At 68.3% G+C, this 57,671-nt stretch carries 43 protein-coding genes and 1 tRNA gene (1 of these 44 running past the window's edge); 18 read left to right on the plus strand and 26 right to left on the minus strand.

Features of this window, described 5'->3' with window-relative positions; genetic code table 11:
* Positions 1–2,384: helicase-related protein (locus tag PLE19_11805; GenBank protein ID HPD15631.1), on the plus strand; the 2,384-nt coding region annotated here is incomplete at its 5' end.
* 464 nt (positions 2,385–2,848) lie between these two features.
* On the opposite strand, the gene PLE19_11810 is transcribed toward PLE19_11805, so the two are convergent.
* Complete coding sequence (locus PLE19_11810) at positions 2,849–3,106, minus strand: hypothetical protein (protein HPD15632.1); 258 nt, start codon at positions 3,104–3,106, stop codon at positions 2,849–2,851.
* A 904-nt stretch (positions 3,107–4,010) separates the two neighbouring features.
* Here PLE19_11810 and PLE19_11815 point away from each other — a divergent pair.
* Genes PLE19_11815 through PLE19_11825 form a run of 3 tightly spaced genes read left to right on the plus strand, consistent with a single transcriptional unit; the run spans position 4,011 to position 8,764 of the window.
* Entirely contained in the window at positions 4,011–4,382 is a 372-nt protein-coding gene (locus tag PLE19_11815; GenBank protein HPD15633.1) for a four helix bundle protein, read from the plus strand.
* Entirely contained in the window at positions 4,379–7,072 is a 2,694-nt protein-coding gene (locus PLE19_11820) for a hypothetical protein (GenBank protein HPD15634.1), read from the plus strand. Before PLE19_11815 ends, PLE19_11820 begins: the two co-directional genes overlap by 4 nt.
* Before the next feature lie 15 nt (positions 7,073–7,087).
* Positions 7,088–8,764: a hypothetical protein gene (locus tag PLE19_11825; protein HPD15635.1), complete on the plus strand. Its 1,677-nt coding sequence runs from the start codon at positions 7,088–7,090 to the stop codon at positions 8,762–8,764.
* A 175-nt stretch (positions 8,765–8,939) separates the two neighbouring features.
* On the opposite strand, the gene PLE19_11830 is transcribed toward PLE19_11825, so the two are convergent.
* A tRNA-Ala gene (locus PLE19_11830) sits at positions 8,940–9,015 on the minus strand.
* A 452-nt stretch (positions 9,016–9,467) separates the two neighbouring features.
* On the opposite strand from PLE19_11830, the gene PLE19_11835 reads away from it, so the two are divergent.
* From PLE19_11835 to PLE19_11855, 5 genes are all read left to right on the plus strand, one after another.
* A complete protein-coding gene (locus PLE19_11835; protein ID HPD15636.1) occupies positions 9,468–13,589 on the plus strand; it encodes a hypothetical protein in 4,122 nt (1,373 codons plus the stop codon).
* 522 nt (positions 13,590–14,111) lie between these two features.
* The gene (locus PLE19_11840; GenBank protein HPD15637.1) at positions 14,112–14,813 is read left to right on the plus strand and encodes a hypothetical protein; all 702 of its coding nucleotides are present in this window, start codon (positions 14,112–14,114) and stop codon (positions 14,811–14,813) included.
* Positions 14,810–16,381, plus strand: a complete 1,572-nt coding sequence (locus tag PLE19_11845) for a TIGR03663 family protein (protein HPD15638.1) — start codon at positions 14,810–14,812, stop codon at positions 16,379–16,381. Before PLE19_11840 ends, PLE19_11845 begins: the two co-directional genes overlap by 4 nt.
* A 435-nt stretch (positions 16,382–16,816) precedes the next feature.
* Positions 16,817–17,050, plus strand: a complete 234-nt coding sequence (locus PLE19_11850) for an addiction module protein (GenBank protein ID HPD15639.1) — start codon at positions 16,817–16,819, stop codon at positions 17,048–17,050.
* Positions 17,047–17,352: a type II toxin-antitoxin system RelE/ParE family toxin gene (locus PLE19_11855; protein HPD15640.1), complete on the plus strand. Its 306-nt coding sequence runs from the start codon at positions 17,047–17,049 to the stop codon at positions 17,350–17,352. The genes PLE19_11850 and PLE19_11855 overlap by 4 nt, the downstream gene beginning before the upstream one ends.
* Positions 17,353–17,365: 13 nt before the next feature.
* On the opposite strand, the gene PLE19_11860 is transcribed toward PLE19_11855, so the two are convergent.
* From PLE19_11860 to PLE19_11895, 8 genes are all read right to left on the minus strand, one after another.
* The gene (locus PLE19_11860; GenBank protein HPD15641.1) at positions 17,366–17,773 is read right to left on the minus strand and encodes a hypothetical protein; all 408 of its coding nucleotides are present in this window, start codon (positions 17,771–17,773) and stop codon (positions 17,366–17,368) included.
* Between the two features lie 118 nt (positions 17,774–17,891).
* Complete coding sequence (locus PLE19_11865) at positions 17,892–19,148, minus strand: Gfo/Idh/MocA family oxidoreductase (protein ID HPD15642.1); 1,257 nt, start codon at positions 19,146–19,148, stop codon at positions 17,892–17,894.
* 92 nt (positions 19,149–19,240) lie between these two features.
* Entirely contained in the window at positions 19,241–19,513 is a 273-nt protein-coding gene (locus PLE19_11870; GenBank protein ID HPD15643.1) for a DUF2283 domain-containing protein, read from the minus strand.
* Position 19,514: 1 nt separating this feature from the next.
* Positions 19,515–19,778 (minus strand): hypothetical protein, encoded by a 264-nt coding sequence (locus tag PLE19_11875; GenBank protein ID HPD15644.1) that lies wholly within the window; start codon positions 19,776–19,778, stop codon positions 19,515–19,517.
* A gap of 94 nt (positions 19,779–19,872) precedes the next feature.
* Positions 19,873–20,538, minus strand: coding sequence for a DUF1080 domain-containing protein (locus tag PLE19_11880; GenBank protein ID HPD15645.1), 666 nt, complete (start codon positions 20,536–20,538; stop codon positions 19,873–19,875).
* Between the two features lie 127 nt (positions 20,539–20,665).
* Positions 20,666–23,314, minus strand: a complete 2,649-nt coding sequence (locus PLE19_11885; GenBank protein HPD15646.1) for a HEAT repeat domain-containing protein — start codon at positions 23,312–23,314, stop codon at positions 20,666–20,668.
* Between the two features lie 78 nt (positions 23,315–23,392).
* On the minus strand, positions 23,393–24,649 hold the full coding sequence (locus PLE19_11890) for a Gfo/Idh/MocA family oxidoreductase (protein HPD15647.1): 1,257 nt from the start codon (positions 24,647–24,649) through the stop codon (positions 23,393–23,395).
* 112 nt (positions 24,650–24,761) lie between these two features.
* Positions 24,762–26,057, minus strand: coding sequence for a Gfo/Idh/MocA family oxidoreductase (locus PLE19_11895; GenBank protein ID HPD15648.1), 1,296 nt, complete (start codon positions 26,055–26,057; stop codon positions 24,762–24,764).
* Positions 26,058–26,416: 359 nt separating this feature from the next.
* Between PLE19_11895 and PLE19_11900 the strand changes: the two genes are divergently transcribed.
* Together PLE19_11900 and PLE19_11905 are read left to right on the plus strand one after the other, a co-directional pair.
* Positions 26,417–27,778, plus strand: a complete 1,362-nt coding sequence (locus PLE19_11900) for a hypothetical protein (GenBank protein ID HPD15649.1) — start codon at positions 26,417–26,419, stop codon at positions 27,776–27,778.
* Positions 27,779–27,808: 30 nt separating this feature from the next.
* Entirely contained in the window at positions 27,809–28,816 is a 1,008-nt protein-coding gene (locus tag PLE19_11905) for a hypothetical protein (protein ID HPD15650.1), read from the plus strand.
* 16 nt (positions 28,817–28,832) lie between these two features.
* Here PLE19_11905 and PLE19_11910 read toward each other — a convergent pair whose 3' ends face one another.
* The 6 genes from PLE19_11910 to mgrA form a co-directional block, all read right to left on the minus strand.
* Positions 28,833–30,269, minus strand: a complete 1,437-nt coding sequence (locus PLE19_11910) for a M81 family metallopeptidase (GenBank protein HPD15651.1) — start codon at positions 30,267–30,269, stop codon at positions 28,833–28,835.
* Between the two features lie 35 nt (positions 30,270–30,304).
* Positions 30,305–30,541 (minus strand): type II toxin-antitoxin system HicA family toxin, encoded by a 237-nt coding sequence (locus PLE19_11915; GenBank protein HPD15652.1) that lies wholly within the window; start codon positions 30,539–30,541, stop codon positions 30,305–30,307.
* On the minus strand, positions 30,538–30,774 hold the full coding sequence (locus tag PLE19_11920; protein ID HPD15653.1) for a type II toxin-antitoxin system HicB family antitoxin: 237 nt from the start codon (positions 30,772–30,774) through the stop codon (positions 30,538–30,540). Before PLE19_11920 ends, PLE19_11915 begins: the two co-directional genes overlap by 4 nt.
* Before the next feature lie 62 nt (positions 30,775–30,836).
* Complete coding sequence (locus tag PLE19_11925) at positions 30,837–33,503, minus strand: HEAT repeat domain-containing protein (GenBank protein HPD15654.1); 2,667 nt, start codon at positions 33,501–33,503, stop codon at positions 30,837–30,839.
* A gap of 76 nt (positions 33,504–33,579) precedes the next feature.
* Positions 33,580–34,848, minus strand: a complete 1,269-nt coding sequence (locus PLE19_11930; GenBank protein ID HPD15655.1) for a Gfo/Idh/MocA family oxidoreductase — start codon at positions 34,846–34,848, stop codon at positions 33,580–33,582.
* Positions 34,849–35,071: 223 nt separating this feature from the next.
* Entirely contained in the window at positions 35,072–36,067 is a 996-nt protein-coding gene (gene mgrA, locus PLE19_11935) for an L-glyceraldehyde 3-phosphate reductase (protein ID HPD15656.1), read from the minus strand.
* A gap of 175 nt (positions 36,068–36,242) precedes the next feature.
* On the opposite strand from mgrA, the gene PLE19_11940 reads away from it, so the two are divergent.
* Together PLE19_11940 and PLE19_11945 are read left to right on the plus strand one after the other, a co-directional pair.
* Positions 36,243–38,861 (plus strand): kelch repeat-containing protein, encoded by a 2,619-nt coding sequence (locus PLE19_11940; GenBank protein ID HPD15657.1) that lies wholly within the window; start codon positions 36,243–36,245, stop codon positions 38,859–38,861.
* Positions 38,858–39,559 carry a hypothetical protein gene (locus PLE19_11945; protein ID HPD15658.1) on the plus strand — a complete coding sequence of 234 codons (702 nt, stop codon included), beginning with the start codon at positions 38,858–38,860 and terminating at the stop codon, positions 39,557–39,559. The genes PLE19_11940 and PLE19_11945 overlap by 4 nt, the downstream gene beginning before the upstream one ends.
* Positions 39,560–39,678: 119 nt before the next feature.
* Here the strand turns inward: PLE19_11945 and PLE19_11950 are convergent, their stop codons facing one another.
* Positions 39,679–40,530 carry a hypothetical protein gene (locus PLE19_11950; GenBank protein ID HPD15659.1) on the minus strand — a complete coding sequence of 284 codons (852 nt, stop codon included), beginning with the start codon at positions 40,528–40,530 and terminating at the stop codon, positions 39,679–39,681.
* Positions 40,531–41,147: 617 nt separating this feature from the next.
* On the opposite strand from PLE19_11950, the gene PLE19_11955 reads away from it, so the two are divergent.
* Positions 41,148–42,023, plus strand: a complete 876-nt coding sequence (locus tag PLE19_11955; protein HPD15660.1) for a site-specific DNA-methyltransferase — start codon at positions 41,148–41,150, stop codon at positions 42,021–42,023.
* 10 nt (positions 42,024–42,033) lie between these two features.
* Positions 42,034–42,525: a hypothetical protein gene (locus PLE19_11960; GenBank protein HPD15661.1), complete on the plus strand. Its 492-nt coding sequence runs from the start codon at positions 42,034–42,036 to the stop codon at positions 42,523–42,525.
* A gap of 47 nt (positions 42,526–42,572) precedes the next feature.
* Here PLE19_11960 and PLE19_11965 read toward each other — a convergent pair whose 3' ends face one another.
* The 3 genes from PLE19_11965 to PLE19_11975 form a co-directional block, all read right to left on the minus strand.
* Entirely contained in the window at positions 42,573–42,974 is a 402-nt protein-coding gene (locus tag PLE19_11965) for a type II toxin-antitoxin system VapC family toxin (protein HPD15662.1), read from the minus strand.
* Complete coding sequence (locus tag PLE19_11970) at positions 42,971–43,219, minus strand: AbrB/MazE/SpoVT family DNA-binding domain-containing protein (protein HPD15663.1); 249 nt, start codon at positions 43,217–43,219, stop codon at positions 42,971–42,973. Before PLE19_11970 ends, PLE19_11965 begins: the two co-directional genes overlap by 4 nt.
* 97 nt (positions 43,220–43,316) lie before the next feature.
* Positions 43,317–45,569 (minus strand): hypothetical protein, encoded by a 2,253-nt coding sequence (locus PLE19_11975; GenBank protein HPD15664.1) that lies wholly within the window; start codon positions 45,567–45,569, stop codon positions 43,317–43,319.
* Between the two features lie 611 nt (positions 45,570–46,180).
* On the opposite strand from PLE19_11975, the gene PLE19_11980 reads away from it, so the two are divergent.
* Together PLE19_11980 and PLE19_11985 are read left to right on the plus strand one after the other, a co-directional pair.
* Positions 46,181–47,284, plus strand: coding sequence for an ATP-binding protein (locus tag PLE19_11980; protein HPD15665.1), 1,104 nt, complete (start codon positions 46,181–46,183; stop codon positions 47,282–47,284).
* Entirely contained in the window at positions 47,281–48,825 is a 1,545-nt protein-coding gene (locus PLE19_11985) for an HD domain-containing phosphohydrolase (protein ID HPD15666.1), read from the plus strand. The genes PLE19_11980 and PLE19_11985 overlap by 4 nt, the downstream gene beginning before the upstream one ends.
* Here PLE19_11985 and PLE19_11990 read toward each other — a convergent pair.
* The 3 genes from PLE19_11990 to PLE19_12000 form a co-directional block, all read right to left on the minus strand.
* Positions 48,801–50,786, minus strand: a complete 1,986-nt coding sequence (locus PLE19_11990) for a hypothetical protein (GenBank protein ID HPD15667.1) — start codon at positions 50,784–50,786, stop codon at positions 48,801–48,803. The two genes, PLE19_11985 and PLE19_11990, sit on opposite strands and share 25 nt — an antisense overlap.
* Positions 50,787–50,810: 24 nt before the next feature.
* On the minus strand, positions 50,811–51,215 hold the full coding sequence (locus PLE19_11995; GenBank protein HPD15668.1) for a type II toxin-antitoxin system PemK/MazF family toxin: 405 nt from the start codon (positions 51,213–51,215) through the stop codon (positions 50,811–50,813).
* A gap of 188 nt (positions 51,216–51,403) precedes the next feature.
* Entirely contained in the window at positions 51,404–51,631 is a 228-nt protein-coding gene (locus PLE19_12000; GenBank protein ID HPD15669.1) for a hypothetical protein, read from the minus strand.
* 143 nt (positions 51,632–51,774) lie between these two features.
* On the opposite strand from PLE19_12000, the gene PLE19_12005 reads away from it, so the two are divergent.
* Positions 51,775–52,431: an HD domain-containing protein gene (locus tag PLE19_12005; protein ID HPD15670.1), complete on the plus strand. Its 657-nt coding sequence runs from the start codon at positions 51,775–51,777 to the stop codon at positions 52,429–52,431.
* Here PLE19_12005 and PLE19_12010 read toward each other — a convergent pair.
* The 3 genes from PLE19_12010 to PLE19_12020 all read right to left on the minus strand — a co-directional run.
* Positions 52,368–53,141 carry a sulfotransferase gene (locus PLE19_12010; GenBank protein HPD15671.1) on the minus strand — a complete coding sequence of 258 codons (774 nt, stop codon included), beginning with the start codon at positions 53,139–53,141 and terminating at the stop codon, positions 52,368–52,370. The genes PLE19_12005 and PLE19_12010 overlap by 64 nt on opposite strands.
* A 114-nt stretch (positions 53,142–53,255) precedes the next feature.
* Entirely contained in the window at positions 53,256–54,980 is a 1,725-nt protein-coding gene (locus tag PLE19_12015; protein ID HPD15672.1) for a bifunctional sulfate adenylyltransferase/adenylylsulfate kinase, read from the minus strand.
* 526 nt (positions 54,981–55,506) lie between these two features.
* A protein-coding gene (locus tag PLE19_12020; protein HPD15673.1) for a hypothetical protein crosses the window boundary here: on the minus strand, positions 55,507–57,671 show its 3' portion. It continues 169 nt past the right edge of the window; the window shows 2,165 of its 2,334 coding nt (coding positions 170–2,334); its start codon lies off the right edge, out of view — the gene reads right to left on this strand; the stop codon is at positions 55,507–55,509.

Consider the following 57,671-nt stretch of genomic DNA (forward strand, 5'->3'; position numbering starts at 1 on the left):
CAGGCCGGACTTCCACCGGCAAGCCAACGACACCTTTCCGCGACGCCCCCGGACGCTTACTCCGCTCCGGCACGGTCGGCCAGTTGGAGCGCAACCTGCCGTCGGGCGACCGCAGTATCTTCGGCCATTACCCCTACACGGTCGTCAGCATTGACTACGCCAAGTCCGACAGCCACAAGGCCAATTTCCTCCAGCACGGTCCCGACTTCGTGATCGTGGACGAGGCCCACGGCGCCGCCCGCCCTGCCGGCCAGTCCAGCGGCCAGCAGCAGCGCCACCAGCTTCTCTGCGAACTCGCCAAGAAGCCGGAGCGGAACATCATCCTGCTCACCGCCACGCCGCACAGCGGCGTCGAAGAATCCTTCCTTTCGCTCCTCGGCCTTCTCAACCCGAGCTTCGGCTCGCTTGACCTCCAGAAGTTGCGGGAAGCAGACCGCGATGCTCTTGCCCGCCACTTCGTTCAGCGCCGGCGGGCCGACATCAAGAACTGGCTCGGCGAGGACAACCCTTTCCCTCAACGCGACCCGAGTGAGGCCACATACGAGCTTTCCGCCAAGTGCAGGGACCTCTTCCGGCGCGTCTACTCGTTCAGCGCAGCGATGGTGAGGTCCGCCGACACCCTCAGCGGCGCGCGCCGCCGCATCCGCTATTGGTCGGCTCTGGCCCTCCTCCGCTGCGTCATGTCCAGCCCGGCCGCCGCACAGGCCGCCATCCTGAACCGAGTGAGGGGCGGAGCCGAGGACATCCCCGACGAGCAGGCAGCCGACGACGCCTGCACGCCCTTCATCTACGAACCCGCTGACCAGGAGACGGAGGACGCCCAACCCGCCCACGTCGTCGAGCAGGGTGAAGCCGGCATGTCCGACTCCGAGCGGAGCCGGCTCCGGGAGTTCGCCCGGCTCGCCGACGAAATCCAGGGCACCGACGATGACCACAAGGTCGTCGAGTGCACGCGCCTTGTCGCCGGCCTCCTCCGTGGGGGCTACCATCCCATCATCTGGTGCCGCTACATCGCCACCAGCGACTATGTGGCTGACCAGCTCGCCCGCCGGCTCCAGCGCGACTTCCCCGATCTGCGCGTTGTGTCCATCACGGGGGCGTTAGCGGACGACGAGCGCCGCCTCAAGGTCGCCGAACTCGGCCAGCACCCCCGCCGCATCCTCGTCGCCACCGACTGCCTCTCGGAGGGCATCAACCTCCAGGAGCACTTCACGGCCGTCATGCACTACGACCTCCCGTGGAACCCCAACCGCCTGGAGCAGCGCGAGGGCCGTGTGGACCGCTTCGGCCAGACCGCCAAGACGGTCAAGGCCATCCTCTTCTACGGCCGCGACAACATCATAGACGGCGCGGTTCTCGAAGTCCTTCTCCGCAAGGCCCAGGAAATCCATCGCACCCTTGGCATCTCCGTCCCCGTCCCGATGGACAGCGAGACGGTCATGGAAGCCGTCCTCAAGCATCTCTTCTTCCGCTCCACGTCCCCCGACCAGAAACTCCTCTTCCAAGACCCCATTGTCCAGGACATGCACCGCCAGTGGGACCGCTCCGCCGACCGCGAGAAGGAGAGCCGCACCCGCTTCGCCCAGCGCGCCATCAAGCCCGATGAGGTCCAGCGCGAGCTAGAGGAAACCGACTCCGTCCTCGGCGACCCCGATGCCGTCGAGCGGTTCGTCCGCAATGCCTGTCAGCGACTCGGAGCCGCGGTCCAACAGGCCAAGAATGGGCAGTGGACCATCAGTGGCCTCGCCCACCTGCCCGATTTGGTGAAGGAAACCGCCTCCGACGCGCCCGAGAACTGGCGCGTGACGTTCAAGTCGCCGCCGCCCGAAGGGGCCACGTACCTGGGCCGCAACCATCCCTTCGTTGCTGCCCTTGCCCAGTTCCTCATGGAGGACGCCCTGACCCAGCACGGCGCCGCCCGCGCCACCCGGTGCGGCGTGATCAAGTCCCGTGCCGTGGACCGTCGCACCGTCCTCCTCTTGCTGCGCCTCCGTTTCCTCATCGAAGAGCCGGACAAGCCCGACAACCCCATGCTCGCCGAGGAGGTCTACGTCTGCGGCTACCGCGGCTCCCCGCCCAACCGCCTGGACTGGCTGGGCGATGCCGAGACGCTCAAACTCCTCGCCGAGGCCCGCCCCGACGTCAACACGCCGCCGCAGGAACGCTCCGAAGTCCTCTCCGAACTGCTCGCAGCCTGGGACGGCCTTCAGGGGCCTCTTGAGCCCGTCGTCGCTGCCCGCGCCAAGCGGCTCGACGAGGCCCATCGCCGCGTCCGTGCCTCTGCGGGTCTGGCTCGTCGCGGACTCCGCATCGCCCCGCAGCTTCCCCCCGACCTCCTGGGCATGCTGGTCATCCTGCCCATCCCGAAGGGGGTGGCGCGATGAGCGTCTTCCCCTGCCTCAAACTCGAAGGTGGTCTCCTCGCTGCCGATCTCATTGACCAGATCGCCGCCGGCGATGCCAAAGGCCAGAAACCCGCCGACTTCGGCCTCAAGCCTGGTATACACCTCACCGATGAGATCTCCGCCGTCTGGGCCAGCGCCCAGGACCACTGGCGCGGCTTTCAACGCGGCCTCGAACGCCTCGATCAGGCCGACCCCGCGACCAGCATCACCCGCGACCAGTGGATGATCCCTCTTCTCGGCCTCCTTGGCTACGACAACCTGGCCTACCAGCCCAGGGCCGCCGAGGTGGATGGTCACTCCTTTGCCATCTCCCACCGCGCCGGCCCCGACGAGAAGGCCCCACCCATCCACATCGTCGGGTGCCGCCAAGGGCTCGGAGAGCGCCCCGCCTCCGGACGTCCCCGCCTGGCTGCCCACTCCCTCCTCCAGGATTACCTGAACCGTTCAGAAGACCTGTGGGGCGTCGTGACCAACGGCAAGGCCCTCCGCATCCTCCGCGACTCCCAGCTCATCAGCCGCCTGGCCTACATCGAGTTCGACCTCGAGCAGATGCTCGAAGGCCAGAAGTTCGCCGATTTCGCGCTTCTCTACCGCCTCCTCCACCGTTCCCGGCTTCCCAAAACCAGCGACGATGCCCCCAAGTACCTTCTCGAAGAGTACCGCCGCATCACCGTCGAGCAGGGAGGCCGCGTCCGCGAGCACCTGCGCGACGGCGTGGAAGTGGCGCTGCGAACCCTCGCCAATGGCTTCCTACGCCATCCGCGCAACCAGGAACTTCGCGCCGCCGTCGCCGCAGGCCAACTGACCCCCACCGACTTCTACACCCAACTCCTCCGCCTCATCTACCGCTTCCTCTTCCTGATGGTCGCCGAGGAACGCGGCCTCATCACCGACAACGCCACATACCACGGGCACTACAGCATCGCCCGTCTTCGCCGCCTCCTCGACGTGCGCACCGCCTGGTCCGGCTACGACGACCTCTGGCTCAGCCTCCAGATCACCCTCCGTCTCTTCGAGGACGAGAAGTTCGGCAGCGCTCTTGGCATCCCGCCCCTCAACGGTGACCTGTTCAACCCCCTTCGGACCCGCGATCTCAACACCGTCTTCCTCACCAATCGCGACTTCCTAACGGCGCTCTGGCATCTCGCCATGTACCGCGAATCGCCCCGCACCCCCTGGCGCCGCATCAACTACGCCGCCCTCGATGTGGAGGAGCTTGGCTCCGTCTACGAAAGCCTCCTCGACTTCCAGCCGCTGTTCGGTGGTGTAGCACAGCCGCCCTCGGCTGTGTCTTCTGTGGGCGGGGCGTCTCTGCCCCGCGTTCCTTCTTCCTCCCCTGACCCCGAACCCCGAACACCGAACACCCAACACGGCTCTTCTCCCGTCCCCGACACCCAACACCGAACACCAAACACCGTTTCCTCCGGGCCGATCACCTTCGACCTCGGACAGGGCACTGAGCGCAAGTCCACTGGCTCCTACTACACCCCGCCCCAGCTCGTCCAGGAGTTGATCAAGAGCGCCCTGGTGCCGGTGATGGAAGACCGCCTTGAGCAAGCAAGGCGATTGGCGAATGGCCAGTGGCGAACGGAAGAGGAGAAGCAGCATGCGCATTCAGTCGTATCGGGATCTCGATGTCTGGCAGCGGGGCATGGGGATCGCCAAGCAGGCGTACCAACTGACGAAGCGCTTTCCCCGGGAGGAGCTGTACGGCGTGACCTCGCAAGTCCGTCGGGCGGCCAGCTCGATCCCGGCCAACACGGCGGAGGGGTGGGGGCGGCACTACCCGGCCGAGTTCATCCAGTTCCTGAGGAAGGCCAATGGCAGCCGGACAGGACTGGAGACCCATCTGCTCCTCTCCGCGGAAGTGGGCCTGTGCACCCAGGAGCAAGTCGAGCCACTGCTGACCGAGACCGAGATCCTCGGCAAGCAGCTCCTCAGCCTCGAGCGAAGCCTGGGACGTCGGACCGCGAAATGACAGCGCTCTGGGCTTCCACCCCACTCGCCACTCGCCACTCTCTACTCGCCCAACACGCCATCCTCTCCATCAAGGTCTGCGACCCCGCCTCTGGCAGCGGCCACTTCCTCCTCGCTGCTGCCCGGCGCCTCGGGGACGAACTAGCCCGGATTCGCTCGGGCGGCGACGAGCCAAGCCCCGAGCAGCGACGCGAAGCCGTCCGCGACATCATCACCCATTGCATCTACGCCGTGGACAAGAATCCCCTCGCCGTGGACCTCTGCAAAGTCGCCCTCTGGATCGAAGGCCACACGCGCGGCAGACCCCTGACCTTCCTTGACCACCGTGTCCGCCACGGCGACTCCCTCGTCGGCGTCCTCGACATGTCCGTTCTCTCGCAGGGAATCCCTGACGACGCCTACAACCCTGTGACAGGCGACGACAAGATCGTTGCCAAATCGCTCAAGCAGCAGAACCGCGACGAGCGGAAAGGCCAGAAGTTCGTCTCCATGCCTCCCGCTCAGGAGCTTCGGTCGCTCACAGAAGACCTCCGCCCCATCTTTGACCTCCCCGATGATTCCCCGGCCAACGTCCGCCGCAAGGCCGAAGTCTACCAACGCGCACACGGCCACGGAACCGCCTACGAACGCGACGCCAACGCCTGCGACCTCTGGACAACTGCTTTCTTCACGCCGCTGACCGATCAGGCGCTCAAAGGCCACGTCATCCCCACTACGAGTGACCTGCGTGGCTTCTTGGAACGTGGCGTCGCCGACCCACGCCTCCTCGGCGCCGCCGGCGCCATCGCCCATCGCCATGCCTTCTTCCACTGGCCCCTCGAATACCCCGATGTCTTCGCCGTGGGCGGCTTCGATGTCGTCCTCTCCAACCCGCCGTGGGATGTCCGTGAAGCCGAAGACCAAGAGTTCTTCGCAACGCGGGAACCAGTTTTGGCCAGGCTACCTGGCGACAAGAGAAAGAGGGCCATCGAGAAGCTAGCGGTAAGCGACCCGCTGCTCTATCGGGAATGGGTGGAGAGTAGGAGGTCGATGGAAAGCGAGGCCAGGTTCCTGCGTGGCTCGGGACGGTTCCCGTTCATCTCCGGCAAAGTGAACTTGTACGGCGTGTTTGCGCAACTGGCTTCATGCATCATCAACGGGCCAGGAAGATGCGGCGCTGTGTGCCCAACTGGGATTGCCACGGACGACTACAACAAGAAGTTCTTCGCCTACCTGATGGACTCCAGTCGCCTAGTGAGCCTGTTCGATTTTGAGAACCGTGAGGCGCTGTTCCCGGGAGTCCACCGATCCTACAAGTTCTCCCTCCTCACCTTGGCCGGAAAGAGGGGATCAACGGCCCAGAAGGCTGAGTTCCTGTTCTACGCCACGCAAGTCGACCACCTCGGCGACAAGCGCCGGCGCTTCTCCCTAACCGCAGCCGATCTCTTGAGGATCAACCCAAACAGCCGAACCTGCCCCGTTTTCCGAACCAGGCCCGATGCCGAGCTTGCGCGGTTGATCTACGAACGTGGCGCCGTCCTCATCAACGACCAGGCTGGTACGAGCCCTTGGGGCGTGAAGTACCAACAGGGTCTGTTCAACATGACGACTGATTCTGGCCTCTTCCGGACCTCGGATGAACTGGGGGTGGCCGAATGCCTGCCAGTAGGCAATCGGTTCGTCAAAGGTGAACGTGTCTGGTTGCCACTTTACGAGGGAAAGATGGTTCAGGGGTACGACCATCGTGCAGCCAGCATCGTGGTTAACCAAGCCAACGTGAGCAGGCAGGCGCAGCCTGAACCCACCTCCTTAGAGGAGCATCTTGACCCTTGTTTCGCGGCAATTCCGCGCTATTGGGTTAGCGCTGAAGAAGTCCACGGACGCACCGGCGACTGGGGGCGCGATTGGCTTCTTGGGGTGAAGGATGTCACCGCCGTGACGAATGAGAGAACCGCGATCTACGCCGTCCTCCCAGCCACGGGCGTGGGGCATACCTTCGCTCTGCTTCTGCCGACCGGTTCGCCAGACGCATGCGTGACTTGCTGTTTCCTGGGCGAACTCAACGGCCTCGTCTCCGACTACGTGACAAGGCAAAAGGTCGGAGGAATCCACCTCACGCTCAGTGTACTGAGCCAACTCGCCGTGCTGCCGCCAGGCGGCTACTCGCCCACTCACAGTATCCCACGCATGCTGCCACGGGTGCTCGAACTCACCTACACCGCCTGGGACATCAAGGGCTTCGCGGACGACGTGTGGCGGGAGGCGGACGAGGGGCTGAGAGCGGCGATTCGGGGACAGTGGGAGGCGAACCGTGCGGCGACGGGCGGCCACGAGTGGGCGCCGCCCGACTGGGCCGAGATCGCCAAGGACGGCATCCCGCTCCCGCCGTTCAAGTGGGACGAGGCCCGCCGTGCCCTCCTGCGAGCCGAACTCGACGCCCTCTACGCCCGCCTCTACGGCCTGAACCGCAAGCAGCTTCGCTACATCCTCGACCCCGCCGACCTCACGCCCCGCGAGCTTGAGGACATCCTCGACCCCTTCGAGGAGGTCACCGACCCGTTGGACGCCGAGGGCTACCGTCGCCGCTGCGAGACCTCCGACTTCCCAGGCGAAACCTTCCGCGTCCTCAAGGAAAAGGAACTGCGCCGCTTCAACGAATACCGCACCCGCCGCCTGGTCCTCGAAGCCTGGGAGCGGATGCAGTCCAAGTGAGGTAAGGAGGCCGACATGCCTGAGATGGGCGCTCAGCCCTCCCACCCGCCTGAGGGTCTGCCAGTGGAGTTGCCAGGCCCGTTGCCGTTCATCTGGCCCGAGCCACGTGTCCACGCCGGAATTGCCCGGTACGAAACGATGCCCCCTTTCGAGCATCTCCTGGCGGAGGCTGACCTGATCTCGGGCGTACTCGTGGGGTTGGCAGAGAAGACAGTCGAGTGGCTTGACGCGCTGATGCACCAGGGCAGACCGCGCAAGGTGAGTCTCGTGCTCGTCGTCTATCCCGCTTGCCCTACCCGAGAGAGGCACTTGCTGAGCGTCAAGAAGATCCAGGATAGCCTCAAAGGGCCGGAGCATGAGCTTAGCGTCCGTGTGCTGCCAGTCCCCAGGTCCTTTGGCGACGATTGCGAGAAGATGGTTCTCCCGCCGACCGTACTACAGGCCCATGCGACTGGCAGTGGCAGGACTGTGCTTTGCATAGGGTCCGTCGGTGACGCAGGAAGAGACGAGAGCTATTGCGCCAGCTTCAACGTCGTGTTCCAGCCTGATGACGCGCTGCGGGATGCGTGGCGGCGGTGGTTCCAGTGGCTCTTGAGCAGCTCAGCGCCGCTGAGACTTGAGACGGCCCGCATCCCACACCTGGTGCCTGCGGCCGGCGACCTCAAAGCGGCGGAGATGTGGCAGGCGTTCGAGAGCGCCTGTCGTGGTCCCGAGGCGGACCAGGATGCCCGTCCCACGGTTGACCCTGTGACGGGTGAAGTCACCAGGGAGGCGGACGGCACCGAGGTGAAGAGATGGGATGGCGGGCAGACGGCCCTTGACCCGCTGGCGCGGAAGCTCCAGGAGGTCTATGCGCAAGGGCACCTTGTGACCGTGGACGAGACGACTCGCATCAAGCCGGTGGCAATCCCGGTGAAGGCGACGCTGCTCGGCCAGCAGTCGGAGCGCACGGTCGGAGCATTGAAGCAGAAACAATCGTTCACGCTCCAGATACTTGATGAGGTTGCGGCTAAGGAGGTGGAGAAATGCCGCAAGGTCACCGACCTGTTGGACCTGTTCAGCTACCCACTGAGTCTGGGCAACAGGTGGATTCCCGAGGCCGCGCAGAGCCTGCTGGAGGCGGAACTGAATGCCCGTAACAAGAAGGGCCAAGCCACTCTGAAGGCAGCGCTTGGCGGGTGCGAGATCCCTGCTTTCATTGGGAGACGCTCCAAAGCCATCCGTGCGGACCTGGACGCGATGTACCAGCAGCTTGGCCAGGGAGCGACTGTGCCGGATGACAGGTTCCAGGCGGTACTGGGGCAGGTAGAGAGCCGACTCACGGCCGCCCTGAGTGCCCGTATCACGCCTCGCGCCGTCTACAGCCGGATCGTTCCGCCAGACCTGACCGCCAGCGCCCGGAGTGAGAACTGGAGCCAGCCCTTCCTGCTTCTGCTGCGGGCCGCCCGGCTGATGCGGGAGGCCCTGACCGACGGGTACTTCCCCCGCAGGTTCTCAGGCCTCAATGTCACCGAGGCGGAGTTGCTGCCGGCTATGGACGTCTTCGCGGACAGCATCGTGCAGACCCGTGACTCACGCCGGGCACGTGAGGAGTTGTCCGCCTTGGAGGAGATCGAGGATGGCCCCGCGACGGCTCAAGCAAAATGCTCTGCCGTATGGCAGATCATCAGAGGGCAGGTGGGAACGCCCTGAAGATGGTTGCTCCAGCATCTTCAGAGCTTGTGCCACGGTTGTGCCACGGACGATGCCGAAGAATGTCACTTCCCGCCCTTCCTGTCACTTGCTGTCACTTCGGACGCCGCCCCGCAGCGTCGCCGTAAACGCAGACAGGGCAAGGACTAAATCCATAAGTCCTTGCCCTGCCTGATGGTGGAGACGAGGGGATTCGAACCCCCGACCTCTAGAGTGCGATTCTAGCGCTCTCCCAATTGAGCTACGTCCCCGGGTAACCCTTGCCATTCTACGCCACGCCGCTGTGCCTGTCAAGGGCCCGATCACTGACTAAGGGCAGGCAAGGACTGCCGGTGACTTGTGCCGTCCCTGCGGGACGTGGGCATCCCAGTCGGAGGTTCCAGTCTCTGCCCCGTCTCTTCGACCTGCTGTCTCTCGAGCCTCCCGCCGGTTCGAGACCCGCGGGAGGTCCGGCTGTACGGCTGAAGTGTGGCTGTGCGCCGTTTCCCCAGGGCGTTCCCCTGGGCTGATATGGCACGCTCCTTCGGAGCTCGGATGCTCAGTGCCGAGCGCGGGGATGGGACCGATGCGCTCTCTGCCGCGCGGGCTTGCATCTGTGCCGTCAGATGGTAGACTGCTTGGGCAGGATGGCCGGGACGCTCCGGCCGCTCGCAAGGGACGGCACAGGCGTGCCGGCGAAGGTCAGGCTTCTGAGGGGCAGAACGTGGGTTCACGGCGATGGCTGAGGTGGGTGTCGGCCTGGGTCGTAGTGCTCGGTTGCGCGGCCGGAGCCGGGGAGCGCGGCCAGGTGGGAGGCCCGCTCGCAGGTGTGGAGTTGCCTCCCTTCCCGACGCAGCACGGCGAGCCGCCGGGCCACCCTGGGCATAGCGAGGGCTTTCCCGAGTCAGAGCTGTACCCAGGCTCGGTCGAGCACTTCCGCACGGTGAGCCTGAAGAATCTCCCCATCCGCCCCCTCTGGGACCGCCAGAGCCAGGTGAAGAACTTCCTGGCTCACCAGTTGCCGGGCGTGGCACGGGCGCAGGTTGAGGAGTATGCGGCCCCCGTCTACCAGGTGAAACGCTACGGACCACCGGTCAACACAGGCAAGGCGCTCCGTCCGGTGCCCGTCGTGCGCTGCAAGGTGGGCCAACCGGTTCTTCGGCTCGACCTCGGCGAGCTGGATGCCGGCCTGTATGCGGTGCGCGTGATCGGGGCGGTGGAGACGCCGCGTCTCCGCATCTTCCGCCAGCCGCTCTACCTCGCACTGAAGGTCAACGACGGGTTGGATGGCAGCGCCCATATCTACCGCCTCCGCATCGGCTACTGCGACGAGTTCTACAGCGTGGCCGAGTTCTACTTCCACGCCACGGCTCGGCGCCGTTTCGAGGCGGAGCTGTGGGTGGATAAGGGGAGCACGGTGGACCTGCTGGTGCACAACATCTCCCTGGACGACATGCTCGCGGGCACGACGCACCGCGCGGTGAAGACCCGCCAGACGCTCGTGACGCCGGAGCAACTGGCCCTGATGCGGGAGGGGCTGCCCGAGAAGGAGCGGCAGGCCATCGAGAAGCTGACGGCATGTACGCCCGAGGAGCGGCTCGCCCGGGATGCGGCGATCTGGGACTGGCTGCCGCCCATCAATTCGCAGGGCTACGGCCTGCTCAACGCCCAGGCGGGGGCCGGCTTCGTGCCCCAGGGGGTGGCCGACAAGACTCTCGAGGAGATCAACGCGGAGCACGGGCAGTGGGAGGTACTGCCCAATATAGACCACAACCTGGGCATGGTGCTCACGCGGGACCCCAAGAGCCAGAACGCCTTCCTCATCAACCGCAAGCTCGGCCTGAGCTACACGACGGATGACCTGGTCACTCGCCGCCCGCTTCCCGGCCCTTACCCCTATTCCGACGACGGCGCCGGGCTGTTCTTCCCCGATCCCGCCGATCCGCAGAGGGGGCGCCTCCTCGCGCCCATCGCGCACGGGGTTCAGGACCGCTTCCGCCGGGGCTACCACGGGATGGGCGGCCTGAGGGGCTACGCGCGGACCATCCACCTGTCGGGCAACCGCGAGTTGCTCCGGGACGCAGCCGTGAGCCTCATCCGCTATGCCTACCAGTTCCCCACCATAGATTCGGCCAACTACCTGGCCGAACTCGCGGTTGCGGCGGGCTTTCAGGGCCTGGACTTCCGCTGCCGACAGCGGCACGACAAGGCATATTGGATGCCCGACTACGCGGCCTATCTGGCTGCCATCCGCGACTACGACCTTCTCTTCCCCTTCATCCAGGGCAACGAGGAGCTCGCCGCTTCCATCCGCCGCTTCGTCCCGTGGGTGCAGAGCTCGGCCGACCTCATCAGGCTGCTCGACGTCTACCTCGTGCAGATGACCGCGAAGCGGACCCTGCGCTATCTGGACCACACGCACCCGACGGCCATCGCCGACCTCGCGGCAGTGCTTGGCGATACCCGCGTGACCGACCCCTGGATGGAATGGCTGTTCTCCAGGACCTTCGTCTATCCCCTCCCGCCCGCGGGGATCCAGGACGTGACGATCAGCGGCCACGACCGCGAAGGGGCGCAGTACATCGCCTCCACCTTCTACGCCCGAGGCGAGGGGGCCTCGCGCATGGCCGCCGCGCTCGACCGCTATCTGGCCGCAGGCGGCAACCCGCGGTTCGACCTCAGCGACCCCGCCCTCTACCCGAAGCCGCGCGCCCACGCCGACTGGCTGCTTCGCATCCTCGTCGCGGGCTGCGACCGCGCGCGCATCGGCGACGTGAGCGGGCCGAGCCTGCGGCAGGGCGATTCGCTGCTCGACCTGGACGAAACGGTTCGCGCCGCCTGGCGCTGGTCGGGCGACCCGCGGTTCGCCTGGCTCCTGCGCCACGTCTACGGCCGCAAGGGCGATTCGGACGCTGACTGGGCGCGGGTAGAGGAGGCGGCGGCGAAGCCCCGCCGGGCGCCCTGGCTCGACAACCGCTCCCGCGCCGTGGAGAACTGGTTCGGCGTCCTGGAGACCGGGCAGGAGCATGACGACTTCCGCTTCCGCCGCGCCGCGCTCGTGCGCACGGGCGCCGGCATCGGGCACCAGCACAGCGATGCCCTTGACCTTCAGGTCTTCGCCCACGGCATGGCGATGGTGATGGACGGCGGGGCACGCGGCGGTTACTCCGAGCCGAACGACCGGATAACGCGCGTCCACAACTTAGTCGAAGTGGACGGCAAGGATCATCTCGCCTATGGCTGGGTGCAGGCCCTTTCGGACGCGCCCGGGGCGCGCTACCTTCGCGCCGCGGCACTCCCTCCCCCAGCCTGCTCGCTCTTCAGCCGCCAGACCGCGCTGGTGGACGTGGACGAAGGCCAGGGCTCCAAGCCGTTGCAGGTCGAGTTTCAGAAGCCGGGAGCGCGCTTGCCGGCCGGCGTTGTCACGCCGAACTCCTACGTCTTCGACGTCTTCCGTGTCGCGGGAGGCAAGCTCCATAGCTACTGCTGCCACGCGACGGTCAACGACGACTTCCAGTGGAATGTCCGCAACCCGACGCCCGTCGAGCACCTGGAGAAAGAGACGGGAGAGACCGACACCGAGGCGCAGTACCTCTCCCCCTTCAGCCTCTCGAAGGGCCGGAAGCTCGCGGGCGACGCTCCGGACATGCTCCAGGCCACGTGGCGGCAGCTTCGATTCGAGAAGGACACAAAGGGCGGGGTCTCGGAGGAGAGCATCCTGGGGGCGAACTTCGACCCCGGCTCGCCGCCGAAGTTCACGCGCTGGCACCTCTTCGGCACGGCGGGGCGGCGCGCCCTCCAGGCCCAGGTCGTCATGCACAAGTCGGGCTACCAATGGACGGCGCTGACGGTGTGGAACCGGTCGCAGGGTCCGCCGCTCGATGCCGCCTATCCTGCCCTCGTGGAGCCGTATGTCGGCGAGCCGTTCATCACGGCACAGAGGGAGTTGCCCAGCGAGCCGAACGAGACGGATGCCCTGCGGGCGGTGGCCGTCGAGGTGCAGACGCGCAACGGCCGTCACGACCTGTGCTTCGCGGACGGCCGCCCCGACAGGACGCGCTCGGTGCAGGCCGCCGGGGGAGCCTGCCGCATCGCGGGCGAGTTCGCCTTCGTCTCCCGCGACGCTCAGGGCCTGCGCTCGGCCGTCCTCACGGGCGGCACGCTCCTCGAGACGCCTGACCTCCGCATCGCGCTCGCCGAGCGGGAGTACAGCGGCCAAGTCACCAGGGTAGACTACCTGAACAAAACGTTCTGGATTGACCGCCCGTGGCCCGCGGCCTGCGCGGGGCAGGTGTTGAAGGTTCAGAGTCCCGGCTGCCCGACGAGCTACACCATCGCCTCCGTCGCCCCGGAGGGCGCGGGCAGCCGCATCGTGGTCACGCACGGCGCCGACTTCTACCGCGCCCCCATCACCCAGGTGCTCAGCGGGCAGCGGCGGGTGGACGGCCGCCTGCCGCTGCCCGCCGGCCGCGGCAGCATCCGGGGCATGACCGCCTCCAACGACACGCTGAGCACGCTCTGGCGAATCGAGAGGAACAGCGGCAACGACTTCACGCTGGAGGGCGGCGAGGTTCGCGAGGCCGACTTCGCCCCGTCCAATGCCCTCCGCATCTGGGAGTACGGCGTGGGCGACCGCGTGCGGCTCGCGGCCTGGGCCGCCGTCCGCCGCACCGAGCCGAACCGCTTCGAGCTCACGGGCAACGCCAGCTTCAGCATCTCCCTCAAGGCTGCCAGGCTGGAGCTGTCCACCGACGCCAGGACCTGGGTGCCGGCCGCGGGGCCAGTGGTCGAGATCGGAGCGGCGGAACTCTCCCGAGGGCCCGTCGCGATTCGTGTCCTGCCGTGAAGCCGCCAAGCGAATAGCACGACAACGCTAGTTCCCTGGGCCTGCATGACGTGCTATTCCGGCCGCGAACCAGTTTGCTGTGGCCGGAGACAAGCGACGATAGCATGTCGTTCTGAGTGAAGCCCGCCTTCCGGCGGGCGGGACGGGGAATCTCTCGACGGGTCGCGCCCGCGGTCCAGGGCTTGCCTCGGTGCCCGGACAGGAGCCAAAGAAGGATTCTTCGGCTTCGGCCGCCCAGAGGCGGCCTACACTCAGAATGACGGCTTTCTGGGGCTCGCGCCGGGGAAAGCAGCGTTGTCGTGATGGCGGCGTCCACCCGCGAGGGCGGCTGGACCAGCAGGAGCCGCCTGCTCATCGCGCTGGTCGCCTCCACGTCGTGGGGAATCTCGACTCGGCGGCGCCTCCCGCCGCGCCGTCCAAATTGGGTGGAATCGCAAGCCCCATTCGGGTAGAATAGAGGGCAGCCAAGATCGTCGTGGGGCCCCAGCCCACGGGTATTCATTCTGGAAGGAGTGTCGGACGATGCCGAGCAGGCTGTTGGTGGGCGCCGGGCTGTTCGTCGCGGGGGTGCTGATGTGGAGTCTGGGCTGCGGCGCGGCCCAGGCGGGCGAGGACGCCAAGGGCGACCTGGAAGAGGTGAAGTTCGAGCTGCCTCTGCCCATGTTCCGCGGCACGCCCAAGGAACTGAAGTTCGACGAGCACATCGAGAAGCCGTCGGGCAAGCCGCGCCCCGCGTTCCTGGCGCCCAAGGGCACAAAGAACGTGGCGCTGAAGAAGCCCGTCACGAGCAGCGACGATGCGCCGATCATCGGCGAGCTAGCCCAGGTGACCGATGGCGACAAGAAGGGCAGCGACGGCTCGTACGTGGAGCTCGGCCCCGGCCGCCAGTGGGTGCAGATTGACCTCCAGGAGAAGTACAACATCCACGCCCTCCTGGTGTGGCACTTCCACGGCGAGGCCCGCATCTACCACGACGTGGTGGTGCAGGTGGCCGACGACCCCGACTTCATCACCAACGTGCGCACGATCTACAACAACGACTACGACAATTCCTCGGGCCTGGGCATCGGCAAGGACCTCGAGTACCTCGAGAGCAACGAGGGCCGCCTCATGCCGTGCAAGGACATCGTGGCCCGCTACGTGCGGCTCTACTCGAAGGGCAGCACGGCCAACGACATGAACCACTACACCGAGGTCGAGGTCTACGCCACGCCGGCCAAATGACCCGCCGAACCGCCGCCGTCGCACTCATCCTGGCCGTGGCAGCCGGAGCCCTCGCGTTCCGGCTGCCACGCCTTGCTTTGAGGCCCCTGCACTGCGACGAGGCGGTCGAGGCGGTGAAGACGGGCATTCTCTTCGACACAGGCGTCTACCGCTACGACCCCCACGAGTACCACGGCCCCACCCTCCACTACGCCACCGTGCCGTTCCTCTGGCTGAGCGGCGCCAGGTCGTTCGCCGACTCGTCCGAGACAACCTACCGCCTCGTCTCCGTGACCTTCGGGGTCGGGCTGATCCTGCTGCTGCTCCTCGTCGGCGACGGCCTCGGCTGGCCCGCGGCGGCCGTGGCGGGGGCGCTCCTGGCCATCTCGCCGGCGATGGTCTTCTACCACCGCTACTACATCCATGAGCCGCTCCTCGTCTTCTTCACCGCGGGGGCGATCGGGGCCGGCTGGCGCTACGCGCGCAGCGGCCGGCTCGGCTGGGCGCTCGCCGCCGGCGCCTGCCTGGCGCTCATGCACGCCACGAAGGAGACCTGCGTGCTCGCCTTCGCCGCCATGGGCCTGGCCCTCGCAGCCAAGCTGGCCTGGCGCAAGCTCTGGGGCGAGACGATTGACCTCCGCGGCCTGCTCAAGGCTCGCCACCTGGCTCTGGCCGCTGCCGCGGCCATCGCCGTGTCGGTCACGCTCTTCAGCTCGTTCTTCACCCACTGGCGCGGGCCGCTGGACTCGATCCTCACCTACAAGAGCTACCTCACGCGGTCCGGCGGCGCGGGCGCTCACGACCACCCCTGGCACTACTACCTGGGCACCCTGGCCTACGCGCGCTACGGCCGCGGCGCCTGGTGGAGCGAGGGGCTGATCCTGGCCCTCGCGCTCGTGGGCTTCGTGGCCGCGCTCTGGCCCCGCCGCTCGGGCGAGCGCCTCACCCCCCTCCCCCGCTTCCTGGCCTTCTACACGCTGTTCCTCACGGCCATCTACGCGGCGATCCCCTACAAGACCCCCTGGTGCGCGCTCAGCTTCCTGCACGGCATGACCCTGCTCGCCGGCCTGGGCGCCGTCACGCTCGTGCGCCGCGTGCCCACCCATCTGCTCAAGGCCGCCGTGGTGCTGCTGCTCGCGGCGGCAGGATACCACCTCGCCAGCCAGGCCCACCGGGCCGCTCTCGACCGACGTTTCGTTTGCGACTACCGCAACCCCTACGTCTACGGCCACACGACCTGGGACCTGCTGGAAGTTTCGCGCCGCGCCGAGCAGATCGCCGCCGTGCACCCCAAGGGGCACGCGATGGTGATCAAGGTGATCGCCTCCGACCTCGATTACTGGCCCCTCCCTTTCTACCTGCGGCGCTTCCCGAACGTGGGCTACTGGGACCGCCTCCCCGCCGACCCTGACGCCGACTTCGTCATCGTCTCGGCCGACCTGGCCGACGCGCTGGAGAGGCGCCTGCGGGGCGAGTACTTCGGCGAGACCCGCGGCCTGCGCCCCCGCGTGCTCCTGCGTGTCTACATCCGCCGCGACCTGTGGAACGCCTTCATCCACCGCCAGGCCCAGGCCGCGCCGGGCGGGTGACGTCCGGCCGGCCCACGCCCGACTCAGTCAAGATGCTCAAGTTGTTCAGCGCGCAACACACGGGGTGAACACCTTGAAAGGCCGCGCCATCGGCTCAACGGCACGACCATAGGCGTATGACGGCCTGTGACCTGTGGCTCTGGCAGCAGCCTTGGGCTTCATCTGTCGGGCGGCTTCAAGATGTTCAATCCCCTCCGTAGGCCGGCCCGGGTGCCCCATCGCAGCCTGTGAGCTTCACCCCTGGAAGGGGGCCAACGGTCTCACTGCAACAGCGTCTAGCACCGCCTTGTCTATCAGAAGCTCGACAACCTCAAGACCGTCAAGGTCATTCGCATGTGGACGCATCATGAGTAGTCGAGCCGGTTGACAGGCGGCTCGGCTGAGGGTAGTATGAAGGGCGGAGAGAGGGGCCGTTGTGAGATGAAGGGGCACGAAATGTCGCCGCGAACACAAGAGGTCCTTACGGAGGCACTGGCCCTGTCGGCTGGGGAGCGCGCGGAGCTGATGGAGCAGCTTCTCGCGAGTTTCGGGATCGCGGAGCGAGAACGCGTGGATACACTGTGGGCAGAGGAAGCGGAGGACCGGATTGACGCATACGATCGCGGGGAACTGCGAGCGAAGCCAGCCAGCGAGGTGTTCCACCGAATCGAGCGGAGCCGAACCAGGTGAACGTGGACTTCCTCGACGAGGCGGAAGAGGAGTTCCTGGCCGCGATAGGCAGGTACAATGGCGACCGTGAGGGCTTGGGTGACGAGTTCGCCGGTGAAGTGCGGCGAGCGCTTGAGCGCATCGTCGAATACCCCCAGGCCTGGGTCGCCCTGTCGAGGCGAACTCGCCGTTGCCTGATGAACCGCTTTCCGTACGGGATTCTCTACCAGGTGCGCGGCGACACCCTCTTGATCGTCGCCGTGATGCACCTTCACCGCGATCCCCAGTCGTGGCGCAGACGCCTCCCACCTGGGCAGCGGTGAGAAGGCCGCTGGACTACGAGCAGAATCCCTCGCTCCGACCGGCAGCTCTTAGGATCCCCTCGAACTCCTCTTCGGTCACGCGCTTGCCGAACTGGAATCTCGAGATGCCCATGTCCGACATGCGGACCGGCTTGCCGTACCGAACCGACTTGCGGATGAGATACACGCGCCGCACGCGGGGGTAGGCCCTGCGGTCCTTCTCAGTAGGCGCCTCCGTCGAGCTAACCTCGAAGTGGCCGTACGCCCAGCCGTCCCGCGAAAGGACAATGACATCCGCCTGCCTTCTCTGGCTGTACCGATACCGACCACCATACTCCTTGCGGAATATGCCGCCCTCAAGGTACTCCACGAGAGCTTCCGCTGTCGCGAAGCCCTTGGACGACTTGTCGCCGTGTCCGAACACGAGAATGTCTCGAGCCATGGGCTCCTCCTGGCCAGGAGATTCCGCGTGCAGGTATGCACGCCCTACAGCCGATCTTCTTCACGCGGGACGGAGCAGGTCGGGGCGGAATCGCGCGTCACGCGCCACGCATCGCGTTTCACGCTTCCGGCAAATGCCACGGTGCCCGCATCGGGATGTCTACAAGGCGATTGGCCTCGTCGTCGCCGATGCACTGCTGCTTCACGGGGTCCCAGCGGATCTTGCGGCCCAACCGGATGGCGATGTTGCCGAGGAGGAAGAGGGTGTTGGCGCGGTGCGAGCTGTCGGCGCCCCCGCCCGAGGGCTTGCGCGTGCGCTCGGCCTCCTCGAAGCTGATGAGCGGCTTGGTGTCGGGCAGCGCGTCAAGGCCGTCCATCAGGCCGGCGGGTTCGCAGCGGCCGTCGCGCCACACCTTGCCGTTCGGGCCCTCGAGGAAGGGGGCGGGCTGCGGCTCCGGCCCCCATTCGCCGCTCTCGATGAGAATCGTGATGTCGTCGGGGTAACGAATGGTGACGCTGTGCCAGGGGCCGCAGGCGTCGTCGTGCGCGGGCCAGGGGGCCACGGCCTCGACCTCGGCCGGCCCCGTGTCGTCCTTGTCGAGCATGTACTGGATGGGGTCGAGGTGGTGCTGGCCCTGGTCGGCCAGGCCGCCGCCGTCATAGTCCCAGTAGCAGCGGAACATGAAGTGCACGCGGTGCGGGTGATAGGGCTTGAAGGGCGCGGGACCAAGCCACAGGTTGTAGTCGAGGTTCGGCGGCACGGGCTGCGGCGGCAGGTGGCGGAGGCCCGTGAACCACTTGACGTTCCAGTTGTAGCCCTGGGCGCGGCCGGCGCGCACGAGGAGCGGCTTGCCCAGGCGTCCGCTCTGGACGAGTTTGCGCAGGCGGCCCATGCCGTAGCGGCCGTAGGTGCCGATCTGGAAGACGCGCCCGTAGCGCCGGATGGCGTCGGCGATGGCCTGCCCCTCGCGGATGAACTTCGTCATCGGCTTCTCGCAGAGCACGTCCTTGCCCGCCTGGGCCGCCTGGATGCTGATGAGCGCGTGCCAGTGGGGCGGGGTGGCGATGCAGACCTCGTCAATGGCCTGCACCTCGAGGAGCTGGCGGAAGTCGGCGTAGGGGGTGCAGCCGGAGCCCACCTTCTTCGCGGCGGCCTCGAGGTGATTCTTGTCCACGTCGCACACGGCGACGACGCGGCGGTCGCGCGGCGTGAGGAACGCCTGGCCGCGTCCCCCGGTGCCGATCACGCCGCGGGCCAGCGTATCGCTGGGCGCCTTCTGGCCCGGGCCGCCGAGAACCCATCGGGGAACGACGCTGAAGAGGGCCAGCGCGCTACCCTGAAGGATCTGCCGGCGGCAAAGGGGCATTGGCGACATGGCGGCCTCCTTCGGGCAGTCTGGGTCGCGTCCCGCGTGCCCCGTCCCGCGTGCCGGCAGAAGAGGGCATAGGGCAAGGGCCGCGCAAGTGCTCAGTGGGCCATGACCGGGCTGAGGTCCTCCGTCGGCACCTGCACGCCGTGGAGCCGTCGGGTGATGGCTCGAAGGTCCTCGGGGGTCACAGAGCCGGGGGACAGGAACTCGATGCCGAGCACCTCCCCGTCGGAGGCGGTGTCTACCAGCACACCGGGGCTGACCTCCTCTGTGCGGCACGGCTCCGCGGGTCGCCTGTCGCTCAGATACAGATAGCCCGCGAAGGGCTTGCCCTTGCGGTATGTGATCTCGAGGTAGGGGTGTTTGACCATGTCACACTCTCCAGACTGTCACGACCGCCAGCTTGCGCTCGTCGTAGTCGGGTTCGACGACGATGCGCCACTGCTCGCGGCCGAGGCGCGCGTGCAGCACGAAGCGGCCCTCGACATGGCTGGGCAGGATCGCCACCACATCAGCCACCATCGTCCTCAAGTCAGTCTCATTGAACCCTCTGGCCAAGGACCGCTTGTTGACATGATAGCCGATCTCGATCTCCCAGTCCAGCCATTCCGCCGACTTCGACCGCTTCTGGGGCATCGGCGGCTTCTTCTGACTTGAGGGCGGGCGATGCCGCTCCGATAGGACCCATAGGTCGTATCGGTCCTATCGCGGCGGCATCGCCCCCGATCGATCACTGGCTTTTCTTCTCGGGCAGCGCCTTGAGGGTGACGTTCTTGTACCACACGGCGTTGCCGTGGTCCTGGAAGCCGATGAAGCCCTTGCGCGGCATGTCCTTGTAGGCCGTCTTGAACTTGTTCTTCGAGCCGTCGGGGTTCTTGCCCGCCTCGGTCCACTGGTCGAGGTCCATGTCGATCACCTTCTCGCCGTTGAGGACGACCTCGATCTTGTTCTCGTTGCAGGTGATGGTGACGTGGTTCCACTCGCCGACCGGCTTCTCGGCGTTCTTCGAGGGGGCGAGGACGTCGTAGATCGAGCAGCAGTCGTTCTTGCCCGGCTTCTGGCGGCCCGTGGAGTCGAGAATCTGGACCTCGATGCCTGTCTGCACGGGGTCGCCGGTCTTGGCCGTGCGGATGAAGATGCCGCTGTTGGCGCCCTTGGAGACCTTGAAGTCGAGGTCAAGCACGAAGTTGCCGAACTGCTCCTTCGTCCAGATGTAGCCGCAGCCCTTCTGCCAGGCCAGCGCGCCCTCGGCGTCAATCGTCCAGCCGCCGGTGGGCTTCTGCGTCCAGGCATCGAGGTTCTTGCCGTCGAAGAGCACGGTCACGCCCTCCTCGCCGGCCGCGGCCATCGAGGCCATCAGGCATACGAGCACGCCCATCTTCAGCCAACCACTCACCGCATTCTCCTTTCCGAGCCAGGGGTCCTGCCGTCTGCGTGATGCGTGATACGTGAGAAGAGAAGGCGGGACAACGGGCTTCCTGGCTTCTCTGCTCTTCTCACGCATTACGCATCACGCTCCACGTTCACTTCCCACTCGGGTCGGCCACCAGGCCGTCGAGGCGCTCGCCCTTCGGGCCGCGCAGGCGCAGGCACACGCTCCACTCGCCGCCGCCCTGGGTGACTTTGACGAGAAGGTCGTTCCAGCCCTCCTCGAGGGTGACATCGGCCTTGTCGCTGCCCGGGCTGCACGGCCGCGTGGCGTTGTTGGCGTGGACCACTTTGCCGTTGAGCCACACCTTGAGGCCGTCGTCGCTGCCCGCTTCGATTCGCGCGTTCTGCTTCTTGGGCGATTGCACACGGGTGCGCAGGTACACGCAGGCGTCGTTGCCTTGGATGCCGGGCGTCTTATCGAATTCGATGAGCCAGGGCCGCCCCTTGTCGGTGCCGATGGGCATGGGCCGCCACTTGGCCGCCTCGCGGGGCGCAGACGCCCCGCCCGCGAGCTCCTTCTCGGGCGCGAAGGCCACGTCGAAGAGGCCGGGGCCGTCCTTGCCCCCCTGGGTGTAGGGGCCGGAGACCTGCCAGGCGGTGATGTAGTCCTCGAAGCGTTCGAGGAGCGCCAGGGCCTCGGCGGCCTCTTTCTTCACCTGGGGGTTGTCGCTGAGCTCGCTGAGGCTCTTGAGCACCTCCTTGGCCTTGGCCTGGTACGAGCCGCTGATCTGGCGGGCGACGCGCACGGCGGCGATCTCGGCCTCGGTGCGGAGCCCGGCGTCGTCTATGCACTTGAGGGCGAGGTCGAGCACGCCCAGGCTGGCCACGCCGCCCATGGCGCCCAGCACCATCTTCTTGTCCTCGGGCCGCGGGGCGGCGGCCAGCGCGCTGGCGAAGAGCTGGCGCAACTCGTCGCCCGACAGGCCGCCGACCTTTCCCGCCACGTCCACCGCGCCGCGGATGGCCAGCACGCGGCGGGGCAGCGAGGGGTCGCTCTTGGCGATCTCGAGCAGTTCCTTCGCCACGGAGGCGTCGGCCCAGTTGGGCAGGGCGCGGAAGGCGGCGTCCTGGACCTCGGGCGCGGCGTCCTTCATCGCCGAGCGGACGAGGGCGAGTGCCTTGGCCCCGCCGAGGGCCGAGGCGATGCGGAGGATGGCCACGCGCGCGGGCACGCCCGCGCCGGGGAAGGCGGCCAGGACGGCCGCGGTGCGCTGGTCGGCGTCCTCCACACGGCGGGCGATGGCGATGAGGGTGCGCTCGGCGGCGGTGCGCTCGGCGTCGTCCTTCGCCGCCACGAGCATCTTCGCCAGGTCGGGCAGGGCCTTCTCGTCGGCCACGTCGGCCAGGGCCCTGAGCGCCTCGGTGCGCACGGCGGCGTCGGGGTCGGCCGCGGCCTTGAGCAGCGTGGGCGCCACGGCGGGCGTGCGGCGGGCGGCGATGCAGCCGATGAGCTGCACCTTCGCGGCGGGCGCCGCATCGGCCATCGCCTTCACCAGGGCGGCCGTGATGCCGTCGCCGGGGATGGCGTTGACGGCGTTCCTCACGGCCTCGAGTTCCTTGTCCCGGGCCTTCGCCAGCGCGGCGACGAGCGCGGGGGCCGCGGCGTCGTTGCGCAGCAGGCCCATGCCCTCGAAGGCCGCGATGCGCACCGCCTCGTCGGCGTCGGCCGCGGCGGCGAGGAAGGTGGGCAGGGCCTCCTTGTCGCGGCCCTGGGCCAGCGCGCCGAGGAGCACGACCTTGAGCTCCGGCGCCGCCGTCTTCATCTTCGCGGTGATGGCGTCGGACACCTCGCGCCCGGGCAGCAGCCCGAGGGCCTCGAGGGCGGCGCCGCGCACCTGGTCGTTCTTGTCGGCAAGGGCGGTGAAGATCGTGTCGAGCTCCTTCACGCCGCCGGCCCGGCCGACGCCCACGATGGCTGCGCAACGCAGGTGATTGCTCGGCGAATCGAGGAATCTGCGGTAGAGGGCGAGGGCAGCGGCCTTGTCGCCGCCGGCGGCCAGGCGGTCGGCCAGGTGCAGGCAGGCGTCGGTGGCGCGCTGCTTCGCGCGGTCGGAGCCTTTGGCCATGCCGGCCACGAGGGCGTCGGCGACCGACTTGTCGCCCGTGCGGGCCAGCCCCCCGAGGGCGGCGGAGCGCACGTCGTCGTTGGCGTCGCCCGCGAGCTTGAGCAGGGCCGGCGCGGCCGCCGCGTCCCCGCGCGTGGCCAGCGCGTTGGCGAAGGCGACCTTCCAGGCGGGGTCGGTGGCGGCCTGGAGCGCGGCCACGAGCTTGGCCGTGGCCGCGGGCGCGGGGTTGTGCTGGAGGGCCGTGCGGGCGCGCTCGCGCACCAGATCGTCCTTGTCGTTCAGTTGAGCGGCCACGGCGTCCACCGCCTCGGCGCGCCCGATGAGCTGAAGCTGCTTGAGGAACCACACGCGTGGCCATTTGCCGAGGTCGGGCCTCGCGAGGCGGGCGGTCATCGCCTTGCACACGGCCAGGCGCTTCGCCTCGGCGCCGGGCGCGCCGGCGCGCCAGCAGAGGTCCTGGAACGCCTGCTCGGGCTTCTGGCGGTCGCCCAGGTTCTCGCTGCTCATCGCGGGCAGCCAGGCGTCGAGCACCTGGCCGTAGGCCGCTTCGAGATTCGCGGGCGGGTTCGGCCCGTCGAGCTGTTGGACCAGCTCCTCCACGCTCGCTTCGCCGGCGAGTGCGGTGCCGGCCAGCGCGGCAAACGACAGAGCCCAGGTGAGCCTCGGCAATCTCATGTCTCTCTCCTCAGAAGCCTCCGCGTGCAGGTGCGCACGCCTTGCCGGAAATCGGCGATCGGGAAGGCCAATCGGAAGTCACGACAGCTTCCACGGCTCCCGGTAGGGGTAGTGGAGCAGGCGGTTGGCCTCGTCGTCGCCGACGAACTCCTCCTTCTCGGGATCCCAGCGCAGCTTGCGGCCGATGCGCCAGGCGATGTTGCCCAGGTTGCACAGGCTCGTGGCGCGGTGGGCGATCGCCACGTCCATCACAGGCCGCCGCCGCGTGCGCACGCAGTCGAGCAGGTTGCCCATGTGGTTGTTGCTGCGGTAGAGCTCGATCTCGCCGGGACGCGCCTCGAACTTGGCCTTGGGCTCGGTGTCGAAGTTGTCCCAGGACGACAGGGTGTCTTTGTCGCCGATGTAGAAGGCGCCGTACTCGCCGCCCTTGGGTTCGCCGGGCTGGTCCCAGTGGAGGGTCCAATCCGGGTTCTTGAATTCGTAGGTGACGCTCATGCGCACGGGGTTGTCGAAGAGGCCGTCGGGGCGGTCGCCGGTGGCCTCGATGGAGACGGGGCCGGTGTGGTCCACGTTCATCGCCCAGGCCACGATGCCGAAGATGTGGGCGCCGCGGTCGCGGATGTTGCCGCCGCCGCTGCACATGAGCCAGCGGAAGTTGCCGTGGCAGGTGGCGGGATGATAGGGGAAGAACGGCAGCGGGCCGAGCCAGCGGTCGTAGTCGAGCTGCGGGGGCACAGGCTGCGGCGGCGCGGGCGGATGGGTGGGGTTGGGGTAGTGCCAGCATCGGACCTCGCGCACGGTGCCGCAGTAGCCGTTGCGGATGTACTGGGCCACGTGGCGGCCGTGCATCGAGCGCCACTGGGTGCCCATCTGCACCACGCGGTGGTAGCGGCGCGCGGCGGCCACCATGGCCTGGCCCTCGCGAATGGTGACGGAGAGCGGCTTCTCGACGTAGACGTCCTTGCCCGCCTGGCAGGCGTGGAGCGTGTGGAGGGGGTGCCAGTGGTCGGGCGAGGCGATCACCACGGCGTCAATGTCGGGCTGGTCGAGCAACTCGCGGAAGTCGTGGAACTTCTTCGCCGTGCCGCCGGTGCGGCTGTAGGCGGCGTCGCAGCGGGCCGCGTCAATGTCGCACACGGCGGCCACGCGCGCGTCGCCGCGGCCGAGGATGTGGCCGAGGTGGCCGCTGCCCATGCCGCCCACCCCGATGTGGCCGGTGAGGATGACGTCGCTGGCGGGGGCCTGGCCCTCGGCGCCGAGCGCGCGGCTCGTGAGGAAATACGGCGCGGCCAGCAGGGCCGCGAGCGCTTGCCGGCGGGTGGTCGGTTCGCCCATCAGTCGTCCCTCTCTTCGGGTGCGCGCGACATGCCAGGAGCACGGGCCGCGGAGCGGCTGGGCATTGAGTCCCCACGCGGGGCGCAGGGACGAGAACGCCCGAGCTCAGCGGTCACAGCAGCGCCCACGGCTCGCGGTACGGCGCGTGGAGCAGGCGGTTCGCGTCCTCGTCGCCGACGAACTCCTCTTTCACAGGGTCGTAGGTGAGCTTGCGGCCGACTCGCCAGGCGATGTTGCCCAGGGCGCACAGGCTGGTGATGCGATGGCCCGCTTCGACCGGCACGATCGGGTCCTTGCGGCTCTTCACGCAGTCGAAGAAGTTGCCCACGTGGTCATTGCTCACATAGAGCGCCGTTTCGTGGGCGCCGGGCTCGAAGAAGACCTTCTTGTCGGCCCGCACGCCGTCGCAGTGGCCCACGACCAGCGAATCCTTGTCGCCGATGAACTCCACACCGTAGGGGAACGGCTTCTCGTCGGGCGTAAAGCCTTTCGGCTCGCCCGGCTGGTCCCAGTGGAGCGTCCAGTCGGGGTTCTTGAACTCGTAGGTCACGCTCATGGTGACGGGGATGTCGTACAGCCCCTCGGGGCGGTCGCCCGTGGCCACGACCGAGACGGGGCCGGTGTGGTCCACATTCATCGTCCAGCACACGATGCCGAAGATGTGCGCGCCGCGGTCGCGAATGTTGCCGCCGCCGCTGCACATGAGCCAGCGGAAGCTGCCGTGGGTGTGCGCCGGGTGGTAGGGGAAGTAGGGCAGCGGGCCCAGCCACAGATCGTAGTCGAGTCCGGGCGGCACGGGCTCGGGCGGCGAGGCCGGGCGGCTGGGGTTCGGGTAGTGCCAGCAACGGACCTCGCGCACCGTGCCGCAGTAGCCGTTGCGGACGTATTGGGCCGAGTAGCGGCCGCCGCTCTGCGAGCGGCCCTGGCTGCCCACCTGCACCACGCGGCGGTGGCGCCGCGTGGCGGCGATCATCGCCTGGCCCTCGCGCACCGTCACGCACATGGGCTTCTGGACGTAGACGTCCTTGCCCGCGACGACGGCGTGGAGGGTGTGGAGCGCGTGCCAGTGGTCGGGCGAGCCGATGATCACGGCATCAATATCGGGCCGCTCGAGGAGCTGGCGGAAGTCGTGGTAGGGCTTGGCCTTGCCCTCGGTGGCCGACTCGGCGCGCGAGAGGCGCTCCCTGTCCACATCGCACACGGCGACGGCCGTGGCCACGCGGCTGCCGATCACCTGGCGCAGGTGTCCCCCGCCCATGCCGCCCACCCCGATGTGGCCGACGGCGATGCGGTCGCTCGCCGGCTCCTTTTCCGGCCCGCCCAGGGCCTGGCTCGTCAGCACGTAGGGGGCGGCGACGCCGACGGCGACAGCTCTAAAGAAACTCCGACGCGAGACATGGTCCTGCATGCGATGCCCTCGCTGTTGGCCGTGGATCCGTGGGACGAGTTCTGGCTTCGAGGGATTATGGCGCGGGCGGGCAGCAGAGTCAAGCTGGCAAAACGGCTTGGGCGCCATAGCGGGCCCGTGCGGGCGCGTCCGCCACGTAGCCACAACCGTCCCGGTTGCGGTCACTCTGGCTTTGCCCTGGTAGAGGCGGGCCTTGTGGCCGCCCGGGGGCAGCCACAAGGACTGCCCCTACGGAGCATCGACGCGAGGTGAGCTTCGCGCAATGGAAGCGACACTGGGCTTGCAATGGCCACCATTTGCGCTACACTTGCGTTACGGCCTGTTGGTGGTGCAGGGACGCACACCGAGGAGAATCTGCCATGCGATGGAGATCGAGCCACCTTTCAGCCCTGCTGGTGACGGCCACGCTCGCGGCCGCGCCGGCCTCCGCATGGGCCGCGGCCAAGGCCCCAGCGGGCAATGAGGGGCCGAGCAAGCTGGAACTGAGCGGCGCCGAGAAGCGGCTGGTGGATTTCGAGAGGAAGGTCGAGCGGGCGAACGGCCAGCCCTTCCCCCTCGGCTACACGGAGAACGAGGCCCTGAAACGAGTTAAGGACCTCAAGGAGCGGTTCCCCGACGACCCGAAGGTGGACGAACTCTTCGAGCGCGGCCGCAAGGCGCTTATCGCCAGCAAGGGCGAGGCGATGACCCTCGGCCCCGAGGCCACGGCCTATCGCCTGAATGAGCAGAAGCTCAAGGGGCTCTTCAGCGAAAAGGCGGACAAGGAGCTGGCCGCCCTGATGGCCGAGGTGGAGAAGGACAAGGCGTCGCTCACCCAGCCCTTCCCCGCGCCCAGCCACCGCGAGGTCGAGGCCGAGGCGCTCAAGGGCAAGTTCGTCGTCCTCAAGGACTTCGAATACCCCGCAAACGAGTTCACCGACTTCCACGGCCAATACGTCTACGTGGGCAGCGGCACCAAGGGCTTCTACTTCGTGCAGCTCTCGGGCCGCCCCTGGCTGGGGGCCTACGAGGCCCTGCGGCGCTACCGCCGCCTGGTGAACCGCGACCTGCCCGAGGACGGCAAGTGGACCCTGATCGGGCGGGTGACGGGGCTGGAGATGCTGGTGCCCGACGCGGGCAAGGAGAAGGTGGAGGTCGCGCAGTGGGGCTGGGGCGTCGAGCCCGTGGCCATCCACGTGCCCGGCTGCACGCTGGCCGTGGCCGACCCCAAGGCCGAGCTCGGCGGCGCCTTCAGCGGCGAGGCCGAGATGGAGCAGATCAAGGGTGCCATGTACACCATCAAGAGCGTGCCCGACGACGCGACGCCCGAACGCCTCACCGAAATCTACATCGCGGCCATCAAGGAGAAGAACTACCCGCTGTTCCTGGACTGCATAGACCCGAACCGCCGCGCGACCAGGACGGCGCTGAGCCGCATCGGCTACCACTGGGACCTGCACCAGGAGCGGTTTGCCAAGCTCTACTGCCACGTGGTCGTCGGCCCGGCCAAGACGCAGGTGCTCAAGGGCTTCGACGAGAAGGGCGACCTCGAGGGCTTCTTCCTCAGCGAGGAGGACAAGGCGAAGATCAAGCAGCACGCCGAGGCCCTCGTCGAGGTGGCCGAGCTGACGACGAAGGCCTACGACGAGCGCGGCCGACAGTACGGCAGCCCCAAGCCGCGCTTCTTCAAACGCACCGAGAAGAAGCGCTGGTACATCACCAACTACGACCAGCCGTTCTGACCCCCGCAACTCACGGAAAGAGGTGACACCATGAAGACGCGAACCCTCGGCACGCTCGGCCTGCTGGCGGCGGCCCTCCTGGGCGGCCTGGGGGCGATGCCATCCGAGACCAAACACCCTGTCTTGGACAAGCTCACAGACGTCAGCCCCACCGCCAAGCGGCAGGCCAACTACCTCCTCACCGAGGTGATCCACTACTTCGAGAAGATCGATAAGATCATTGGGTCCGACAGCGTCGTGCAGGGGAACATGGACGACGTGTTCACGGCTGCGGACAACCACTTTGCGGGGAAGTGGGCGGACGGCATAAACGACGTTCTGGAGGCGTACCTCGCCTGGGCCAAGCAGAAGGGCCAGACCGTGAAGTCCATGCCCCAGGACTGGAAGGACTACTTCGCAGGCATCGCGGCCTTTCTCACCGAGCTGTCGAACACCCACGGGCCCAAGGCGGTGCGCTGGAAGCGCGAGCTCAACGCCATGAACAAGCGGTTCGCCAAGTACACCAAGTTCGAGCCCACGGTGCTCAAGGTCGTGCGGGAAGACGCTGTGGCTGCTGATGCCGAACTCGCCGCCACGAAGGCCCTGCTCGACAAGCCGGTTGTCTCACTCGACGACGCCAAGCAGCGCCGCCGCCACCTCCAGAAGGCCAAGACCACGATGAAGAACATCCAGGAGTGGGCGGTAACACAGGTCAAACGCGTCGACGAAACCATGTCCGATACCAAGCTGAAGCCCGATGCCTTCAAGAAGGGCCTCGACGACCTGGAGGCCTGGTCCAATGCCCTGAACGCGAACGACAAGGTGCCACCGCCCCCGAAGGCCCTGGCCGCCGGCTGGGTGGGGGTCGGCAAGACGAAGCTGGACGAGTTCAAGCGCAACTACGGCGAGGTCGAGCGCGGCCTGTCCGACTTCCGCAAGGGCGACCTCTTCAAGGACACCGCGTTCTTCAAGGGGGTCCGCTACGACGGCCTGGCCGCCGTCGTCGAGGAGTGGCTCGCCAAGGCCGACGCGCGGATTGACAAGATCGAGGGTAAGTGATGCGGCGTAGTGTGCCCTACACAGGGGCGGCCGCCGGGTCGTGGCGTGTGTCGGGCTCGAAGGGGAAGGCTGGCCGCCGGCGGCGGGTGTAGGGCAGGCGCTCGATGTGCATGTCGCCCGCGCCAGGCGTGAGAAGCATGATGTACCGCGGCGCGATGCGGCTGAGGCCGGGGAACAGATAGCCCTCCTTCACCACCACGAGCTTGTACGTCAGCGGGTCCAGGCCGCACGCCTCGAAGTGGCTGGGGTCGGTGAACGCCGTCGGCCCCTCGGCCAGCACGGCCTCGATGCCGCCGATGCGGACGACCGCCCAGCGGGGCTTGGGAATCAAACGCACGACCAGAGCGTCGGCCTCCAGCGGCGGGCCGTGGCGCTTCTCGATCGCCGCGCCGATGGCGAGGCGCAGCGCCTTCCCCTCCCCCGCCTCGAAGCACCTGGCCACTGCGGCGCGGTCGTTGAGGCCCGCCACCAGCGCGTTGCTCACTTTCCGCTCGGCCAGATGCCGCAGCACGATGGGCAGGTCGCCCGGGGCGCTGGCCGTGACGTTGTCGCCGCTGTCCGTGAGGAACACGGTCGGCTCAGGGGCCTCCAGCCCCCGTGTCACACCCTTTTCCAGGTCGGCCGTCTCGCAGCCGAAGGCGAAGTCGCGCCTTGCCTCCCAGACGAGTCGCGCGAGATGAGCCGCCGCGGCGCGGGCTGCGACGCGCGAGCCGTCGGCCGTCACCATCACGGCCATCCCCGTGTCGGGCGAATCGGTCCACGCGCAGCCCACGAACAGCGTGGCCGCGAGGATCAATCTCCCGCGGGTTTCAAACCTGCGGGAGGTTCCGGCTTCGACCCTTCGCGCCTCCTCCACGAGCGAGCCGAACGGCTCAGCCGTCGTCATCGCCTTCTCGCCGGGCAGGATGATGGGAACGGGCAGCACGCAGGACACGGGCCGCACCTTGCCTCGCAGCGTGTCGAGGAGGATGCGTCCCGCTCGCTCCGCCGTTTCGGCGCCGTCGGTGTGCGGCGCGGTCTTCAGGCCGACAAGAATGTCGCCGAATTCCCCCATTCGGGCGGGGATGTTGCCGTGGAGATCGAACGTGCATGCAATGGGCACGCCCGGGCCGACCACCTGGCGCACCTCGCCCACGAGCACCGACTCCGCCGGCCCGATCCCCTCGGCGTACATCGCCCCGTGGAGCCGCAGGAATACGGCGTCCACCGGCATCGCCGCGCGGAGCGAGGCGAGCACCTTGTCCATCGTCTCGCGGCATGCCGCACCGTCCACCGTTCCGCCGCCGGCCGGATGTGCGGCCAGGCCCGGCACGATCTCGATCTCCGATCCTTCCCAGGCCGGCAGAGGCCGCGAGCTCGCCTCGCCGAATCGGAACGCCGTCGTCTTCACGGGGTGAAACGTATTCGTCTCATGCGCGAAGGCCGCCACGAACACGCGCTTGGCCGGCAGCATTCCTGTCTCCTCTGCGGTCGCGGGATGTAAACGTGTCACCGGCCAAGGAGTTCGCGGAACTCGTCGGGTGTCAGCCCGGCGTCTCGCACTATCGCGCGGAGCAGCCCAGGGCGAAGCTCGCGGTGCATGGGGACGGTGAGCGGTTTGTGCTGGGCGGGGTGGGGGTGTCTCATGCGGACGTGGCTGCCCTTCTGGCGAACGGCCCGGTAGCCGACCCGTTCCAGAGCAGCCACGGTCTCCCTCCCCGAGACCAGCGGGAGGCGGGGGCTCATGCGGTCACCAGGACGCTGCCCACGAGGGTCTTCGACGGGTCAGGCAAGGGCTCCTTATTGGCTAGCATGTCTTCCAGGCACAGCTCGATGGCCTCCCGGATGTTCTCCAGAGCCTCGTCGAGGGTGTCGCCCTGGCTGTAGCACCCGGGCAGCGTGGGGCACGCGACGACGTATCCGCCGTCCGGGTCAGGTTCGAGGACCACCTTGAAATCCATGACCCTCGTCTTCCGCATCACGCATCTCCTCACAGGTACATCCGTCCAAGCCTGTTGTCATTATACCACATGCTCGCAGGCTACTCGGGCCTGAGCGCGGCGCGCAGGCCCTCGAGGCGCGAGCCATCGGGCCGCCGCAGGCGGGCGGCCATGCCCCAGTCGCCCCCGCCGTTCCACACTTTGACGAGCAGGGCATTCCAGCCCTTCTTGAGAACCACCTCGGCCTTGTCGCTCGCTACGGCGAAGCTGCGGGCCTGGTTGGCGTTGATGACGAGCGCACCATTGAGCCACACCTTGGCCCCGTCGTCGCTGCCGAACTCCAGCCGCGCCTTCTGGTCCGCGGGCGACCAGACACAGGTGCGCAGATAGGCCACGGCGTTCTGCTTGTCGCCGAACTTCTTGTCCAGGTCCATGTGGAAGGGGTCGGATCGCCGTTCGCCGCCGCCGGGGGGAATGATCTCCCAGGCGATCTTCTCGCGGGGCACGGCAGCCCCGCCCACCATCTCGGATTCGGGCGGGAAAACTTCGTCGTGGAGGCCCTGGCCCTCCTTGCCGCTCTTGGTGTAGGGGCCGCTGACTTCCCAGGCGGTGATGTAGTCCTCGGTCTTGTCGAGCTGGTCGAGGGCCTCCTGGGCCTGTTTCTTCACGTCGTCGTTGGGCGCGCCATCGAGGAGCTTCTTCAGCGCGGCCTTCGCCGCATCGGGCTGGGTGCCGATGAGGGAGCCCGCGATCTTGACGGCCGCAATGGCGGCTTCGGCCTTGAGCGCCTCGTCGCCCAGAAACGGCTCGACGGCTTTGAGCGCCTCGGGGCTGGGCACGCTGCCCATTCCCCCGAGGATTTCCCTCTTTTCGTCGGGCCGCCGCGCCGCCTTCATCGCGTCGGCGAGCAGTGCCAGCCGCGCCTCAGCCGTTCGTTCGCCGGGCAGTGCCAGCACGCGCAGGCAGCCGCGGAGGGCGAGCACGTGGTGGGCCAGGTTGTCAGTGCCCTTCGCCACGGCGAGCAGGTCGGCGGCCACCGCGCCATCGGGCCAGTCGGCCAGAGCGCGAATCGCCGCATCCTTCACGTCGGGGTTGGCGTCCTTGAGCGCGGCGCGGACGGCTTCCAGCGCGTTGGCCCCGCCGAGCTTGCCGAGGACGCGCAGCAGGGCGCCGCGGGCCGGGCCCTGGGCCTTGGGCAGCGCGGCGAGGATGGGGGCGGTGCGCTTCGCTTCGTCCTCGATGCGCGCGCACACGGAGCTGAGCGCCCGTTCGGCCGCGGCGCGGTCCTTGTCGTCGGCCTTCACGAGCAGGGCCACCAGGCCATCAAGCGCCTCGGCGCCCGCGTAGCCGCCCAGGGCCTTGAGGGCCTCGGAGCGGACGGCCTCCTCCTTGTCGCTCGCGGCCTGGAGCAGCGCGGGCACGGCCGCGGCGTCCTTGCGGGCGGCCAGGGTCTTGAGCAGTTCCACGCGCAGCGCGGCATCAGCGTCGTCCATAGCCTTCACCAGGGCCTCCGTCGCGGGCTTGCCGCGGATGCGCGCCGCGGCGTTGCGGACGGCTTCCTGTTCCTTGCCCTGCGCCTTCGCAAGGGCGGCGATGAGCGGGGGCAGCGCGCGAGCGTCGCCCAGAGCGGCCAGGCCCTCGTAGGCGGCGATCCGCACGGCCTCGTCGGCGTCGCTCGCCGCGGCGACGAGCGTGGGCGCGGCGCTCGCCTCTCCCCGGCCCGCGAGCAGCCTGAGCAGCACGACTCTCACCTCGGGCTTGGCGGTCCGGAGCTTCTCGGTCACGGCGACGTTCACGGCAGCGGCGGGCATCATGTTCAGCGCCGTCATGGCGGCGCCGCGGATCTCGGGGTCCGGGTCGGCGAGAGATTCGAAGATGACGGCGAGTTCGGCCGGGCCGCCGGCCCGCCCCACGCCGATGAGTGCGCCGCACTTCACGAAGTCCTCGGCCCCGAGGAGGTTCTGGTAGAGTTTGAGGGCCGCGGCCTTGTCGTCGGCCTCGACCAGGCGGTCGGCCAGGAGCAGGTAGCTCACGATGGCGATGCGCCAGACGCGCGGGGGTGCGCCCTTGCTCGCGGCCGCGAGCAGGTTGGCCGCGCCCTTGTCGCCGATGCGGGCCAGGGCCTCGATGGCGGCGAGCTTCACGCCCTGGTCGTCGTCCTTCACGAGCGCGATGAGCGCGGGCGCGGCGGCCTTGTCGCGCCGCTCGCCGAGGGCGTTGATGAGGCCTACGCGCCACTCGGCGCCCTCGGCCTTCGCCAGGGCCGCGCGCAGGGCGTCCACGGCCTTGGGGCTGGGGTTCTTGAGCAGCGCGCGGCGCGCGTGCTCGCGCACCGAGGGCAACTCGGTCTCCCTGGCGTCGAGCAGCCTTGCGAGCGGCCCCACCGCTTCCTCGGTGCCGATGCGCTCGAGGCCCTCCAGGATGGCGATCACACCCAGCTTGGGCAGATCGGGCCTCAACCGCGCGAGCAGGGCTTTCTCGGCCGCGGTGCGCTCGGCCGCCGCGCCCGGCCGGCTGGCGTGCCAGCCGATGCGCGCCAGCACGCGGTTCGCCTCGCCGCGCTCCTCCAGGTCGTCGCCCGTCAGCTTCGGCAGCAGGGCGTCGAGCGCCTTCGCGTGCGCGGCCTCCCACTCGGCGGCTGATCGCTTGGTCGCTTCGCCTTTGCCCTGAAGCTCCTTGAGCAGCGGGTCATCGCCCGTCTCGCCCGCCCACACGCTGACACACGCCACCCAACCGAGGGCAATAACCAGGATCGCTGGCGGCCGCATCTATCGCTCCTTTGCTGAGGCTTCTCCGCGTGCAGGCACGCACGCCCTATGGCTCTGAGATCGGCAATCGGCGGTTCTACAGGTGCCACGGCGGCCGCATGGGCGGGTTGAGCAGGCGATTCGCCGCCTCGTCACCGACGATCTCCTCCTTGGCGGGGTCCCAGGTGAGCTTGCGGCCCACGCGGAACGCCAGGTTGCCCAGAATGCACAGGCTCGTGACCCGATGCCCGATCGCCACGTCCATCACCGGCTTCTCGCGGGAGCGGACGCACTTGAGGAAGTCGCCCATGTGGTCGTTGCTCACGTAGAGCTTCGTCTCGCCCGCGCCGGGTTCGACGTAGACTTCTTTCGGCGACCAGATGCCGCCGTCGCCGCCGTTGACGACCAGCTCGCCCTTGTCGCCGAAGTACTTGAAGCCGAAGGCGGCTTCGCCGAACTTCTCGCCCGGCTGGCACCAGAAGAGGTTCCAGTCGGGGTTCTTGAACTCGTACTTCACCGTGAAGTCGTTGGGGCAGTCGAACATTCCCTTCGGGGCCTCGCCGCTCAGGCACTCGACGCTCACGGGGCCGGTCGCGTCCACGTTCATGCCCCAGCAGATGTTCGAGAAGATGTGCGCCCCCCGGTCGCGGATCTGCCCGCCGCCGAAGTCGAGGAACCAGCGGAAATTGAAGTGGCAGCGCTTCGGGTGATACGGCACCCACTTGGCCGGCCCGAGCCACAGGTCCCAGTCCAGCCCCGACGGCACAGGCTGGGGCGCCTCCCAGCCGCTGGCGGGGTTGTTGTAGTGCCAGGTGCGTACCTCTTTGACCTTGCCGATGTGGCCGTTGCGCACGTATTGCGCGGCGTAGCGGCCGGCGGCGGTCGAGCGCGCCTGGGTGCCGATCTGCACCACGCGGTCGAAGCGCCTCGCCGCCCGCACCATCGCCTGCCCTTCGGCGATGGTCGTCATCATCGGCTTCTCGCAGAAGACGTCCTTCCCGGCCTCGCACGACAGGATCGTGTGGAGCCCGTGCCAGTGGTCGGGCGAGCCCACCACCACGGCGTCCACGTCCTTGCGGTCGAGCAGCTCGCGGAAGTCGTTGTAGACGCCCACCTCGCGCTTGCAGCGTTTGGCCGCGTTCTCCGCGTGGTTCTTGTCCACATCGCACACGGCCACGGACGGCTCGCGGTCGTTCTGGGCGAAGCGGCCCAGGTGGCCGCCGCCCTGCCCGCCCACGCCGATGTGGCCCATGCGAATCTGGTCGCTCGGGGGCGCGGCCAGCACCCGCGAGCCGACCACGTAGGGCGCCGCCAGGCCGGCGCCCAGGCCCGCCAGGAATCCACGTCGCGTCACGCTACTGCCCATGAGTATCGCGCTCCTCAGGAGGTTGGCCGAGACCAGAGGATGGTTAGTGTGCCAAAGCGTTCTCGCACTGTCAAATGGGCTGTGCCGCACGTCGGCCCCGCCAGCCTCAATGGACACTATGGACAATATGGACGGTCTGGATCGGGTCGAGCCGGCTCCGCCCTCCACTTTGCCACGGCGTCCAGCGGGGCCATCTTGCCCATGTGGGCGCGCATCTGGGGTGTCAGGCAGCCTCGAGGATGGCGTCTATGGCCTGCAACTCGCGGTCGGAGAAACCCAGCGTGCGGAGCGCGGCCACGTTGTCCTCGATCTGGCTTACGCGGCTGGCGCCGATGAGGGCGCTGGTGACGGCCGGCTGCCGCAGCACCCACGCCAGCGCCATCTGAGCGAGGGTCTGGCCCCGCTGCTGGGCGAGGTCGTTGAGTCTCCGCACTTTCTCCAGCTTCGCGTCGGTGATCGCGGCGGGTTTGAGGAAGCCGTGCGGCTTGCCCGCCCGCGAGTCGGCGGGGATGCCGGCGAGATAGCGGTCGGTCAGCAGCCCCTGGGCGAGCGGGCAGAAGACGATGCTGCCGATCCCCTCGTCTGCCAGCACGTCGAGCAGGCCGCCCTCGATCCAGCGGTCGAAGAGGTTGTAGGACGGCTGGTGGATGAGGAGGGGCGTGCCGAGCCACCGCAGGATACGGGCCGCCTCGCGCGTGCCCTCGGGACGGTAGCTGGAGATGCCGGCGTAGAGGGCCTTGCCCCGCCGCACCACGTGGTCGAGGGCGCCCATCGTCTCCTCCAGCGGCGTCTCGGGGTCGGGGCGGTGGTGGTAGAAGATGTCCACGTAGTCCAGCCCCATCCGCCGCAGGCTCTGGTCGAGGCTGGCGACGAGGTATTTGCGCGAGCCGAAGTCGCCGTAGGGGCCGGGCCACATGCGCCAGCCGGCCTTGGTGGAGATCACCAGCTCGTCGCGGTAGCGCCCGAGGTCCTGGCGGAGGACGCGCCCGAACGTCTCCTCGGCCGAGCCGGGCGGCGGGCCGTAGTTGTTCGCCAGGTCGAAGTGGGTGATCCCCAGGTCGAAGGCCCGCAGCACCATCGCGCGGCAGTTCTCGAAGGCGTCCACGCCCCCGAAGTTGTGCCACAGCCCCAGCGAGATGGCAGGCAGCTTGAGGCCGCTGCGCCCGCAGCGGTTGTAGCGCATCGAGTCGTAGCGAGTGGCGGCAGGCGACCAGTCCATGGGCTTCTCCTTTGCGCTCCCCGCGGGCGACTATAGCACGGCGGGCGGCGCCCTTCAAGAGCGTGCGGCTGCCCGTCTCGCACCGGGCTGGTCCGCCCTCGCTTGACGCGGTGGCGCGCCGGGCGTAAGCTGCCCAGGTAACACGGAGATGAACCCTGCACCGGGAGAAGACAGAATGAGCATGCGGATTGCCGTGGCGGTGCTGTGGGCGAGCGTGGCGGCCGCGGGCGAGGGGGCGGCGCCCCAGGCGCCGGCCTCCCTGGCCGACGCCCCGCCCAACACGTGGGTGAAGGCGCTGGTGACGAAGACCGGCTGGCGCGAGCAGCCCCTCTTCGTCTACGTGCCGCCGCTCAAACGCTTCGTGATGGCCAGCGGCATGCAGGCCTACGGCGGCACCGTGCCGCGGCATTACGACACCGAGGAACTCGACTTCGCCCAACTCAAGTGGTTCAACGCCTACCCGCCCGACGTGGCCGCGGGTCGGCCCGAATCGGGGCCGGTCGGCGAGGAATATGCCGAGAGGCGCGCCAAGATGGGCCATAACGGCCCCGAGCTGTTCTACAAGGACGGCGATCACCTCCGCGTGGGCGCGGGCGGCCAATGGCTCGAATCCCGCATGGGCTATGAATGGTGCTACGTGCCCGAGGACGGGAAGATCTACGCCTACCTCCACGACAAGACCCTCCGCTACGATCCCAACGCGCGCACGTGGGAGGACCTGAAGGCGAAGCCGCGGACGACGTGTCGCCTCTGGGGCTCGATGACCTACGACCCCGTGAACAGGGAGATCCTGCACGCCGGCGGCGACGGCGGCAGCGCCGACGTGGCAACCTGGGCCTTCGACATCGCCGGGAACGAATGGCGGCGCCTCGAGTTCGGCTCCCCCGAGGCGAAGGCGCTGCTGGACAGGGCCAAGGCCCTCCGCTGGCAGGCCAAGGCCCTCCTGGGCGCCGCCTGCAACCGCTTCGCCATCACGGAGACCGATGCAGAAGCCAAGGCCGATCTCGCCGCCCAAGCCGCTGAACTCGCCGCCGCGGCCGAGAAACTCGCGCCCGACACCAACGGCGTGGCTGCCCGCCGGCTCGCGGCCGCCGTGGCCGCGGTGAAGGCCGCCAGCGCGAAGCTCTCGGGGAAGATCACGCCCGACATCATCGCCGAGGTGCGCGCGGCGCGGGTGCTCTTCGAGCAGGCGGTGGACGCCCTGGCGGTCGAGCCGCCCGGCCGCGCCCGCTCGCAAACGGCCTACGACCCCGTCCACAAGAAGATCGTCCTCTTCGGCGGCGACGGACTCGACCGCGTGCTCTCGGACACGTGGGTCTACGACTGCGCGGCGCGGACCTGGGAGCAGCGCTTCCCCGAGAAGTGCCCCACGCCGCGCGCGGGCCACATCCTGGCCTGGCTCCCGAAGGCGCGGAAGATCGTCCTCGCCGGCGGCTACAGCCGCGACTGGCTCCCCCAGGAGGTCTGGACCTACGACGTGGCGGCGAACGAGTGGAAGCCCCTCCTCCACGTCCCGCTCCAGCCCGAGGACTGGGGCCGCCAGAAGTTCAGCCCCAACGCCCCGCGCGTCACCTGCCGCGACGTGCAGACCGGCGCCGTGAACGACGACGACGTGCTCGTGTGCGTGACGCCCGGCGAGCGCCCCAGCCTCATCACCTGGGCCTGCAAGATTGACCCCTCCGTAGCCGCAAGCGTCCCGCTTGCGGAGGGCGCGATGGGGACGTCGGGCGCCTACACCTTCAACCGCATTGACCCGGCGATCTGGGAGCAGGCCGCCAGGCCCGACCCCGAGGCGATGGCCAAGCTCTACCGCCACCTGCCCGCCAACGTCTGGACATCCCTCGACTTCCCCCGCTACGCCCCCGGCGCGCGCAACCGCTGGGGCACGACCGCCTACGACACCGCCCGCCACCAGCTCCTCTTCTGGGGCGGCGGCCACGCCACGAGCCAGGAAAACGACGTCGCCCACTTCAGCCTCCGCGGCGGCTGCTGGACCCTCGGCTACCACCCCGACGACCCCATTGACAGGGTCTACGCCAGCCAGCCCACGCCGCTGAGCTTCAACGATCGAGCCCACGTGCCCGTCCACGCCTACAAGGCCTACTGCTACGATGCGGCGGCGGGGAAGATGCTCTACTTCGACCGCGCCTACAACCCAGCCGTCCGCGAGTGGGAGCCGCAGCCCTTCCCCGGCCTCGAGCACCGCGGCGTGATGCACAGCTTCATGGCCCCCACCCCGCGCGGCGCCGTGACCTATTCCGACAAGGGCCTCTTCCTCCTCGACGCCAAGGCGGGCAAGTGGAACAAGCTGCCCTGGGACGGCCCGCCCTTCGGAGGCATCTGGTGCGACGGCCACGGCCTGCGCTACGACTCCAAGCGCGACTGCCTCTGGTTCGCCAACGACAAGGACATCTGGCGCTACGACCTGGCCACGGGCAAGGCCGCGAAGCTCGGCATCGCCAAGCCCAAGGCACTCGGCCAATTCATCTTCTGGGGCGAACAGGTCTACCTGCCCGACGCCGACCTGATGCTCCTCATGCGCCTCTTCACGGCCCCCGACGGCAAGCAGCGGAACATCGTGTGGGACCCCGCCGACGGCCGCTTCTTCTGGGCCGACCTCAAGTTCGAGGCAAAGGGCAAGCCCGTGGAGTTCAAGGACAACCCGTTCAGTTGGTCCGACGCCCTCTGCTACGACCCTGCTCTCAAGCTCGCTATCCTCAACAACTCCAGCGACTACAAGGTCTGGGTGCTGAGATTCGACCGCAACGCGGTCAAGATGGAGGTGGTGGAATGAGCCTGGTGAGGCCCGACAGCTTGGCCGGGACCCTCGATGCGGTGGACGAGGCGCTCTTCTTCGGGCGGCAGTTATCGGAGGCGGACCGGCGCGAAGCCGCGGCCTGGATTGCGGCTCGCCAGGGCCTGCCGGGTTCCTACCACGGCCTGTTCGCGCCCACGGAGAGGGACCGTTCCCAGGGAATCAGGCTATTCACCGGCGAGACGGTCACGACCCACGCGGGGAAGGCCCACGTGCTGGGCGAGGAGGCCTGCCGAGCACTCCTCCTTCTCGACGTGGACACCGAAGAGGTCGGCCGCGCCCTGGGCCGCGCGACCGAGGGGATGCTCGAGCGCCTGCGCGCTGCCGAGGAGCGCGAGAAACACGTGGGCCGTCCCTGGCTCGGCCAGTACTGCTGCGGCAAGTGCACGGTCGCCCTCTGGCGCCATCTCGCCGCCGGCGGCCTCGAGCGCGCCGAGCATCATCTGGCCGCCGGCGCCGAAGCCCTCCGCCTCTCGCGCGATGGCGAAGGCCGCTGGCGCCGCTTCCCCTTCCACTACACGCTCCTGGTCCTAAGCGAGATGGACGTTTCACTTGCGGCCGACGAATTGCGCTATGCCGCCCCCGCCGTCCAGCGCCTCGCCAATCGCCCCCCGTCCAGCGACCCCTTCGCCACCCGCCGCCACGCCCTCGCGGAACGCGTCCTCGCCAAGGTCTGACGAGAGGGCGCCGACTCCCTCCCGAACGTTCGATGCGTTCGGGAGGGTAACGTCGTGGCGCACGAGCAGGTTCCCCCGGCTACTACCCTCCCGAAGGCATTGGAACCTCGGGGAGGGGCTCACTGGGCGGAGCGGGGTTCGATGACGAGGGCGCGGATGAGCCAGTAGCCGCCGCCTCGGTGCTGGACCCAGCCGCCGAATGTCACCAGCGTGGGCGCCGCGACGGCGGGCGCCTTGAAGCGCAGAAGGACGGTGTGACTCGGCTGGTCCTTGAGCGGCTTGCCCGTGTCAATCACCACGGCGCCGCCGCTCGCGGCCACGGGGAGGGTGTCGCAGACGGCCTCGGCGGGCGCCAGATGGGCGGGGCTGGTGACGATGCCGTCCTTCTCCTCGGGGGGCTTGCTCTTGGTGCCGAGGCTGAGCGTGCCCTGGCCCGCCGCCGTGATGAGCTTGACCTCGATGTCGGCGCCCGCGGCTACGCGAAGCGCGGGATGTTCGCACCACAGGCCGGTCTGTCGGCCGCCCGAGCCGTTGACGCCGTGGGTGGTGACGATGGCCTCGGCGGGCGCGGCAGCGGGAGGCTTGGCGAGATCGAGGAGGCCCAGGCGCTTGCCGCCCGACCGGAACTCGGCCAGGCCCTTGCCGAGGAGGGGCGAGGCATCCACGTCGGCCGCCCCGCCGGCGGGCACCTCCCAGGGGCCGGCGAGGGTCTCGACGGGCTTCTGGGGCAGCGGGTTCGCCTCGCGGAAGGCGCGCCCTCCCTCGCGGACATCTATGTTGACGGTCTGGACGGTGATGGTGGCAGGCTCGCGGCTGAGGTTGGCGATGAGATAGCGGGGTTTGCCGCCCTGCCAGTATTCCTGCACGTAGAGGCCGGTCCGCCAGTCCAGCCCCACGCCGATCTGGGACCCCACGGCCGCCGCCACGAGGGCGCACGCCGCCAGCGCCGCCAGCCAGAGCCGCACGCGCATTTCGAGGACTCCTTTGTGTGGACGGCTTCTCTCCCCTTTCTCGTAGACGCGGTTTCGGCAGCGCGGTTCCATCGCCGACCTGGGGCAGGCGGAGTCAGAGGGCGCCGTCGGACCGGCGGCCCGGGACGGTGTCGGCTCGCTTCGCAGCCTTCAGCCGCCGCTCGCGGCAGGGGTGGACAGGAATCGCGGCCCTTCAGGGTCTGGCGCGCTTGGCTCGAGTGGCCGGTGCAGGTGTGAGCGTGCCTCCCCCTGGCAGACCTGGCGGGTCCCCTGGAGGGCTTTGCCGGGCGCCTGCGGGCGCTCTCCGCCCATACTTGCTCAATCCTGAGAGGGAGGAAGTGAGCAAGTATGGGTAGAATGGCGAGGATTGGCGATTCTCGCGGCTCCGGCCATTCTCGCTCATCTTCGGGATGAGCAAGTATGAGAGGGAGAGCGTCCTGAGAGCATAAGGCATTGCGGCATATAGGGTTATGAGGTGGCCGCCGCTGGCGCCACAGCGCCAGCCCCACGCTCTCGAACGGCGGCATGGACCAGGACGCTGCCTTGCACGTTGACGCTGCGCGGCTTGACCCCGGGGCGCGCTCCACTATAATTCCTCGATTATGGACATGATGGGCATGACGGAACCGGTCGGCACCATTCATTTCGCTGATAATCTGACGGTGCTGCGCGGGATGCCCGCCGACTCGGTGGACCTCATCTATATTGACCCCCCGTTCAACACGGGCAAGGTGCAGCGGCGCACGCAGATCCGCACCGCGCAGAGCGAGGCAGGCGACCGCGTGGGCTTCGCGGGCCGGCGTTACGAGACCATCCGCATCGGTTCGAGGTGCTTCGCCGACCTGTTCGACGACTATCTGGCCTTCCTCGAGCCGCGCCTGGTCGAGGCCCGCCGCGTGCTGGCGCCGCACGGCTCGCTCTACGTCCACCTCGACTGCCGCGAGGTCCACTACGCCAAGGTGCTGCTCGACGCGATCTTCGGGCGCGAGGCGTTTCTCAACGAGGTCATCTGGGCCTACGACTACGGCGCCCGCACGCGGCGGCGGTGGCCGGCCAAGCACGACAACATCCTGTTCTACGCGAAGGACCCCGCGAACTACGTCTTCAACTACGACGACATCGAGCGCATCCCGTACATGGCCCCCGGCCTCGTCGGCCCCGAGAAGGCGGCCCGGGGCAAGACGCCCACCGACACGTGGTGGCACACGATCGTGCCGACGACCGGCGCCGAGAAGACCGGCTACCCCACGCAGAAGCCGCTGGGCATTCTCCGGCGCATCGTGCAGGCATCGTCGCCGAAGGGGGGGCTCGTCCTCGACTTCTTCGCGGGCAGCGGCACCACGGGCGCAGCGTGCCTGGAGTTGGGCCGCCGCTTCATCCTGGTGGACGACAACCCCGAGGCTCTGGCCGTGATGGCCAGACGCTTCACGGGCGTGGAGGGGATCTGCTGGGTGGGCTTCGAGCCCGCATCGGTTACGAGTTCGGGGAGTTAGGAGACCGGCGATGCGTGGCCCCTTGTGTCCCTCTCGACGCGGGCTTCTCCTGGGCGCGGGCGCCCTGGCGGCCTGGAGCCTGTTGCTCTTCAGCGCCGGCGCCATCTGGCAGCCCGCGTGGGTGCAGAAGCTCTGGATTCACGTGTGGCCCTCGAGCCGATGGGAGCGGCACAACGCTCTCGGGAGGCTCATCATCCCCGGCATGACCCCCGCCGAGGTCAAGGGCATCCTGGGGCCGCCCTCGCGCGAGGACGAGATGGCGGGGAAGCTGACATGGATGTACCACGATGGCAGCGGAACGGCGGGGCACGATCTGGATGTGGTGTTTGAGGTTCTGGCGTGGGGGCCGGCGGGCCAGAAGGAATTGCGCGTGCGGGAGGTGGTTCAGGACCACGAGTTCGTGCGATTCGGCCCCATCAGCACGGACTACGGGCGGAAGTACTATAGGATCTCAGTCACCCAACCGACCCCGCCGCCTCGGGGCCCCGATGCCCTCCAGTGACGGGGGGGAATGGCCGGGGGTAGCCCGCGAACTTGGGCGAGACGGCCTCAGGCGCGCAGGAGGGTGAAGCGGGGGTTGCTACGGAGAGCGGCATGGAAAGTCAGGGTGGTCTCGGCGCCCGCAGCGGCGTTCGCGCGGCCGAGGTAGTAGTCGGCGAAGTCGCCGGGGCCGACCCGGTAGTCGTTGAGAGCCTGTCGAACCGTGTCATTGTCGGCGATCTCGAACTGAACCGTGATGAGCATCTGCTCCAGCAGAGGCGCGATCTCGCCTCTGGACAAACCATACGCGGCCCTGAGGACCCAGACGAGTTCACACAGGGCAACCGGCTGGATGAGAAGGCTCTCGCTCCGGCTGCGCACGGCCTCGATCTCGCGGACGGCGACGGCAGCTTGTCGGGGGGCGTCCTTCACGATGTAGCGCACGAGGAGGTTGGTGTCGAGCCCCTTCATCTCTTGAGTCTCCCACCCATCGTGCGGATCGCTTCGTTCATCTCCTCGATGGACACGGGCCGCCTGCCGGGGCGATAGAGCATGCCTTCGAGTTCCCGGACATCTACTGTAGCGGGGCGGATCACGATATCACCGTTGTCCTGAACTACAAAGTCCACCCTGTCGCCGGGATGAACCCCGAGGCGGTCGCGGATCACCTTGGGGATGACGAGCTGCCCTTTGGTGGATAGCCTGGCTGCGGCCATTGCTTTCTCCTGACCGGTTGCCTTACCAGCTGATCCGATTCCTACCTGATAGTAAGACTTCTGGGCATCTTTGTCAAGTTCACCCGCGGCCCAACCATCAGCGGCCTCGAATGTCCTGGAACGAGCTCTCGGGGTCGCCGCAGAAGTCCATGGGGCCGGTGAAGCGCTCGGGGCCGATGGCCTTGCCCGACGAGCCGGTGACGAAGAGCTTGACGACGGCGCAGTTCTTGTAGTCGGGCATGGGGACGGCGATGAGGCTGCCGTTGAACTTGAAGGCGGCGTCGCGGAAGGCCTGGTCGCCCGGGTGCATCAGGCCGACCCGGCCGACATCCCAGCCCCGCTTGACGCGGAAGAGGGCGTAGGGGGTGCGGGCGTAGCGGATCTCGTCGGCGCTGTCTATGTGGGGAGTGATGATGCCGGCGACGTAGCCGTCGGGGACGGTGTAGAGCTTGCCGCGGGCGCCGCGCGGGACGCGAAGGGGGTCGGGCTCGAAGCACAGGACGCGCCGGCGGAAGGGCTCGTAGAGGGGCAGGTAGCGGGCGTAGTGGGCGACCAGTTCGTCGTGGGGCCGCCCGTCGCGGGCGATGGTGGGGAAGCAGCCGTGGAGGACGCAGCGGCGCAGGTTCTCGTCGGTGTTCGCCCGGTCGCTCGTCCAGAGGAAGAACATTGGCTTAGCGAGGCAGGCCCAGAAGTATTTCTCCTCCGAGATGTCGCCGTCGCCCTCCAGCAGCACACCGTCCACGTGGCGCATGCAGCGGAGGGTCTGGGGCTTGTTGGCGAACATGGAGAGGGGGCGGCCGAGGGACTTCATGTGCTCCTTGATGCGGCGGGTCAGCTCGTCGTAGGAGAAGTTCACGCTGTAGGCCGGGCGGTTGTCCACCACGGTGAGGCCGTCGTCGTGGGCGAAGTCAATCTCGTAGTGGCGGAAGCAGTCGAGGAAGAAGCCCTTGAGCTGGGGGTACTCGGCGAGGATTTTCTTCGCGGATTCGAGGCAGAACTGGCCGAAGGAGGTGGAAAGGTCGGCGTTCATGTTGTGGCACATGTGCCAGCCGCTGGGGATGGGGTCGCCCTGGGGCGTGCGGCAGATGGCGTCGGGCCACCGCGCCTCGGCTACGGGGCGGAAGCCGTCGGTGTAGTTGAAGTACCAGAACGGGCAGATCCCCGCCTCGGCGATCCTGGTGAGCTGGGCCTGGATGTCTGCACGGGTGTGATAGAGGCTCTCGACGTCGGCCGCGCCCAGCTCGGCGGCGATCTCGGCGGGCGTGTGGCAGTTCACCCAGGCCCACACCTGATAGGCATCCCGCTCGTTCCCCTCCTTGCGCCACTTGTGGTAGAGGCGTTCGAGGGAGTTGATCTTGAGCCAGCGCGCCTGGCCGTCCTGGAAGTAGTCGGAGTAGTAGGAGAAGTGGCCGTGGACCTCCAGGGTCTTGAGGCCGAGGGCCGTGTAGGCTTTGGGGTCGCGGCCCACCTCGATGCCGCCGCACAGGAAGACGCCCTCGGCGTCGTGGATTTCCGGCGAGTCGGGGTCGAAGAACGCCCGGTAGTGGCGATAGACCTGCTCAAGGCCGAGGCGCCAGTCGCCGCCGTGGAAGAGCACGCGCACGGCGGCCCTCGCCGGGCGGTCGCCCACGAGGCCGATGTAGGATTGGAGGCATTCGAGCGTCTGGAGCGATTGGACGGGTTTCTCGGCGTAGCCCCAGTTGAAGCCCTTGTCGCCATTCTCGAACTGGAAGGTGGCCATCGGCACGCGGGCGTCGAGGGGCAGGAGCATGGAGTAGCCCGCATCGAGGTCGCGGCTCGTGTGGCTCACCATCGGCAGGATGATGTCGCGGCCGGAGACGTAGCTGACCTGGATGTGGTTGAAATTGAAGTCCTCCATGCCGTCGAACACGAAGTCGCCGTCGCGGCAGGGCGCCCACACGTGCCAGCCGGCCTGGAGCGGCAGGTTGAAGCCGATCCGCAGCGAGCGGTCGGCGACCTTGCGACTCGTCTTGCGTGCTTCGGCCTGCCAGAGGAGGCCGAAGTCGTCGAGGGCGAGCGTGACCTTCAGCTCGAAGGGGGCGCCGGCGAAACGCTTCGTGAGGGTGACCTTGTTGCCCCGCTTCGCCGCGCGCACGCGGCAGCGGTCCTTCAGGTCGTGGTACCAGCGGTCGTCGCGCTGGTCGTAGACGCGCAGGAAGCCGAGATAGCCGGGGATGTTCTGGCGCCTGATCTGAAACAGGTCCACGCCGCTGGGCTGGAAGGCCATCGAGCGGAGCCAGCCCGTGGCCTTGTCAACCGCAAGCGAAACCTGATGGTTGTGTAGGAACCAGCAACGGGACGCCTCTGCGGGTGCGAACGCGATTCCCATGAGGACCCTTTCACGAACACTGCCCCTCCGTCGCCAACATAGTCCCGCGGACCCTTGCCGTCAAGGGCGCTGGAAGGTGGTTTTCGACAAGCGCGACGCTTGTCGCTACGCAGGCCGATGGGATCTCCCGCAACAGCACCTCCCGCGGGTTGCGAACCCGCGGGAGGTTGAAGACGCGGGCTGAAGCCCGCGCCACGAACTGCCCCGCCTCGTCGGGTACCTGAGGCCCAAATTCATCCTGGACGTCTCCTGTGCGAACCGGGGAAGCAGGTGGCCGTGTGGCACAGGCGCCGCTCCTAGGAGCCTGGCGCGCTGCGCCTGCGCGTGCGTAAGCGTATATTCAGCCAGTACATGTGGACGAAACTTGAGTTGTCGGCCCCCGAGCAGCGGGCCGCCAAGACCTTGGCCCGACCGGCCCGCGTTCGAGACACCCGAGGCCGGCGAGCGCGCCAACCGCGCCAAAAACTTGAGCGGCGGCACTTGACTTCCAGGCAACTTCGTGTACATTCCCTGTGTTCGCGCGCGTCTGAGGGCACGGCTCAGGCGAGCACGACGCGGGCCAACGCGCCACCGAGCGTACGGGTTGCCGCTCGGCTCACGGAGGGAAATGCATGCGCAAGGCGGGCGCATCGCGAGTGCGGCAGGTCTCCAACTTCATCCTCGTCGCCTTGGGCTTCGGCTTCATCTACTGGTTCACCGAGTGCGTGGTCCAGGTGTACCTCTTCGACGCCGACAGGGTCACGCTGGACCTGCTGCGCCAGAAGGGATTCTGGGACCGGCTGATCACCCGCCTCTCCACGCCCACGCCGAATGAGCTGTGGGTGCGGCTCCTGATGATGATCGCCTTCGTGCTCTTCGGCGGCTTCGTGCAGCACACCGTGCGCTTGCGTCTTCGGGCCGAAAGCAACCTGGAACGGCTCAACCGCGAGCTCGAGCAGCGGGTCGAGGACCGCACGGCCCGCCTCGCCGCGGCCAACCGCGAGCTCGAGGCCTTCAACTACACGGTCTCCCACGATCTGCGTTCCCCGCTGCGGATCATCCTCGGCCTCTCGCGCGACCTGCTCGAGTCGGCCGCCGACCCCGCGGCCCCCTCCTTCCGCCAGCACGTGGCGGCCATCCACCAGAGCTCCGAGAAGATGAGCCGCCTGATTGACGACCTGCTGGCGCTCTCGCGTTCCGCGCGCCGCGGGCTCCAACTGGCCCAGATAGACGTGGGCGAGCTGGCCCGCGTGGTGTTCGACGAGCTGATGGTGGCGCACGGGAACCGCTCGGTGGCGCTCGCCGTCACCGAGATGCCCCCGGCACACGGCGACCTTTCGATGCTGCATGAGGCCATGACCAACCTGCTCGCCAACGCCCTGAAGTTCACCAGCCAGAACCCCAAGGCCCGCATCGAGGTCGGGGGGCGGATTGACGCGGACCGCCACGAGCACGTCTACTATGTGCGCGACAACGGCGTGGGCTTCGACCCCAAGTACGCGCACCGCCTGTTCCGCGTCTTCCAGCGGCTGCACAGCGACGAGGCCTTCGAGGGCACGGGCGTGGGCCTGGCGATCGTGCAGCGCATCCTCGAACGGCACGGGGGCAGAACGTGGGCCGAGGGCGCCGTGGGCCAGGGCGCCACCTTTTACTTCGCGCTGCCCGCCACCGCCCGCGCGACCCCGGCGCCCGAGTTCGCGCAGCCCGAGTACGCCGCACAGGAGGCCCGCGCATGAGTGCTCCGGCGGCCCTTGATGAACCCAAACCCCGGGCCTCGGGCTGGCCGCTCCAGATCCTCATCCTGGAAGACGTGTCGCTGGAGGCCCAACTGGTGGAGTCCGAGCTCCGCCGCGGCAAGATTCAGTTCGCCGCCCGGCGCGTGACCACCCGCGAGGCGTTCGTGGCCGCGCTGCAAGAGACGGCGTTCGACCTGATCTTCGCCGACTACAAGCTGCCCGACTTCGACGGGCTGACGGCGCTGGCCCTCGCGCAGGAGCTCCGCCCCGAGGTCCCCTTCATCCTGGTGTCGGGCCAGATCAGCGAGGAGATGGCCATCGAGGCGGTCAAGGGGGGAGCCACGGACTACGTCTTCAAGGACCACCTCGGGCGCCTCCTGCCCTCGGTGCACCGGGCCCTGCGCGAGGTGCGCGAGCGCACGCGCCGCCAGGTGGCCGAGAGCGCCCTGCGCGCCAGCGAGCAGCGCTACCGCATGCTCGTCGAGCGCTCGCGCGACGGCATCCTCCAGTTCGACCAGCGCGGGCAGCTCGCCTTCGCCAACCCGCGGGCCGTCGAGATCCTCGGCTGCGAGCGCGCCAGGCTCATCGCCCAGCCCGCCATCGTCAACCGGCTGCTCCATCCGGCCTCCTGGCGGCAGTTCCTCGCCGTGATCGAGGAGTTCGAGGCCACGGGCAAGCTGCCCGAGCGGGCCGCCGAGTGGCGCTGGGTGCGCCCCGACGGCAAACCCGTGTTCACCGAGAACCTCTTCACCGACCTGGTGAACGACGTGGGGCGGCGAATCGGCTTCCAGATCGTGCTGCGCGACGTCACCGACAAGAAGCGGGCCGAGGTGGAGCTCCGCCGAAGCTACGCCAAGCTCCGCCGCATCTTCTACCAGACCGTGAACACCCTGTCCTCCGCCGTCGGCAAGCGCGACCCCTACACCGGCGGCCACCAGCACCGCGTGGCGCAACTGGCCCGCTCCATCGCCGAGGAGATGAAGCTGCCCCCCGGCCGCACAGAGGGCATCTTCCTCACCGGCCTCCTGCACGACATCGGCAAGATCAACATCCCGGGCGAAGTGCTCAACCGCTCCGGCCCCCTCACCGAGGCCGAAACGCTCATGATCCGCACCCACCCCGAGGTCGGCTACCAGATCCTCAAGAACATCGAGTTCCCCTGGCCCGTGGCCATGGCCACCGTGCAGCACCACGAGCATCTCGACGGCTCGGGTTACCCGGCCGGCCTGAAGGGGGACCAGATCATCCTCGAGGCCCGCATCCTCACCGTGGCCGACGTGATCGAGGGCATGGCCTCGCACCGCCCCTACCGGCCCGCCCTGGGCATCAAGAAGGCCCTTCAAGAGACCGCGCGGTACAGCGGCACCCGCTACGACCCCACCGTGGTCGAGTGCAGCCGCAGGCTGTTCGAGGAGCGCCGATTCCAGTTCGACCTGGACGATGCCTCGAGCCTGTGGGCCAACGGGCACCAGACGATTGCCGAGATAGACCTGCCCTCGCGCGGCCAGGGCCATGCTCAGCCGCCCGGCAGCGACCAGTAGCACATGTAGTTCGACCAGCTATGGAGCGGGGGCCGGAGGGGCCTGTGGGCGGGGCGTCCCTGCCCCGCGTCTGCGGCTGCGTAAATCCAGAGCCGCTCGGGGTCCCACGCGATCAGATTGTCGCGGCCGGTGCCGAAGAGGTCCATGACCTCGGAGCATAGCTCCGGGTGGCCATCGTCGGGGAACGGCACGACCTGTTCGCCGCGCCAGTCACAAAGTCCGCCGAAATCGGCGTGAGCGGAGTAGTAGATCAGCTCCTCGTCCTCCCCCGTCCAGTTTACGGGCTGAAGGGTGTTGCCGCACACGGGGTGCTCGCGCGACCAGAGGAGCTTGCCCGTCGAGTCGAGCAGCGCCACGATCCCGGGTGCGCCCCAGTAGGTGCAGATGGCATATTGAAGGCCTGGGGCGTCGCCGCGGAACTTGGCGATGCTGAGGCGCTGGACGTGGCCGTGTCGGACGGCCAGCAGATCGCCGTGGAGGCCGGCGATGAGCAGGCCGTCGTCGCCGCCGGCGCGCACCGCCTTGGGCTCGCCCCAGCCCTGGGGGTCGCCCGAGCCGGGGAAGGGCATAGCAAAGATGGCGTCGGCGTGGTCGCCGAGGTGCAGGTTCTGGAGGTCGCGCCCGTCGGCCGTGAGCCAGTGGTAGCCGGCGATCACCTCGTCGCGGCCGTCGCCGTCGAGGTCGGCCGCGAAGGGGAAGTGCCCCAGGTTGCCCACCCATGACCAGAGCGGCTGGAGGTCGGGCGAGAGCGCCCAGAGGTGGTGGTAGCGGTCCTTCAAAAGCAAGTCGCGGGCGGCGCCGCGGCCCGCCAGGTCGGCGAAGCGGATCGAGTCGGCCACGACGCGCGGGAACTCGTGCCCGTCGGGCGAGCCGAAGTAGGAGATGGACCTCTTGAGGAGCGGATGGTGCTCGGGGCGTTCGGGCGTGGGGGCGGCGTACTTGAGCTTGCCCGTCGCGCCGTCGAGCATCTGAATCTCGAAGCCGCGCACGCACACCACCTCGTTCCGCCCGTCGCCGTCAAGGTCGTTCACCTGGAACGGCAGGTCGCCGGCCAGCGGCGTCTGCGGCGTGGGCGTGCCCGATTGCCAGAGCACCTCGCCCTCCGCCGTGAGCGCCGTGAGGCAACCGACGGAGTAGTAGCCCGCGCCGCCCTCGATAGGCGCGCGCTGGGCGAGCACGATATCGGGCAGCCCGTTCCCTGTCAGGTCGCCGAATCGAATCTGCCGGCAGGTGCCGAAGCCGGGCGTAGCGATCTTCCGCACAAGCCGCATCTCTGGATACCGCCTGCCGCTGGTAGTGCGGCCTTCAGGCCGCCTCCGGGCGCTACGGGCTGAAGCCGGCACCACGCACGTGCGGCGATCCGGGCGGCCGTCCACGGCGAGCGCGCGGAAGCGGGCCGGGCAGTTGGCCAACAGCCCCACCCGCCCATCCAGGTGCCCGCCCCAGCGGGTGAGGAAGACGAGCTCGTCGTCTACCCAGAAGCTCAGATTCGTCCGATCCAGGTCCATGCGCAGCGTGATCCAGTTGCCGACGAGGTGCGGGAACATCCCCGCCATCTCCTGCTCGATATGGAACTGCTCGCCGTTGCGCGAGACGAACTTCACGCCGCCGGGGTCGAGAAGCAGAGCCATGTAGTCGAGCGCCGTGCGGAAGCGGAACACCACCCCCGCCTCCTGGGTGAGCCGCGGGCAGAGAACCTGGGCTTCGACTCCGCGGACCTTGCGCCAGAACGTGTCGTTGACGATGAGGGTGTTGTTGTGGCGGCTGTCGTGGAGTTGCTCGATGAAGCGCCCGTCGCGGTCCTCGCCCACCCGCCAGTTGCTCGACTGCCACGTCCAGTGCAGCGTCGGCTCGTGCCAGCCGGCGTAGCGCGGGTCGCTGCGGAGGCAATGGAACTCGCCCAGCGGGTCGTTCCGCCGCGGCACGTCGCCGAGGGGGAGGTTGGCCAGGGTGATCTGCATGGGCTACTGCTCTCTTCGCACTCGCTAACGAGCCAGCGCGCATTCGAGAAGGTCCACAACGGCGCGGACCAGCCGTCGGAACGTCTCGCGCCTTAGAGCGCCAAGCTCGGCGGAAAGCAGCTCCCGATTCGCCGTGAACAGCTTGCCGGGTCGTGCGTAGCTGACGACGCGCAGGGAACCAGCGGCGAGGTCGGCATCAGTGAGTGTCACAGATCGCGCATCGCCGTAGGGGTTGCTGGTGATCTGGCAGAGAACCCAATCGCCTCGTCCCGCGTCGGCAAGGACGACGGCGGGACGCAGCTTGGCCTGCGAGAGGTCAGAGAAAGGGAAAGGAACTAGGAGCCTGTCCGAGAATCCGCGTGAGGCTGCGACGCCGCCGATTCGGGCCGCACGCAAGGAGCGAGGAGGAGGCGATGCAACGGAGCGCATCGCGGACGATGAGCGACACCGCGGGCGGCCTGAAGTCGCGGCGTCCCTTCGGGTTGCGGCGTCAGCGGGCCGGCTGCCACGTTGCGGCTCCTCAGCGATGCATTCCAGGGCATCGCCTGCGTCGCCGCGCCTCGCATCCAGCCCGCTGGCGCCGGCAACGCAGCCCACGGGGATTCTTGGACAGGCTCCTAGGATGACCGACCCGGCTGAAGGTGTGACCACGCCGCGTCCTCCTCGGGGCGGTTCCAGTCCTCGGCGAGCGCCGGCTCACTGAACAGCGCCGTTTCCGACACCCGAAGCGCAGGGGCCTCCTCCAGAATGGTCACCAGCGCCCGGTGGGCACCCGTCAGGTGGATGTCCTCCAGGAGGCGGACATTTCCCTGCTCGTCCACGACGGCTTCAAGGGTCCTGGACATGCTCGCATCCTCCACGTTCATTGTCGTCGTGAGAGGCGTAGTTGTCAAGCCAATCGAGGGGGTTTGGAGGCTTTCCTTCCAACGCCGCCGCGGGTAGAATGCACGGAGAGCTTCCTACGCCTCAATCCGAAAGGGTTTCCGCAATGCTCGACCGCCGACTCGAACGCCAACTGAACTTCCTCCTCGAAGCCGACAAGCTGAAGGGCGTGGTGCGCCAGACGCTGCTGCCGAGCGCGCGCCGCCAGGAGAACAGCGCCGAGCACTCGTGGCACCTGGCCCTCATGGCCATCCTCCTCGCCGAGCACGCGCGAGACGCCGGCGTGGACCTGCTGCGCGTGGTCGAGATGGCGCTGGTGCACGATCTGGTGGAGATTGACGCGGGCGACACGTATATCTACGACGAGGCGGGCCGGCGCGACCAGGCGGCCCGCGAGGCGGCCGCGGCCGACCGCCTCTTCGCCCTCCTGCCGCCCGACCAGGGGGCCTGGGTCCGCGCGCTGTGGGAGGAGTACGAGGCGGGCGAGTCGGCCGAGGCGCGCTTCCTGGAGGCGCTCGACCGGCTTCAGCCGCTGCTGCTGAACTTCCACACCCGGGGCGCGCAGTGGCAGAGGCACGGCGTGACGGTGGACCAGGTGGTCGCCCGCAACCGCGTGATGGAGCGGGGCGCGCCCACGCTCTGGGCCTATGCCGAGCGCCTGATCCGCGAGGCGGTGGCGAGAGGGTTCCTCTGCGGCGCTCAGTCGAGCCAGGGCAGCTCGCGGCCAATCAGGCGGAAGAACTCGCCGACCTCGCCGCGGTAGAAGTCCGCCAGCATCGCCCGGGTCGCGGGGTCCATCGCCGGGTACCGGCCGGCGAATTCGCGCTGGCCGAGCGTGGGCGCGAAGGTCTCCTCCACGCCCAGGAAGCGGTAGATCGAGCGGATGAAGGCGGCGGGGTCGGCCACCAGGTCGTCGTAGAGGAAGACGCCGAAGTCGGGGAAGGCCTCGCGCCAGTGCTTCAGCCAGGTGCCGTAGCGGCCGTAGTCCTGGATCCAGCGGCCGTCGTCGCGGAACATGCGCTCGAAGGGCACGACGAGGCGCTTCTTGCCCACCCGCTCGCGCCGCTCGGCCCACATCCAGTACTGCGACCAGGCGCGGTCCACCGGATTGCGGAAGACGGCGAAGACCTTGATGCCGGGGTAGGTCTTGCGGATCTCGTCGCGGGCCGAGGGGAAGGGGCGAACCAGGTGCTTCCACCACGATTGGAGCGACCAGCGGGGATAGTGCTCGAGGCGCGGCTCGTCGCGGCGGGGGCTGATGAAATAGTTGGGCGAGATCTCGCCGGCGAGGCGGGTGCCTTTGCCGGCGAAGAGGGCGTGGTACCAGCCGTAGCCGCGGTGGAACTCGTGGGTGAAGAAGGAGATTTCCTTCTTGCCGAGGAGAATCTGGGGGTGCTCGGCCAGGCGCCTGGCCACCCACGTGGTGCCGCTCTTCTGCACGCCCACGCCGATGAAATCGGGGCCGTCGTTCAAGCCTCCGCTCCTCGGTGCGCCAGATACACATTGGATGGGTGGATGAATGGATGGCTGGAAGAATGCCAGAAATCCAGGCAATCATCCACTCATCCAACCAGCCATCCGCCTGATTCACCGGCTCGTGGCGATGTAGCCTTTCCTCTCCAGGTGCAGGATGACGGCCTGGGCGCCCTCCTCGGGCGTGATGTCGCTGGTGTCGATCGCCAGGTCGGCATCCTGCGGCACCTCGTAGGGGTCGGAGACGCCGGTGAACTCCTTGACGAGGCCGGCCCGGGCCTTGGCGTAGAGGCCCTTGCGGTCGCGCTGCTCGCAGACCTCCACGGGGGTGGAGACGTGGACGAGGATGAACCCGCCGCCGGCCTCGATGGCCGCGCGCACGTCCTTGCGCGTGGTGTCGTAGGGGGCGATCGGGGCGCAGATGGCGATGCCGCCGTTCTTCGTGATCTCCGAGGCCACGAAGCCGATGCGCCGGATGTTGATGTCGCGGTGCTCCTTCGAGAAGCCGAGTTCGCTCGAGAGGTGGGTGCGCACGATGTCGCCGTCGAGCAGCGTGACCGGCCGGCCGCCGATCTCGAGGAGCTTCACGAGCAGCACGTTGGCGAGGGTGGACTTTCCGGAGCTGGGCAGGCCCGTGAAGAAGACGGTGAAGCCCTGCTTCGAGCGCGGCGGGTGGGTGCGGCGTAGTTCGGCGATCACCTCGGGGAACGAGAACCAGGCGGGGATGTCGCGCCCGTCCATCAGGCGGTCGCGCAGCTCGGTGCCCGAGAGGTCCTTCGTGCGCGCGCCGGCCGGCACCTCGTCCTCGGGCAGGTAGCGGTCGAGGTCCTCGACGTAGAGCATGGCCTTGAACGGCACGGGGGTGATGCCCAGCTCGCGCTCGTGCTTCAGGATCAAATCCTGCGCATCGTAGGGGCCGTAGAAGGGCCGACCAGCCGAGTCCTTGCCCGGCCCGGCGTGGTCGCGGCCGACGATGAGGTGGGTGCAGCCGTAGTTCTTGCGGATGATGGCGTGCCAGACGGCCTCGCGGGGGCCGCCCATGCGCATGGCCAGGGGCAGCAGGCTGAGCATGGCGGTGTTCTGCGGGTAGTGGCGGAGCGCGGCGCGGTAGCAGCGCACGCGGGTGTAGTGGTCCACGTCGCCCGGCTTGGTCATGCCCACCACGGGGTGGATGAGCAGGTTGGCCTCGAGCTGGCTGGCGGCGCGGAAGGTGAGCTCGACGTGCGCGCGGTGCAGCGGGTTGCGGGTCTGGAAGGCCACCACCCGGCGCCAACCGAGGGCCACGAAGCGCTCGCGCAGCTCGGCCGGCGTCTGGCGCAGCGGCACGAAGTCGTAGTGGGCGGGAAGCTGGAGCCCCTCGACCCGCCCGCCGACGTAGACGGGATTGGACCGCTTGAGCAGGTGCGCCACGGCCGGGTGCTCGGCGTTCGTCGTGCCGTAGACCTGTTGCGCCTCCTGCGGGCGGTCGGGCGTCCAGATTTCGGAGACGTGCACGGCGGCCAGGGCCACCCCCTCGAGGTCGCGCAGGAAGAGCAACTGGCCCGGCTGGAGCTTGCCCGCCATCTCCTCGGTGACGTCCAGGGTGATCGGAATGGGCCAGAGGGTGCCGTCGGCCAGGCGCATCGCCGAGCACACGCCCTCGTAGTCCTTCCGGCACAGGAAGCCGTCGAGCGGCGAGAAGCCGCCGTTGAGCAGCAGCTCGAGGTCGCAGGTCTGCCGGGGCGTGAGGGTCCACGAGGCGGCCTTGACCGCCAGGCCCTTGAGCTCCTTCGCACGGTCGGGCGTGACCATCAGGTTCATGAGCCTGCCGCCATGCGGGGCGATGAGATGCGAGGGCATACGTTTCCTCCAGAGGGACGGGAGACCGTGGGTTCGGGGACCGGGCCGACGGGGCGAGCGGGCCAGCGCCAGGCCAGGATTCTACCAGGAAGGCCCGCGGGGCGCAAACCGGGGGAGCCGCGCGGGTGGGAACCGGGAGAGCTGGCGACCGTGCGGGAACGGCCCGCCCCTGCCTCGGGCCGACGTTGTGGGCGACGTGTCCCCACGCCGCGGTTCCCGGGATGGGGACGTCCAGCCCAGAAGGCGCTCTGGCTCCGCCGCGCCGACGCCGGCAGCGCCGCCCGTGTGGGTTCTGAGGCAGTTTCTGGGCCCCATACTTGCTCAACTCAGGGGGGGAGAGAATTGAGCAAGTATGGACGGAAAGGCCGTAGAGCCGCCCGGATCGCCAAAGCGCCATACTTGCTCAACTCTCGGCGGAGGCGGAAGTGAGCAGGTATGGCGGCGGGGTGTCTGGTTTCCAAGACAATGCGGGTGACTGGGGGCGCGGGCGGCAGGATCGGGGGGCCGCGCTCGGGGGGGCTGGTTCTCACTGCACGCGCAGCGCGCGCAGCTCGGCCGGGCGAAGGGTGAGCGTGAGCCTGCCGCCCGCCGCCTGGACGGGTTGCCCCGTCGCCGCGTCGGTCACCTGGCCCTGAGCGGGCAGCGCGACCGCGACGTTCTTCCTCTCGCCGAAGCCGACGTTTACGACGGCCACGTAGGTGCCGGACTTCGGCGTGCGGATGGCGCGCACGACGACCTCGGGGTCGCTGGCCGCGTTGGCCACCACCTCGCTGGGCAACGCGGGCAGGGCGAGGAAGGCGGCGTGGAACTCGCGCACGAACTGAGGAAAGCCGCGGAGGTTGCTGTTGCCGGTGAGCGAGCCGAGGCAAACGGGGTCGCCGTAGGCCACGGCGCGCGCCTCGGCCATCATGCAGTAGGGGCCGGAACGCTCGACGTCGCAGATGAAGTAGCCGAGGACCTCGTCGTTCCCTGCGTTCATCTCGTTCTCGTTGAGCGAGTAGTGGCGCACGGCGGCGAGGCCCGAGCGCGTGCGGTAGTCCTCGAACGCCTTGGGCGACGAGACGGTGTAGAGGCGGTTGTAGGTGTAGGTGAGCATCACGCCGTCGGCATCGCGGTAGGTGTGCGGGTCGTTGGGGGGCGAGGCGTGGGCCATCTCCCACTTGTCCCAGTTCTCGTGGAACGTGGCGAGGCCGCGGGCGTGCATGTTCTGCGAGACGACCTCATCGAGGGCGTAGGGCTTGACGAACTTGTAGTGCGTCTCGTCGGCGAGGATCTTCTCCCAGGCGGGGAAGTCGTCGGTCACGACCACCTGCATCCACTGCCAGCCGTTGGGCTTGCCGTGGCCGGTGATCGAGCGGGGCAGCGCGCGGCCCGGCTCGCTGGAGTCGTTGGTGTAGAGCACGAAGGCGTCGGGGCCGAGGGCCGCACGCAGGTGGTCGCGGAGCGCCTCGAAGAACTGCCGCCGCTTGCCGAACCACCATTGGTAGTATTTGTCCCGCAGCGCCTTGTCGTTCTGGAGGTGCGAGCGCGAGATGCGGGTGCCGTCGTTGGCCTCCTTCGAGAAGAGGCGCAGGTTGGCCTCGTTGAAGCTGATGGGCATGGCGGTGGGCCGCTGGCGGAACCAGGCGCCGACGAACTTCGCCTTGTCCCTGTACTTCGTGATCGTGAGGTCGAGGATCTTCTTCGCGTCGGCGACGGTGTCGGGGTCGGTGATGTCGGCGTTCTTGCCTTCGCACCAGGAGATGTGCGTGTAAGTATCGCCGCCGTCGAGGCGCTTGCAGCGGCTCTGGGAGCCGAGGGCGAGCTTCTTGTCGCCGCCGATGCTGCCGCGGTACTCGTAGTAGGGCAGCACGGTGAGGCCGTGCTTCGCTGCCCGCTCCACAATCGCCGCCCACAGCCCGGGGGTGGAGGACTGGTAGACCCAGGCGTTGCCGCCCCCTTCGGCGGAGTCCCACCCCTGGTTGTGGCCGAACTCGAGCAGGTCCTTGGCGTAGGTGTTGATGCCGAGGAAGGCCATCGCCTTCATCTTGTACTCGTGCCAGGCCGCGATGTCCTTCACGCCGCGGAGGGTCTCGTCCTGCTCCTCGGGCTTGTGGCCGAAGGCCACGACGCCGTCGGCCATCTCCTCGCGCGAGAAGACGTGGCGGCGCGGCAGGCCGTCGGGCGGGAAGTGGAGTTTCACGGCCAGCGCGGCGGGGTCGGCGATCTCGAAGAGGCGGAGCTTCGACACGGCGGCCCCCGCGCTGCGCGGGTCCTGGAAGGCGGGCGGCTGTGCGATGGCGACCCAGAAGCCGTCGGCCGGCACAAGCGGCCGCGCGCCCAGGCCGCGCGGGCGCTTGATCTCGGGGAACCGGTCGTGGAGGTAGAAGAGCTGGCTCCATCGCTCGAGCTTGCCCGAGAGCGGGTAGTTGAGCGACTCGGGGTTGTTGGGCACGTACTTGCCCTTCAGCACGTCGCCGATGGCCGTGCCCGAGGCGAAGCCGAGCGCGGTCTCGCAGCCCCAGTTGCACACGTACATCGCGCGCGGCTGGTCCTCGGGGTATTGGAGGCTCAGCACGTAGCAGCCGCCGGCCTTCAGCCCCTTGCCCTCGCCGATGCGATAGGCGAAGTACTTCGGCTCCTGGCCCGTGTTGGGCAGAAGGCGGCAGGGGGTGCCGAGGAGCTTTTCGACCCGACTGACCCCGGCGGGGA

This window comes from Planctomycetota bacterium (genome assembly GCA_035384565.1).
Lineage (GTDB): Bacteria > Planctomycetota > PUPC01 > DSUN01 > DSUN01 > DAOOIT01.

Excerpts from the sequence above, each read along its gene's own strand:
- PLE19_11815 (HPD15633.1), top strand. The coding sequence starts at position 4,011 with ATGCGCATTCAGTCGTATCGGGATCTCGATGTCTGGCAGCGGGGCATG.
- PLE19_11820 (HPD15634.1), top strand. The coding sequence starts at position 4,379 with ATGACAGCGCTCTGGGCTTCCACCCCACTCGCCACTCGCCACTCTCTA.
- PLE19_11825 (HPD15635.1), top strand. The coding sequence starts at position 7,088 with ATGCCTGAGATGGGCGCTCAGCCCTCCCACCCGCCTGAGGGTCTGCCA.
- PLE19_11840 (HPD15637.1), top strand. The coding sequence starts at position 14,112 with ATGCCGAGCAGGCTGTTGGTGGGCGCCGGGCTGTTCGTCGCGGGGGTG.
- PLE19_11845 (HPD15638.1), top strand. The coding sequence starts at position 14,810 with ATGACCCGCCGAACCGCCGCCGTCGCACTCATCCTGGCCGTGGCAGCC.
- PLE19_11850 (HPD15639.1), top strand. The coding sequence starts at position 16,817 with ATGTCGCCGCGAACACAAGAGGTCCTTACGGAGGCACTGGCCCTGTCG.
- PLE19_11860 (HPD15641.1), bottom strand. The coding sequence starts at position 17,773 with ATGGCTCGAGACATTCTCGTGTTCGGACACGGCGACAAGTCGTCCAAG.
- PLE19_11865 (HPD15642.1), bottom strand. The coding sequence starts at position 19,148 with ATGTCGCCAATGCCCCTTTGCCGCCGGCAGATCCTTCAGGGTAGCGCG.
- PLE19_11870 (HPD15643.1), bottom strand. The coding sequence starts at position 19,513 with ATGGTCAAACACCCCTACCTCGAGATCACATACCGCAAGGGCAAGCCC.
- PLE19_11875 (HPD15644.1), bottom strand. The coding sequence starts at position 19,778 with ATGCCCCAGAAGCGGTCGAAGTCGGCGGAATGGCTGGACTGGGAGATC.
- PLE19_11885 (HPD15646.1), bottom strand. The coding sequence starts at position 23,314 with ATGAGATTGCCGAGGCTCACCTGGGCTCTGTCGTTTGCCGCGCTGGCC.
- PLE19_11890 (HPD15647.1), bottom strand. The coding sequence starts at position 24,649 with ATGGGCGAACCGACCACCCGCCGGCAAGCGCTCGCGGCCCTGCTGGCC.
- PLE19_11895 (HPD15648.1), bottom strand. The coding sequence starts at position 26,057 with ATGCAGGACCATGTCTCGCGTCGGAGTTTCTTTAGAGCTGTCGCCGTC.
- PLE19_11900 (HPD15649.1), top strand. The coding sequence starts at position 26,417 with ATGCGATGGAGATCGAGCCACCTTTCAGCCCTGCTGGTGACGGCCACG.
- PLE19_11905 (HPD15650.1), top strand. The coding sequence starts at position 27,809 with ATGAAGACGCGAACCCTCGGCACGCTCGGCCTGCTGGCGGCGGCCCTC.
- PLE19_11910 (HPD15651.1), bottom strand. The coding sequence starts at position 30,269 with ATGCTGCCGGCCAAGCGCGTGTTCGTGGCGGCCTTCGCGCATGAGACG.
- PLE19_11915 (HPD15652.1), bottom strand. The coding sequence starts at position 30,541 with ATGAGCCCCCGCCTCCCGCTGGTCTCGGGGAGGGAGACCGTGGCTGCT.
- PLE19_11920 (HPD15653.1), bottom strand. The coding sequence starts at position 30,774 with ATGCGGAAGACGAGGGTCATGGATTTCAAGGTGGTCCTCGAACCTGAC.
- PLE19_11925 (HPD15654.1), bottom strand. The coding sequence starts at position 33,503 with ATGCGGCCGCCAGCGATCCTGGTTATTGCCCTCGGTTGGGTGGCGTGT.
- PLE19_11930 (HPD15655.1), bottom strand. The coding sequence starts at position 34,848 with ATGGGCAGTAGCGTGACGCGACGTGGATTCCTGGCGGGCCTGGGCGCC.
- mgrA (HPD15656.1), bottom strand. The coding sequence starts at position 36,067 with ATGGACTGGTCGCCTGCCGCCACTCGCTACGACTCGATGCGCTACAAC.
- PLE19_11940 (HPD15657.1), top strand. The coding sequence starts at position 36,243 with ATGAGCATGCGGATTGCCGTGGCGGTGCTGTGGGCGAGCGTGGCGGCC.
- PLE19_11945 (HPD15658.1), top strand. The coding sequence starts at position 38,858 with ATGAGCCTGGTGAGGCCCGACAGCTTGGCCGGGACCCTCGATGCGGTG.
- PLE19_11950 (HPD15659.1), bottom strand. The coding sequence starts at position 40,530 with ATGCGCGTGCGGCTCTGGCTGGCGGCGCTGGCGGCGTGCGCCCTCGTG.
- PLE19_11955 (HPD15660.1), top strand. The coding sequence starts at position 41,148 with ATGACGGAACCGGTCGGCACCATTCATTTCGCTGATAATCTGACGGTG.
- PLE19_11960 (HPD15661.1), top strand. The coding sequence starts at position 42,034 with ATGCGTGGCCCCTTGTGTCCCTCTCGACGCGGGCTTCTCCTGGGCGCG.
- PLE19_11965 (HPD15662.1), bottom strand. The coding sequence starts at position 42,974 with ATGAAGGGGCTCGACACCAACCTCCTCGTGCGCTACATCGTGAAGGAC.
- PLE19_11970 (HPD15663.1), bottom strand. The coding sequence starts at position 43,219 with ATGGCCGCAGCCAGGCTATCCACCAAAGGGCAGCTCGTCATCCCCAAG.
- PLE19_11975 (HPD15664.1), bottom strand. The coding sequence starts at position 45,569 with ATGGGAATCGCGTTCGCACCCGCAGAGGCGTCCCGTTGCTGGTTCCTA.
- PLE19_11980 (HPD15665.1), top strand. The coding sequence starts at position 46,181 with ATGCGCAAGGCGGGCGCATCGCGAGTGCGGCAGGTCTCCAACTTCATC.
- PLE19_11985 (HPD15666.1), top strand. The coding sequence starts at position 47,281 with ATGAGTGCTCCGGCGGCCCTTGATGAACCCAAACCCCGGGCCTCGGGC.
- PLE19_11990 (HPD15667.1), bottom strand. The coding sequence starts at position 50,786 with ATGCAGATCACCCTGGCCAACCTCCCCCTCGGCGACGTGCCGCGGCGG.
- PLE19_11995 (HPD15668.1), bottom strand. The coding sequence starts at position 51,215 with ATGCGCTCCGTTGCATCGCCTCCTCCTCGCTCCTTGCGTGCGGCCCGA.
- PLE19_12000 (HPD15669.1), bottom strand. The coding sequence starts at position 51,631 with ATGTCCAGGACCCTTGAAGCCGTCGTGGACGAGCAGGGAAATGTCCGC.
- PLE19_12005 (HPD15670.1), top strand. The coding sequence starts at position 51,775 with ATGCTCGACCGCCGACTCGAACGCCAACTGAACTTCCTCCTCGAAGCC.
- PLE19_12015 (HPD15672.1), bottom strand. The coding sequence starts at position 54,980 with ATGCCCTCGCATCTCATCGCCCCGCATGGCGGCAGGCTCATGAACCTG.